The sequence below is a fragment of the Moraxella osloensis genome (genome assembly GCF_001553955.1).
GTDB classification, from domain to species: domain Bacteria; phylum Pseudomonadota; class Gammaproteobacteria; order Pseudomonadales; family Moraxellaceae; genus Faucicola; species Faucicola osloensis.
The window spans coordinates 1669717-1727387 of record NZ_CP014234.1 but is presented as its reverse complement, the minus strand read 5'-3'; the positions used below and the strand labels follow the sequence as shown (position 1 = coordinate 1727387).

Below are 57671 nucleotides of genomic sequence, written 5' to 3'. Positions count from 1 at the left end.
ATACACACAATTTTCAGGCTGTAGCTGACGCCCGAGTTGTTCGTTCAACCGCGCGACTGCCAAATACATGGGCTCTGGGTCAGGTTTGGTGTGTTTGACATCATCAGGGCATACCAGAACCGCACAGCGCTCAGTTAGCTGCAGCTTGTCTAACAAATTTTCCGCCAAATAACGCGGCTTATTGGTGACAATGCCCCATACAATACCACGTGATTCCAAGTTTTTTAGCAGCGAATCAAGCCCATCAAACAAGCGACTATCGACACAGATATCGGCCTCATAGGTGTCCAAAAACTCTTGCCGATAAGCCAACAAGGTTGGGTCATCCTCAGTCACATTGGCAAGCTCGCCAAACATCAGCTTGACCATCGCTCTGGCGCCTGCAGAAACTTGCTCACGAATGGCGGTATCACTGGGCGCTGGGTGCTGGTGTTTGGCGCACATCACCTTAATAATCCGAATAAAATCAGGTGCCGTATCAATCAAGGTACCATCAAGGTCAAACAATACGGCTTGGCATTTTTCAGTCATTTTTTGCTCAAATCAACGATTAATATTTAAGTAAAGCCAACTACTGAGGCTTATATACCGCCATCATGTAGTTAACGTCAACATTTTGTGCCAGCCAATAGTGCTTGATAAGTGGATTGTAATGTAAACCAATTAAATCTTGACGTTTGCAGCCTGCACGCTGGGCAAAGCGATCTAGCTCGGCTGGGGTGATGAATTTTTCATAATCATGTGTGCCGCGTGGCAACAAGCGCAAGATATATTCAGCGCCAATCACCGCAAACAGGTAGGATTTTGGGTTGCGATTGATGGTCGATAGTACCAATACGCCATTGGGTTTGAGCAGGGTAAAACAAGCATTGATAATGGACTGCGGGTCTGGCACGTGCTCGAGCATTTCCATACACGTCACCACATCAAACTCACCAGCGTGCGCTTTGGCAAAATCTTCTACAGCAACACAAGCAAAATCAATCGCTTGGTTGGTCTGCGTAGCATGGATTTGTGCTGCCTTGATATTGGCTTCTCCCAAATCAATACCCGTCACCGTGGCGCCGCGCACTGCCATGCTATGCGACAAAATACCACCACCACAGCCGACATCTAACACTTTTTTGCCTGTTAAGCCTGATTGCTGGCGGGCGATGGTTTGCTGTTCAATCCAGTTTAAGCGTAGCGGATTGATTTGGTGCAAGGTGGCAAACGCGCCTGTTTTGTCCCACCATTCATTGGCAAGGTCGGTAAATTTTTGTACTTCTTGTAAGTCGACGTTTTGCTGTAGGTTCGGTTGTGTCATGATGATAGTTCCGTTTGATTTTTACTTCGCTATTTTTTTAATTCGATACTTCTTACTTTAATAGCGATACTTCTTACTTTAATAGCATGTTATCGCGTTTTTTGAAATACAGTTGCTTGCTAACCACAATTGCCATCAAAAATAGCCTTATTCTAACAGTTTTTAGCCCATGCGCTGTAGAATTTATGTGGCGGATTGATAGCGTAAAATTGTAGGATAAATTTGTGGGGTAAAATAGCTTATTGCTGCATAAACCCATAACTGTCCAACTTTAAGTACGACTGATAAATTAAACTTAAAAAAATATACTTTGTAATTTAGAAAATTTAATTAACATATTGCTTATTTTTTTCACCAGTGTAGTTTTTTTTAGTTTACAAAGTATTACACTTAGGCAGCTCCTTAATTTATGATAGTATAACGCGCAGGTATTTTCGTATTTTGAGCCCTGCTAGCAAGCGATTTTCTATAAGATACTATAAGATATGAGCCGTGCTAGACCCTATGATTTGACTGTTAATGAGGCAACCATGAAAAAATTAGCAATGACCGCAATCGCCGCCGCTATCGGCTTGACCAGTTTATCAACCCAAGCTGCAGATTTTGTAGCGGGTCAAGACTATAAGGTGCTGGCAAACCCAGAGAAAATTGAAGGCAATAAAATCATTGTTCGCGAATTTTTTTGGTATGGTTGCCCACACTGCTATACATTAGAACCTTACATGGCACAGTGGGCAAAAAAATTGCCAGCTGATGTGGTGTTTATGCAGACGCCAGCTGCGATGAACCCTGTGTGGGAACAAAATGCGCGCGGTTTTTATGCCGCACAGTTGTTAGGTTATCAAGGTAAAACCCACCAAGCGATGTTTGACGCGATTCAAAAAGACCGCCAAAAATTGTTTGACCAAGCCTCTATCGGTCAATGGTACGCATCAAAAGGCGTGGATATCAATAAATTTAACAGCTTGTACAATTCTTTTGCAGTAAATACCCGTATCGCACGTTCAAAAGATGCGGCGCAGCGCTTCCAACTATCAGGGGTACCTGCGGTTGTCGTTGATGGCAAATACGTTGTTGAGGGTGCGGATGGTAAAGTGCCACAAGTGGTTAACTATCTTATCAATAAAGCCCGTGCTGAGCGTGGCGGTAAATAATCCGCCAGCCATTTGCTAAGGCTTAATGGTTTTAGCCTAGATGGTTTAGCTTAAATAGTAAAAAAGCCGTTTCAATGAATTAGCATTGAAACGGCTTGTTTTATAGGAGCGGCTTTTTTTATGGTAGTTAATAAAACCTAGTGGTCGGCTGGCGTACCGCCTTGTGCCACAATCCAGTTTTTTAGCTGTTTGGTTTTTTCATCCAATAGCGTTTTATCACCGCTGGCTTCGACATTGAGACGAATCAGTGGCTCGGTGTTAGAAGCGCGGACGTTAAAGCGCCAGCGTGGAAAATTGACTGACAAGCCATCGAGTTTATCAAGGGTCGCCGTTTGGCTATCAAATTGTTGGTAATTATCTTCAAGTTTTGCCAACACCGCGGGCGCAGTGATACCGTCTAATTTAAAGTTAATCTCACCTGAGATTGGGAACGCGGCAATCATCTCATCCACCAGTTGCGACAGTTTTTTTGGCGCTTCTGTTTTGCCTGATTTTGATAACAGCTCAATCACCAATAACCAAGGAATCATGCCACTATCGCAGTAGTTAAAATCGCGAAAATAATGATGCGCAGACATCTCACCGCCATACACTGCGTTGTTTTCACGCATGACTTGTTTGATAAAAGAATGCCCTGACTTACTGATGGTCGCTTTGCCACCGGCCGCCGCGATGACGCTTTCGGTATTTAAGATATTGCGCGGGTCATACACAATCGCCTCGGTAGGATTTTTATCCAAGAAAGCTTTGGCAAGCACCCCCACTACATAGGTGCCTTCCAAGAATCGAGCGTTTTCATCAAAGAAAAAACAGCGGTCAAAATCGCCATCAAACGCAATCGCTAAGTCCGCTTTCTCCGCCAATAGCTTGTCTGCTGTCACTTTACGGTTGGCAATAATCATGGGATTGGGAATACCATTGGGAAAACTGCCATCGGGCGCATGATTGATTTTGATAAAATTAATAGGCGCGTTGGCAGCTTGTAGACGCTGCTCAAGCAAATCAATCGTTGGCGCGGCACTACCGTTGCCACAGTTGACGACCACTGTCAAAGGCCGTAACGCGTTGACGTCAATATAGCTTATCAGATGGTCGATATAGGCGGTTTTGTCTGCTTTTAACTGATACTCGCCTTTACTGGCTGCCGCTTTGAACGCGCCTTTTTCTGCGATTTGTTGAATGTCTGCCAAGCCGGTGTCCGCGCTAATGGGTTTGGACTGTTCACGCACCAATTTTAGCCCGTTATAATTGATGGGGTTGTGACTGGCGGTCACTTCAATACCGCCAATCGCGCCATAATGGCTGGTGGCAAAATACACCTCTTCAGTGCCTGTCATGCCCAAATCAATCACATCGATGCCCGCATCTAGTATGCCTTGTATGGTGGCTTTTTTCAGGGCTTCACTACTGGGGCGAATGTCACAGCCAATTACAATCGCTGGTTTTTGCTGATTTGATAGCGGTTCACTTAAAAATTGGGCGAAAGCACGTCCGATGCGGTAGGCGATGTCCTCGTCAAGGTTTTTACCGAGTTCACCGCGGATGTCATAGGCTTTAAAAGACGAAATTGTGATGGGAGAAAAATCATTCATATACGTGGCTCATGGGATTAAGAATTAAGAATGTCATTCAATTAACTGTTAATTATTCACAATCAATTATTTACTAGCAGTTATTTACTAGCAATAATCAACTATCACCAAACACATCGCGGCTATACACTTTTGCCTCGACGTGCGCTAATTCGGGATGTAATCGGTTTGCGACAATCACGTCGCTGGTTTCCAAAAAACTTGCTAAATCATTGACTACAGGACAATCCATAAACTGCGATGACGACAGACTGGGCTCATAGATTTGTACATCAATGGCATGTTGTTTGAGCAGTTCAATAATGTCCAAAATCGCAGAGTCTCTAAAGTTATCGGCATCTTTTTTCATGCTCAATCGGTACACCCCCACGGTATTAGGCTGCTTGGCGATAATTTGACGCGCGATAAAGCGTTTGCGGGTATTGTTGGCATCCACCACCGCATGAATCACATTGGCAGGAATCCCTGCATAATTGGCTTTAAGCTGTTGGGTATCTTTGGGTAGACAATAGCCACCATACCCAAATGATGGGTTGTTGTAATGCATGCCAATCCGCGGGTCTAAGCTGACACCAGTGATAATCGACTCACTATCAAGCCCCATGCTTTCGGCAAAGCTATCTAACTCGTTAAAAAATGCAATGCGTGTGGCAAGGTAGCTATTGGCAAATAGTTTGACCGCCTCTGCCTCGGTGGGCGGCATGATTTGGCTTGGTGTTTGGCGTGATGTTTGGCTTAGCGTGTCAGTTTGTTCGCTGGCAGTTTGGTATTGGGTGATTAATTGGTGGCAAACATCTTGCAGCGCTGGCACATGGTTTATATCACAGCCAACGATAATACGTGACGGATGCAGGTTGTCATATAACGCTTTGCCTTCCCGCAAAAACTCCGGCATAAACAAAATACGCGTATCAAATTTTGCCTGCATGTCACGGGTAAATCCAATCGGCACAGTCGATTTGATCACAATCGGCACTTGTGCGTTGTGAGCGCGTACGGTTTGGATACTGGCTTCCACCGATGAGGTATCGAATTTGCCCGTGGCGACATCGTAATTGGTCGGTGTGGCAATAATCACCAAATCTGCGGTTGAAAAATCCGCCTCACTCACCAACTGCGCCGCTAAATTCAGTGACTGGGTTGCCAAGAACTGCGCAATCAATGCATCGTCAATCGGCGACTTTTGCTGTTGTAATTGGGCAATTTTTTGGGCATCGATATCGACCAAGGTGACTTGGTTAGCAAGTTTAGGCTGGGCTAATAAGACAGCATTGGACAGACCGACATAGCCTGCCCCAATGACAAAGATGGTTGTAATCATGGGTGATGAAACCTTACAAATCGCAGCAAAAATTAGCGACACCGTCGCGTATTTTCAGCCTTGATATTTCTTATATTTTTAAATTAGGTAAGTTTGTGCCAATATCACTATAGTTTGACAAAATGGCATAGCAATGACAACGATTATTTTGCAGCCCCTGTGTTTTAGGTATTTGTGTTTTAGGTATTTGTATTTCAAGCCTCTGTATTTTAGGCATCTAGACTGTCAAGGCAAATACTTACCAATAGGCTTAGATTGCCATGTCAAATGCGCTAAAATAGCTAGGTCAATTATATTGTGAATTTTTCACCATTTACCATCAATCACCCTTCAGAGATAACGATGCAACCGACTTCCAATTTTGCTGACCTCATTGCCTTAATGGCACGACTGCGCCAAGACTGCCCTTGGGATAAAAAACAAACCAACGACAGCCTCATTCCCTACGCCCTAGAAGAAACCTATGAGCTCGTCGAAGCCATACAATCAGGCGACATTGACGACATCAAGGGTGAGCTTGGCGATGTGCTGTTACAAGTGGTTTTTCACGCTTGTTTATACCAAGAGCAGCAGCAGTTTGATATCAGCGAGGTGATTTTCACCTTACAACAAAAACTCATTCGCCGTCACCCGCATGTGTTCGACAAAGAAAATCTAAAAACCGATGAAGATGTCAAAAAACGCTGGGATGAAATCAAAGCCTTGGAAAATGCCGAAAAAGCCAAACGGGGTAAACTGGTAAAACATCGCCGCACCCTTGATGCGGTCAAGGCAGGCTCAGCGCTAATGCAAGCGCAAGAACTACAAAAAACTGCCAATAAAGTCGGTTTTGATTGGGATGTGGTGTCGGGTGCGGTGGACAAATTGGATGAAGAAGTGGCAGAGCTCAAAGAAATCTTACCAATCGATGGTCAAAAACCGACGCCTGAGCAAAAAGCGCTGCTAGAAAAAGAACTGGGGGATTGTTTTTTTGCCCTAGTCAACATTGCCCGCAAACTGGGCATTGATAGCGAAAAAGCAACTTTGACCACCGTGCATAAATTTCGCTCTCGTTTTGGCTTTATTGAAGATGAGCTCGCTAAAATGGGTAAAACCCCTGAAACTGCTAGCTTAGCAGAAATGGATAACTTGTGGGATTTGGCAAAGTTAAAGGAAAAACATGACAAACCTTAATGACTTAAAGCCACTATTATTAAATCTGAACACTAATGGAAAAAGGTATAGCCTATTACTATTCTTCATTGGTGCGACTTATTCGCTTTCACTGCTACTACCCGCTATCGATTTTTCTACTATGAGCGGGGGCATTTTGCCTGGAATTGCGGTTGTTCTTTTTGGGACAATCTACTCACCTTTCGCCCTTATAAAAGGTTACTATGGAATATTAGCCATATATGCCAATTTTATATTTCTGTTTCTATTTATCAAAATACTCACTCAAACAAATCACGCAAATTTTTTGATGGTATCATTAGCTTTATTTATGTTAGTGTTAAGCGGATTTAGTTTTTCTCAATCATACCAAGTCCATTATATGTCAAGTGGGAAAATAGTTGTTTGGGGGATTGGGGCGGTATTTTGGTTTTTCAGCTTGTTTGCATTGGCTGCTTTGATTTTTTATCAGTATTTTAAGGGAAAAACCCCAAACCCAATGTATTTTATTGCCATGTTAATGATATGGTTAAGCGTGGCATTTAGTTTGCGTTATTATCAGTATCACTATATTGCGGAAGAATATAATCAAAAAGGCGCATTTCAGTGGTCTATTGTGTTTATTTCTCAAGCCCCATTCTTGGCAAAAACCAAAAAAGCAATACAAGAAGATTTAGGTTTCAATAATGATTAGCCGATGGTTAAAAAACGTTTTGCTTACCAATGCTTTTGTAGTTTACTGTGGCATTGCTTATGCCCAACCAATTTGTACCCCAACCATGACGCCCGAGCAGGCTTTTTTGGCAGTGACAAATTTGACTGGGACTAACGGTGGCACCACAAAACCCTCTGCAAATGTCCTTGCCAATTCACCCAAAGTGATTAATATCAATACAGCCAGTGAAGCACAGCTTACACAGCTTGATGGTATCGGCGCCAAAAAAGCCCAACAAATTATTTTATACCGGCAAATGATAGCGCCGTTTGCCACAGCGGATGACCTAGCCAACGTCAAAGGTATCGGCAAAGCGACTGTCGATAAAAATCGCCACCGCATTATCACCCAATAGTGATAGCTCAATAAAGCATGGGCAATCATCACAAGCCTATTCTCATGCTTTATACACTGTGTACTAGAAAGCAAACCATCTCATCCTGTAGCGCTAACGTCCTACAAATAATCACTCAGTAGACAATATTTTTTGTTCACTGGATTTTTTGTAACCGTGAATTAATATCCCTAGTTAGGCAGAAATTTGGTACACTAACCGCTAATAAATTTCTGCCGTTTTCATGGATTTTGGTTACTATACATGGCAAAAAAAACTCGCAAATCACCTAGTACGGCAACCGCTGCTGGCAATACCGCAACCGATTATGTTTTAGATAGACAGTCGGCTCGCCGGGATGCCAAAAAACTGGGCTTAAATAAAGCTGATTTACCCAACTCCATCAAAGAAGTGATTAGCACACTGACGCAGGCGGGTTTTGAAGCCTATATCGTCGGTGGTGGGGTGCGTGATGCCTTGTTAGGCTTAAAGCCCAAAGACTTTGATGCTGTGACCAACGCCACCCCCAACCAAATCAAAGAAGTATTTGGCAAACGCTGCCGCATCATCGGACGGCGTTTTCAGCTGTGTCATGTGTATTCTGGTCGCGATATGATTGAAGTTGCCACCTTTCGCGCGCCGCCTAAGGACAACAATCATCTCACCGAAGACGGCATGATTATGCGTGACAATGTGTGGGGTGATATCTATCAAGATGTGGTGCGCCGCGATTTTAGTATCAATGCCCTGTACTATCAGCCATTTGACGACATCGTTTATGATTTTTGTGGGGGTCTCAACGATATTGAAAACCGCACCATTCGTCTGCTCGGCGACACCCAAAAACGGGTGGAAGAAGACCCTGTACGTCTGCTACGTGCGCTGCGTTTTAAAGCAAAATTGCAGTTTGATTTTGACAATGCATTAAACCAACAATTCAACGCGCAAAACTGGGCATTATTGGCGCAAGTATCCCCTCACCGTTTGTACGATGAAACGCAAAAAATGTTCACAGGCGGCTATTTGGTGCCGATGTTACCACTGCTATTTGATTATGGTGCGTTTTCCCAGTTGTTGTTTTATCCACCGACAACTGTAACACCGCTACTCAACCAAGTCACCATCAATACCGATAGGCGCATAAGCAGTGGTAAAAGCATTAACCCTGCGTTCTTTTATGCGACTATTTTGTGGGAAAACTATCTGTATTTATTGGATAAGTTTAAAAAGAACACACCGTTTAGCGACGCGCAAAACCAAGCCGCCAATAAAGTGTTGGATAAGCAGCGCCAGCACACGGCCATGCCCAAGTTTGCCGAGCAATTTATTAAAGATATTTGGCTCATGCAGCCAAGACTTGCCCAGCCGCGCAAAAAAAATCTGCAAAAGCTGTTTGAAAACCCACGTTTTCGGGCTGCCTATGACTTTTTGATGATGCGTGAGCAAGTGGAAGCCAAAAACCAAGCGCTTGCCAAACAGCATGGCGTGCCCATTACGCTTGATGATGAAAGCACCAACGGCATGGGACATTGGTGGGCGTGGTTTCAAACCCTAGGTGCCAAACAGCAGCAACAAGCGATTGATGAGTTTGACCTTGAATCGGTGCGTTTGCGCTTTGCGAATATTGTCAATCAAACCAGTTTTGAGGACGACAGTGTTGCTTACCAAACTAGCGATGCGGTGCGTGATAATGAGGCAGACATGGGTAGCGATTTGAGTCATGGAAAGCGCCGCCGCGAACGACGTGGTTTGCTATTGGCAGCAAATAGCCAAATCGAGCATGAACTGCTGCAAGATACCGCGCTATCTAGCAAAGCGCACAAACTAACACAGCAGCAGCAACTTGAAAAAGCCCAGCTGCAGCAGTTATCGCTTGCCAGCCACACCAACTCAGCACCCGCTAAGTCACTTATCGTAGCGCCAATCATAGCGCCAAAAAACCATGACCACCCTTACCAGCCGATAGTTCCTGATTCGGTATCAGCTTATGCTGAGACAAGTGCACGCCCAAATAGTTCACACCCAAATAGTTCACACCCAAATGATTCACACCCAAATAATTCACAACTAAGTCGCTCACGCAAACGCGACAAAGCCTATTTATCGGCAGCCAGTGTACCTGCCAAACGTGCGCGACGCACCCCCAGCTCAAACTGGTCGATTTTGGAGCAACGCCAGCAAGCGGATATCACAACATCTGCTATTGATTTGCGTGGCGAACCTGTCAGCCCAACGCCCGTCAGACAAAGCACCGACAATCAGGCGGTGACTCATACTCATGCCAATACTGATATTGGTACTGACATTCGCACTGACACTGACACCGTCAAGCACTCGGCACCCAATGAATCAATGATTGACAATGGCGTGGTACAGCCAAAGCCAAAGCGAGCGCCACGAACGCGTAAAAAAGCGGTTGCTGATAGCAAAATCTCAGCAGAAGCGGTGACGAAGGACGAGGCACCGGTAGCGCCAAAACGCACCCGCAAACGCGCGGTCAAAATCGACGGTCATCAACCATGATTACGTGCTATATCGGTTTGGGTGGCAATATCGCAAACGCGCTTGGTACGCCAAAGCAGCATATTGCCAATGCTATTGTGGCGTTTTACGCATCACCGCACTTTGCCAATGTTACAGCATCATCACTGTATCAATCCAAAGCCTTTGGGGTCACCGACCAGCCCGATTTTTTTAATGCCGTGGTAAAAGTTGATACCGATTTGGCGCCCTTAGCCTTATTGGATTTTTGCCAAAGTTTGGAGAGCGCTGCCAAGCGCACACGTTTGCGCCACTGGGGTGAACGTAGTTTGGATGTCGATGTACTGTTGTATGGCGATGACACAATCAACCATGCACGTTTAACCGTGCCACATGAGGGTTTATTTGCGCGTAATTTTGTGCTGATTCCGATGCTAGAGCTTGACCCGACCCTTATGGTAAATGGGCAAAAATTGGCAGACTTACCGACCAGTCAACAGTGGCAGGGCTTGGAAAAATTGACCGTAGTTTAACCCATATCAGTTAGCATGGATTTTTATAAAAATTAACAAATTATTGGTGCGATGGATTTGAAATCGCAAAAAATTAAACCATTGATAAAGTAACGTTTTTTGTTTTTCTTGTTTTTGCCTGTTTCTTTTGCCCTTGCTTCTTTTAGCTTTACTTCTTTTACCCTTGATTCTTTTAACCTTGCTTTTTTAAAGGAAACCGCATGAGCTACGTTAGCAACCTAGAATCTAACCCTGATTCAACAACTGAGTCAACATCTGCCGCAGCGACGACCAAGCCTAAATTACCTGTGACTTTGTCCACCTTAAACAAACTCAAAGCCAATGGCGAGACGTTCTCGTGTTTGACATGTTATGACGCCAGTTTTGCAGCAGCTATGCAAGTTGCAGCGATTGATACGATTTTGATTGGCGATAGCCTTGGCATGGTGGTACAAGGACAAACCTCAACCTTGCCGGTGACCATCGCAGACATGGTGTATCATACCCAAAACGTGGCTCGTGCCAACAGTCATGCACTGATTTTATGTGATTTACCTTTTATGAGCGTTGCCACGCTTGAGCGCGCACTCGATGCCAGCCAAGCGGTGATGCAAGCCGGTGCGCATGTGGTCAAAATCGAAGGCGGTGCCGAGCTTGCCGAAATCGTGTCGGTGCTTGCCAACAACGGCGTGCCGACCTGTGTGCATCTAGGCTTGACGCCGCAATCCGTGAATGTGTTTGGTGGCTACAAAGTACAAGGCAAAACCGATGCCCAAGCAGAAAAACTTATGGCTGACTGTCAAGCAGTGGTAGAAGCAGGCGCCGCCATTTTACTGCTCGAATGCGTCCCTGCTGAGCTTGCCAAAAAAGTGCGTGACACTTTCCCCGTGCCAGTGATTGGTATTGGCGCAGGCGTGGAGTGTGATGGTCAAGTGCTGGTCATGCACGATATGCTTGGGGTATATACCCGTAAACCTGCCAAGTTTGTCAAAGACTTTTTGACCGACGAGCATAACGAAACCAAAGATATCACCGGAGCGTTTAAAGCCTATCATAAAGCGGTCAAAGACCGTACGTTCCCAACGCCAGCCCATAGTTTTTAGTGATCATAAAGGCAAAAAAATGCAAGTATTTCATACCATCAGCGCATTACGTGACACCTTAAAACCTTTACGCCATCAAGCGGCCGCGCCAAAGATAGCGCTGGTCCCCACGATGGGTAATTTGCACAGCGGTCACGTGACCCTCGTCAAAAAAGCCAAAGAACTTGCCGATATCGTGGTGGTCAGTGTGTTTGTTAACCCAACCCAATTTGGTGTGGGTGAAGACTTTGATACCTACCCACGCACGCTAGAGGCCGATGTGGCAAAACTTACCGAGGCAGGAGCAAATTTTGTGTTTGCCCCAAGCGTGGAAGAAATGTACCCGACCTACCCTAACAACGTGCAAGTGCTGTCAGGCGATATTAGCAGAATCTTGTGTGCCAACACTCGCCCCACCCACTTTGATGGTGTCGGCTTGGTGGTGAGCAAACTGTTTAATATCGTCCAACCTGACATCGCTATTTTTGGCAAAAAAGACTATCAACAGCTTGCCATTATCCGCCAGTTGGTCGCTGAGCTCAATTTCCCGATTGAGATTGTCGGGGTGGATATCGTGCGGGCTGATGACGGGTTGGCATTATCGTCTCGCAATCAATACCTAAGCGAAGCAGAACGCCAACTTGCCCCCACCTTGCAAAAAAGCTTGCAACAGCTTGCCAGTGAGTTAAAAACTGCCAATTTTGCCGATTTTGACCAGATTATTGCCAGCGCAATCGATAAGTTAAATCGCGTGACGGTGGCTGATTCAGGCTTTAAAGTGGATTATTTGGCAGTTAAAAATCGCTTGTTGCAACCGCCGAAACCCACTGATAAAGACTTGGTAATTTTGACCGCTGCTTTTTTGGGCAAGAAAACACGGCTTTTAGATAACCTAGAGTTTAGTCGGGAAATGAATCAGGAAATGAATCAGCCATCGGCTAGCGATTTTAATCGACAACCTACCACCGCATCTGTGAAGGATTAACTATGTCAACGCTACAAGTTATCATTGTTTCAGGACGTTCAGGCTCGGGTAAGACATCGGTTCTCAATATTATGGAAGACTTTGGCTATTATCCCATTGATAATTTGCCACTCTCGCTAGTCCCTAGCGCCATTGATAAACTTGTACATGACAGCCAAATTTATAAAATCGCTATTGGTATCGATGTACGCTCGCCACAAGCGGACTTATCGCGGTTTGCCGAGGTCTATCATAAGCTTATAGAGACTTATAGCAAACCGGCGATTAAAATACTGTATGTGACTGCCCAAGAAAGCGTCCTGGTGGCACGATTTGACGCCACGCGCCGTGTCCATCCGTTAATGGCGGTGTCGGGCAATCTACCCAATGCCATCAAAAAAGAAATCGATATCTTAGAGCCCATTGCTATTCGCGCTGATATCAAAATTGACACCAGCCTGCTTAATATCCACCAACTCAAAGAAGTCATCCGCGATCACTTGGGCGTGGATAATGCGGTAACCGTCAATATTTTATCCTTTGGGTTTAAATATGGGGCACCGATTGATGCTGATTTTATCTTTGATGTGCGCACCCTACCAAACCCGCATTGGAAGATTGAACTGCGCAACCAGACAGGGCTAGATGATGGGGTCAAAGCATTTTTTGCTGACTACAGCGAAGTAGATGACATGGCGAATGATATTATCGCTTTTTTTAAAAAATGGTTACCGCCTTTTTTGCACAACAATCGCCATACCGTGACCATCGCTATCGGCTGTACTGGGGGCAAACACCGCTCTGTGTATATCGCAGAAAAGTTGGGTGAGTCACTGACCCAGTCGCTACCCAAAGAGATGGTGGTACGTCTCAAACACCGTGAAAAAAACCGCTGGTAGCACGTTTTGAATCAACTTTTTACTGATGATTGATAACTTTGAGATTGATAAATGATTAATTTTGACCAAATGGATATGGCGGTTAGCCGTACCGAACTAAAAAAAGCCCATGAGCGCCTACAGCGACTGGCTGAGCCGCTTGCCAATTTGTCAAAAAAACAAATGAAGGCGCTGCCTGCCAGTGAGTTTTTTTTGGATGACTTGCTGCAGCTTGCCGATATCACCAGCCATGAAGCACGTAAACGTCACATCAAGCGTTTGGGCAAATTGCTGGCTGAAGAAGAACCGCATGCGATTGTCGAATTTTTATTTCGCCATACCTTTAGCCCTGAGCAACAAGCCAAAATTGAAAGTTGGCAAACCCGCCTAAATTTGCAAGATGACAATACCTTAAAACAATTTACCAAAACTTTTTTTGACAGTGAATTCAACACCATCAAGCAGCTACTGATTTGGATTGCGTATGCCGAATACACCCAAGATGATGAATTGATGAAAGAGAGCGTGGCTGATTTACACACTTATATCCGCCAAGTGGCGATTTTGTCCAAGGGTAAATAGTCGGACTGATTGCCATTTTTCTAACCCCTTATCCCTATGTGGATTGGCTAGTGGGTATAGCGGATGACTGTATGATTGATTTATCCGCTACACATTGGGTTATGGCGCTAGCCTATGAGTCGATTTTTTACTGTCAAAGCTATTTTCATCATAAAATAACGTAAAATTGCTTTTATTTTATACAGTGAGCCGCTAAGGTATGCCATCAGCCTTAGCCATCCTGTCCGCAATGAGTCATTTTCACCAGTTACGTCAACACATCCAGTCCAATCCCAACTATCCCAACCAAATTCGCCAATGGCGCGTGATTGTCATGGCGATTTCGGCATTTATTTTTAATACTACCGAATTTGTGCCAATTGCGCTGCTCTCTGACATTGGTCATAGCTTTGCCATGCCGGTAGAAACGGTGGGGCATATGATCACTATCTATGCTTGGATTGTGGCTATTTTGTCGCTCCCTGCCATGCTTGTCACTGCCCGTATTGAACGGCGTAAGCTATTGATAGCATTATTTGTTATCTTTATCGGGGGGCATGCGGTATCGGTGATGGCGCAAAGTTTTGCCATGCTGTTGGCTGGGCGGGCATTGATTGCGCTGGCGCATGCGGTGTTTTGGTCAATTACCGCAAGCCTTGTGGTGCGTGTTGCGCCCAAAGATCGTCAAACCAAAGCCTTGGGGCTACTGTCAATGGGTAGTGCGCTGGCGACGGTGCTTGGGCTGCCATTGGGTCGGATGATTGGGCAGTGGCTTGGGTGGCGGATGACGTTTGGTACGATTGGCGTGGCTGCGCTCTTGGCAATGATTATGGTGTGGTGGATTTTGCCAAAACTGCCGAGCAAAGATGTCGGCTCAGCCGCAAGTTTACCCAGTATCTTTAACAATATCCCCTTGCTCACTGTCTATACACTCACTGTGCTATGTGTGACGGCACACTTTACGGCGTATAGTTATATTGAGCCTTATATGCTGACGATTAGTCAGTTTAGTCAGCAATTTGCCACGGTGATTTTGCTGGGTTTTGGGGTGGCAGGGTTGCTAGCGAGCTGGCTATTTGGGCACTTTTATGACCGTTTTCCACGGGCGTTTTTGATTAGCGCGATGGCAACGCTGCTGTTTTCGTTACTGGCATCGGTCTGGCTGCCTCATGTGCCAACCTTATGGCTTGCCCTAGCAATGCTGTGGGGGTTGGCAATTACGGCGATTAGCCTTGCTTTGCAGCTGCGAGTATTGCAGCTTGCGCCGAATGCCACTGATGTGGCGATGTCAATTTTTTCGGGGATTTATAACATCGGTATCGGCGGCGGCGCGTTCGTCGGTGGATGGGTGATTGCAAGCCTAGGACTGGCGATGGTGGGTTATGTGGGGGCAGGTATCGCGCTCATTGCCATGGTTTGCTTAATGGTGTATTTGGCGCGCACCCAAAAGTAATCAGACCCCAGAGCTTATAATTGCGCTTGCGCTTAGACTTACGATTGGGCTTGCTTGCAGGTGACTTTTTCCACTGACAAGTTAACTGACATTCAGCGTTTCTACCAATGCCTGTTTGAGTTTTTCGAGGCGCTCATCCGATAGCGGTTTGTCTTCATGGCCAGTGATAAAGAACATATCTTCGGCGCGCTCACCCAATGTGGTAATGCGGGCAAAATGCACTTCAATATCATGCGCCAAAAACACCTGCCCAACACGCGCAAGCAAGGCTGGCTGGTCAAGGGTTTCCAAAATCATCATATGCTGGTTGGATTGCGGGTTAAAACTAAAAGACACTTTGGTCGGCACATGAAAATGCTTGAGCTGTCTAGGCATGCGTCGCTGCGCCACCTCAGGCAGCGTTGGACTAGTAAAGGCTTGTTTTAGACGCTCAACAAGCTCAGTTTGGCGTTCGGTATCGGTAAGCAGCGTGCCATGTCTATCAAGCAGTACGTAAGAATCTAGGGCAAAATCTCGTGAGGCGGTGATGACGCGCGCATCGAGCACGTCCAAATCCATTTGGTCAAACACCGTCATGGTCACCGCAAATAAATTGGATTGGTCATGGGTGTAGATAAACACTTGCACGGCATCGAGTGCCAACTCGCGATGTTCACGCAAAATAATCAGCGGCTCAGGTTGCTCGCTCTCTGTGCGTTGTTTTTGTGCCTCATCATGTGCCATGATAGCTTTGGAATGCCAAACAATATCGCTTGGGACTTCACGCAAAAAATACTCCTCCCCTAGCCCATCCCACAGGCTTTCAATGGCAGCCAAGCCATTATCACCCGCTAGCAAATCACGGGCGCTTTGCTTGTTACTGGCAATCATGTCTTGGCGGTTCATCGGCGCATCAATATCAGCCCGCAGAATACGGCGGGTTTGGGTATATAGTTGACGCATCAAGGTTGCGCGCCAACTGTTCCAAAGCTGCGGGTTGGTGGCATTCATATCGGCAACGGTGAGCACATACAAATAATTCAAATAAGTCACATTCCCGACTTTATCGGCGAATTCTGCGACAACTTCGGGGTCAGAGATGTCTTTTTTCTGCGCGGTCATCGACATCAATAAATGCTGAGACACCAACCAGCCGACAAGCTCGGCATCGGCTTGGCTTAAACCATGTGACAAGCAAAACTTGATGGCATCTTGCTTGCCAAGTTCACTGTGATCACCGCCCCGACCTTTGGCGATATCATGGAAAATCGCTGCCAACACCAGCATCTCTTTACGGTCAATACGGCGGTAGATACCACTGACAAGCGGATAAGTATCAACATAATTGTCATCGGTAAAGCGGTGCAACATACGTATGAGCATCAAAATATGGGCATCTACCGTATAACGGTGGAATAAGTCATATTGCATGAGCCCAATAATTTGCCCAAAAGCAGGCAGATAACTACCTAGCACGCCATAACGCTTCATGACTCGCAGTCGCCAAAATAGCAGATTTTGCTCTTTGAGATTGTCCATAAACAGGGCTTTATTGACGGGATCATTGCGAAAATGCTCATCAATGCCGCGCGCGGCGATTTTCAAAATCCGTAGTGTGCGGGTACGGATATGGCGAATATTTTGCTGACCCATCAATAAAAACATTTCTAAAATTGCGGTCGGATGCTGGGCAAACACTCGCGTATGGGTTACCGCAATGCGATCACCGACCAATTTGAAGCGCTCATTAATCACCTTACTCACCGGGCGCTGTTCATCGGGTAAGCGCGCCTCAATCAACGTTTCATAGTAGTGCTGGGTGAGCATTTCAGACAATGTTGAGTTTGACATGGCATAGCGGTAATAATCGCGCATAAACTGCTCGACTGCGGCATTGGGATGCGAATTGTCACGGTAACCGATGCGCTCAGCAATCAGGCGCTGATAGTCAAATAAAACACGGTTTTCATTGCGTTTGGCAATTTTGTGCAGATGATGGCGAATCAACCACAAAAAATCTTCCGCTTCTTGCAGCTCATCAAATTCTTTTTCGGTAATAAACTCTTGCTGCACCAGTCCAAACAAGTTTGTCACGCGAAAATAGCGCTTACTAATCCAGCCGACCGTATGAATATCTCGCAAGCCCCCTGGCGCGTTTTTCAGGTCAGGCTCTAGGTTATATTCTGTCGAATTATGTTTAAGATAGCGCGCTTTGGCTTCTGCCATTTTGGCCTCATAAAACTTGGTTTGTGACCAGTTTTTATTAAGTAGCTGCATCGGCAATCCAGCTTGGGCAACGTTGCCCGCCAAAATTCGTGCTTCTAACAGACTTGTTGCGACCGTGATATCATCGTGACAAGCCTCATCGCATTCTTCAACAGAGCGCACCACCAAAGCAGGATCAATCCCAATATCCCAGAGCCTCGCGACGAACGGGGAAATTTTTTGATTCAAGGCCTCATCAATCGGGTTTGGACTTAACAGCAATAAATCCACATCCGAAAAAGGATGCAATTCCCCACGCCCATACCCCCCTGTGGCAAACAGCGTCAAATCGGTTTGATCGAGCTCATACAACTCAAACAAGGCTGCCATCATGCTATCAATTGCACAGCAGCGCCCCATGACGACTTGGCGAATCGGTGTGCCAGATGCCAGCGCCTTATCCAAGTCCGCTTCCACTGCGGCTAACCAAGCGGGTATGCCAAGATTGGCTTCGCCTTGCAGGGTAAGCTGAGGCAGTGGGGTAAAATACGGTAGTATCGGTGGGCAAGTAAACATAGCAAATCCTAATCAACGCCATTGTTATCAGAGTTAGCAGAGCAATTTTCAGTATTACAAATTTGATGCAAAAAAGCTAGCCGCCGCTTGTAGCGAAAACTTAGGCTTAAAAACTTGGGCTTAAAAGCTCAGCGATAGGAAAATTATTGATTGTCAAAAGATGGTGACGCTGGCTCGTCATCAAGCAGGGTGTTGTTATGGGTGAGATAGGGGCATTTGTCTTTGCGAAAGGCATGGGTCAGCTGTTGTGCCACAAAATTGACGGTTTCTACGGGCTGTTCGCTAGCCGTTTCTCGCAATAGTTTGGACGGTGCATGGGTTAACGTTTGGGTGAGTTTACGGGTCAGTTCGGTTAACACGGCTTCGGCTGCATGACCATCGGCAAGCTGCTGTAAGGATTGGCTTAAAATCATATCCGCATGGTGTTTGGCTTGCTCACGGTACTGCTGAATATCCTGACCCACTTGGCGCACCAAGTATTTGCGCTCAATCGCCACCACGATTTGGCTCACCAATAATTCTGCTTCTACGGCAGCTTGGCGACGCTGTTCAAGATTGCCTGCAATCACATGTTGTAAGTCATCGATTGAGTATAAATAAACATCATCTAGCTCACTGACGGTAGGGTCAATATCGCGAGGGACTGCTAAATCAATCATTAACATGGGCTGATGACGGCGCTGTTTTAACGCCTGTTTCACCATGGTTTTATCAATCAAGGTATATAAGCTACCGCTACAGCTGGTTACAATATCCGCTTGCGGCAACACGCTGGGTAATTGATCAAGCGGGGTAATCTCAATCTGCGGCACAATCGTTTCAAGCTCAGAGGCAAGCAGCGCGGCACGCTTAAGGCTACGATTACAGATGATGACTTTGCCGACACCTAAACCTGCAATATTGGTCGCAACCAGCCGATTCATCTCACCTGCCGCGACCACCAGCAAAGTGTTGTTGCTAGGTTTTTGAAAAATTTGGGTCACCAATTTGGCCGCGGCAAAGCCTAACGATACCGCTTGTGAGCCTACCCGCGTTTCGTTACGCACTTGTTTGGCGGCGGCAAATACCTGCTGAATCACCCAGCTAAGCTTACTCGAGATAGCTTCTTTGGCACGGGATTGGCGCACCGCCTGTTTGATTTGTCCCAAAATCTGCGGCTCGCCCAAAATCATCGAGTCTAGCCCAGACGCTACCCGTACCCAATGTAGCAGTGCATGGTTATTTTGATATTGATACAGGTGTGGCGCGATTTTTTGCATAGGCGTGTTTTTAAAAGCCGCTAGCCATTCAATCACTTGTGACATCGTGCTAGTAAGGGCCTGTCCTTCAGGGGCTAGGGCATAGATTTCAGTGCGGTTGCAGGTCGATAAAATCACCGCGCCTTGGGTGATCACTTTGAGCGAATCTAGGGCAATCGGCAAATCTTCAGCAGCAAACGCCAATTGCTCACGCATGGCAACTGGCGCTGTTTTATGATTTAACCCAATAACCAGAAGCTGCATATAACGTAATGACCTTAAAAATGACCGCGTTTATCAAAGCCGATTTTTGTGAACCCAAGTTTGCTAGCTAAGTGTGCTAGCTAAGCGACATCTAGCCTATATCAGTCTATCGACGTTTGTCATGCTTGATAACACAGGGGGAAAAGTGGCAATATAAACAAACTTAAAGCAACTTAATAATAACCACTTAATAAAAGTAAAGTAGAAAAGTGGATTATTATACCATTGCTAATAAAAAATGAAAAACATCCTGCTTTTTTGATTCAGTAAAATTCTTTAGCCAGGCTTTAAAGCATTACAATTTAAAGCATTACCTTATCTAGCATGCCTAGCATTTTGAACAGTCATTCGAGCTATCATCATATTTTTTTACTTAATTCTGCCACATCTGCTCGTTTGGTTGCTATTTACTCATACGATTTAACCATAATTCTACATAGTTCGACCAGTTGAAGCCGTATAATTCAATTTTATCATGAACATTTTGTTACATCTTACTTGTCACTGATTGTAATACTGACTGTAATTTTTAGGTACGTTACTGTCCAAGCGAGCTAAATGCGAAAGTTGTTTCCAGCGGTTATTTCATCGGCTTGTTGCGCTGTGCGTGGTTGTCCCCTCAATCCACGCTTTTTTGCGTCGAAATATGTCAATCCTTATTGTTTATCGATTGATTTACCGATGCAGTTATCAACACCGCACCAACTTTTTGTCAAGCTAAAGCCCAATCTGAAATCTAACTTAAAGCCGCTTGATGTATTTAATTTTACCGCTTTAGGCAAAAATGTAGTCGCGACTACACTCACGTTGGCGAGCTTATTGTTTAGCCCAGCAGTTTTTAGTGCGGAGGCAAATTTTGCATCTGCTAGTCAGTCTGTGAATCAGTCTGTTAGCCAGCCCAGCCTGTATGCGATTTTGATGGCAGAGTTTGCCGCAGATCGCGGTCGTATAGATCAGGCGTTAGCGACCTATAAGCAGCAGTCTTTTTTGGCGGATGCGGCCCCGGTATTTGAACGCGCACTGGGTTTATCTTTACAAAATGAACCGCCACAGTTGTCACTCGCTTTTGCCAATGCGTGGCAACAGCAAAACCCTGACCATGTGCCGGCGATTTTTTATGTGACCCATTTGGCACTCAAAGCGCACGAGTATGAATTAGCCGGTGAAAAGCTCAATCAAATTTTGCAGTACGATCCTGACGCTGATTTAAGTCAGATTTTGATTGGGATTTATCCCACGGAAACCCGTGACCAAGCTGAATTGCTTGCTACGCTCAATCGATTAGACATCAAAAACAACCCTTCACTACTGGTCATGAAAGCAGGTCTGCTGCTACAGTTTCAACAGCCCAAAGCCGCGTTAGTGGCGATTAATCGGGCGCTTAAAACCAACCCAAAAAGCCCGGCTTTTTTGACGTTAAAAGCAGATATCCTGCAAGCCTTATCGCCCAGTAATCAAGTGATTGCGTTTATTGCGCAAGCGCGTAAAACCGTCCCTGACAATAAAGCGCTATTTGTCTATCAAATTCGCTATATGCTAAAGCAAGGCAAAAGCGCGCAGGTCTGGCAACAGCTCAATGCCACGGCTAATCGGCAGTTTTTAGCAGATGAAGAAATCAAACTGCTGGCCGCTTTGGTGGGTATTGATTTGAAAAAATACGCCGCGGCAGATCGCTTACTCAAAGCGTTGATTGCCAGCCCCAACTTTAAGGACCAAGCCAATTATTATTTGGCTGTCAGTGCCGAACGCCAGAACCTACTCAATGATGCGATTGGCTACTATGGCAAAGTGATGCAACCTGACTTGGTGCTCAAAGCCAGACAGCAACAGATTGATTTGTTAATCTCGCAAAGTCGTTTTGATGAAGCGATTGCCAGTAGCATCAAATTACGGGAGCAATTTGACAGTTTCGCGCCGCAAAGCTACATCATGCAAGCCAATATTTTGCAAAAAAACAACCAAACCGCGCAAGCGTTAGCCTTGCTTAATAGCGCACAAACCAGTTTACCCAATAATACCGATATCTTATTTGCCAAGGTACTGTTACTGCCCGATGATGATGACGCCAGTAAACTGCAACTGTTAAAAGAGTTGATTCGCCTTGCGCCCACAAACGTGGATTATCAACTCGAATATGCGCAAACCTTGGTCAATTTAAAACAAAATAATGAAGAAGTGACCGCCCTACTGACGGCATTAATTAATGATAAAGAAGTCGGTTTAAGGGCGCGTCAAATACTGTCGCAACAAGCGCTGCATCAGGCTAATAACGCCACCGTCATTAGTCTGTTATCGGATAATTTTGATATCGTACCCGATGTGATTAGCGGCCTGCTGCTGCAACAAGCCTACTTAAATTTGGGCAACCAAAAAGAAGCGGCTCGCATCAACCAAATCTTGGTCCATGAACTCGGTTATCAACCCAAAAATCTACAATAGCGCTGTCTAAAATCGTCTCTAAGCATGACGACTAGCGAGCAATGAAGGTTGTAAAGCAGATAGATGACAGGTAAATAGCAGGAAAACGAGAGATAAATAACAACCGCTTTTTCACCAATTTGAGCAGTTAAGCAAAACAGGCTTAACAATGGCTATTTATAGTTTACCCATCAGTTTTTTAAACCATTATACTTGAGCGGAACCAGTTAACATTTGATGAAAACTTGATTAACAAATTTGATTAACATTTGAGGATATTATGCATTTATTACCAGCGGTCACCAGCAAAGTCACGGGGTTAAGTATTGCCTGTTTGGGCATCAGTAGTATGCTGTTAACAGGCTGTCAGTCAGTACAGGCAACAACTAAGCCAATCCTAGCCAAGCCTGTCGCCACAGTGATGACAACCCCTGTGGTCAATACCCAAACAACCACGGCGCCATCGACCACATCTACTGAGCAAGCGGCTGCAAGTACGCTACCAAGCGCGCAATTTACCATCAATGGTAAAATTGGCATGACCACGCCGCAGCAGGCAGGCAGTGCGTTTTATATTTGGACACAGCAAGGTCAAAACTTTGCCATTGAGATTGCCGGTGCGATGAATGCGGGTCAAACCAAAATCAGCTACAATGGTCAATCTGCGACGTTAACCAACGAAAAAGGCACTATCAATGCCGCTACCCCTGAAGAACTGCTATTACGTGCAACCGGTTGGCAAGCGCCCATCTCACAGCTGCCTTACTGGATTCAAGGTCAGCCAGCACCCAGTGATGCCAATGATAAAAAAGACAGCACTAATCGCCTAGTGAATGCCCAAAATGGCGATTGGACAGCCACTTTTAGCTATAGCAACAGTAACGATAAACTGCCTTCTCGCTTAACTGCCAGTCATCCGGGTGGCTATAAAGTGGTGATGACCATCAATCGCTTAAACTAGCCATGAAACCCAAAAAAAGCGTGGGGTGTTCCTCAACGCTTTTTTATACCTTTATACCATAAACCAGCGCTTCGAACTTTTTGCGGACGCAGGTTTGGCATAAAATCGACACCAAGCCCATGCCACTGCCGCGCAAATCCCCCATGCCAAGCTCATAGATACCAGCGTATGACTGAAAAAATGGTCACCTATCAACATTTTATACCCACCCATTAGCCAAGCTATCACCGTCACCATCGCTGCGATGTGCCAGCGCTTGTGCCAAAGACTTGGGATAAACGCCCAAGCATACAGGGCGAACCCAGCACTGGCATGCGCCGCAGGGAAGCATTTTGAGGGGGTTCCGGCTTGGATGTTTTCTAGTATCGTGAGATACGGATACTCACCGCCAAAAATTTGCAAGTGATTGGGACACACCACATGAGTCACCCCTTTAAGCGATGCGATAATCAAAGGTACCAACACCATCCCGACTAAAAGATAGCCCATTTCAGTCAGTGATAGTGGGCTAAAAGGCTTAAACCATGCCTGTCGCTTGGCAAGCCAGTGACTCAATGAACGGCGTTGTAATAAGTAGCGTTGTAGCCATGCGATTGCCATATAGACTTCAAACGCAATTAATAGTCTTTTGGGAATGGTATAAAAAATTAAGTTAGGGAGTAGTGATTCTTTGGCAAGCAGCCAGCCATCTATGGGGGAATAAAAGTACTGGCTGATGGCTACATCGATGGCACTGTGCTCCAGCGTTAGCGTAAAGATGATGGCCAGTACCAGTCCGAGCACGGTCTGCCTACTGGCAAAATTTTTTAATTTAGCGGTCTGTATAATCATCTATTTTGAACCATCTATCTTGCCGTCGCTGGAGTTGGACGCACTTTTTATGTCTAACATTACTTAAATGGCTCTAATTACCCAAATGGCTTTACTGGATAACTTTACTTGATAAATAAAGGTTTGCCTTGTACGGTTTGCGCACGCACATCAAACAGTTTTAACAAGGTTGGGGTAATGGCATCATGGGTGAGCTCAGTATTAGATGGCACTGCTTGAATGCCTGAGTGTTTACCTGCCCAAAACATCGATGCGACGTGTTTTTGCGCTTTAGGCGCGATTTTATAAGGCATACCATGTAAATAGATGCCGTTTTCGCCCAGACTTTCACCGTGGTCACTGACATACAGCATCGCTACTTGGTGGGTGCTGTCATATTTGTCTAACCAGTTCACCGTTTTTGCCAAAAAGTCATCGGTGGCAAGTAGCGCATTGTCAAAGGCATTAATCACGCTTTGTGGGTCGCATTTGGCAAGTTCATTGCTTTGGCAGACTGGGGTGAATTTTTCAAATTGCTTATCATATCGTTTAAAATACGCAGGTCCGTGATTACCCATTTGGTGCAGCACAATTAGGGTATCCTGGTTAAGCGTATTTTGGTTAGCTTGTTGTTTGACGTAGTCATCTAAGCCTACTAGCATACCCACATCGCGGCACTCGCCATAGGGGTTGGTATTACACATCGTATTGTTGCGCGCAGTTTTATAATCGACAAAATCCGCCGCGGGCAAACGATTAGTGACGCCTTTTGAGCTTGAGTTGTTATCACGCCACAAGATATTAACCTTTAGGCGATGTAAGGTATCAAGTACGTTTTCTTGGTAGTTGGCGGTATCCACATCGTAGTCTTTCATGCCGACATAACTAAACATACAAGGCACCGAATAAGCGGTTGAGGTACCGCAGGCGATGACTTGGTTAAAATTAGTTACCCCAGCCGTCGCTGCCATCTGCGGGAAGGTAGTTCGGTTATACCCATTTAGCTGCACATGGTCGCCGCGCGCGGTTTCTCCAACTACAAATACCACCAGTTTTGGCTTACGGGTGGTAGGATTACTCACCTGCACCGCATCGGTGGCATGCATGATTTGGGTTTTGGGAGCTTGTGCTTGTTTGAGCTGTATACTGGCAAGTTTACCCAGTGCATATACAGGGGTTGCAGGATTGGTATAGCTACGAAGCTGTTTATGTTCACGGAAAAAACTGGCGTAATTTTTACTCATTGCCAAAATCGGTAACACTACCAAACCGAGGCTGACCAAATACGTCAAGCCGCGCTGCAATATGCTGCGCTTGATGGGGGGAAATGTGACCTTTTGCCACGCCACCCACACACTAGGCAATACCCCAAGCAATAAAATGCGTAAGATAAAATTGACGTTAAACAAATCGGCGCTTTCTGCTTTATCGGTTTGTAGCGCGTTTTGTAGCATATTGACATCATAGACAGTGCCATAAGTATCAGTAAAATACGCCGTGACTGCCGCGGTCAATAGCAAAAAAATCAATACCGCTTTAAGGGTGTAACGATAGCTGAGCAGCACAATAACCAGTAGCATGACACCGAATAGCACCAACGGCAATGAGCCTATAAACCCAATATGCTGGGCAAACGGATAGACTTCCGTGGCTTTATCAAAGAAAGTAATATTGGCGGTTAGGGTCAAAAATAGCGCGACAATACCCATCATCACATAAGCATTAATACCTTGCTGACGCCATGCTAACCATCGAGAGTTATTCACTGACATACGATTACTCACCTTATCTAAATGCACCAAAAAATAGCCATTATATAATAACCAAATTTAGGATGAGGCTATCATACAGATTTAGCTTAACTGAACCTTAAGACACCCATCCATCAAGCAATTATACCAAAAAAACTACCGCAATCGCGACAAACATGAGGTAGTGACAGCGACACAGAGAGTTGATAACGCTAGGCGGTGGCAGGCTGTAAACTGGCAAACGGAATAAAGGCGAGTAATGGCTCATAATCCTGTTTGAGCTCACGTTTTCGATAATAATCTTCCACCATACGCGCTTGCTGCTCTATGCCATAACGGCCAAATGGCTTATTGGCTTGCAGCTCGTAGCTATAGCGCCGATTGAGCAGGGCGCGGCGAAACACCTTAATGCCTTGTTGGATTTGCCAAACATGGGTCAATTCATGCACCAGCCACGCGCGCAGATAGACATTTTGCTGACTAAAATCATCACAAAAATCTGCTGGATGAAAATACACATGACCATTGGGACTGACCGCATAGCCTTTGAGCACCCACCATGCGGTTTTTAGGCGTATACTATCAAGCTGTAACGTATCACCAAATACGCTAACCGAGATGGCTTTTTCGCCCTCCGTTAGTGGACGGCATCGAGCAGGTTGTTTTGAAAAACACTTTATCATTTCACAGAGTGTATCCAAGATTTGGTTAACCCAAAAAAGCCATCACGCCTTACCAACATGCTGCCCAACGCCTTACCAAAGCATTGACAGCTTTTATTTTTAGCAAAAAACACGGAATAACAATTATAAGTTTGTTGGTATCCTAGTGACTATTTTATACTAAATCAACATGCGCTAATTAAAACGTGCGCTAATTAAAAAGGAGGGCTTTATGCCATTAGAATCCGTTGCCATCAATAACTTTGAAAACAATAGCATTGACGATCCTGAACTCAAATTGCGGGTGGAAAAATTGTACGATAGCTCGCCTGAGTTTGCTACAGGTCGTGATGCTGTGGCGTTTTTTGAAAAGGCCTTCGCCAAGGGTGATATCCTGTATTTGGGGATGTTCAATGAAAAACCGATTGCCGCGATGGGCTGCTTTAATGAAGGCATCGAGTCTAGCCGATTGTTACAGTATATTGTGCTGCATCCCGCCAATCGCGGGCGCGGTCTTGCCCCAAAATTCGTCAAACAAGTCACCGACATTGAGCGCAAAAAAGGCAATACCAAGTTTGTACCCGGCTGCGGCGCCATTCATCGTATTTTAGCCATGTACGAATTGATATGAATGGGTATTTTGCCAGTTACTAGCAACTTTTTGCAAAAAGTTTAAAATAGTGCTTGACACCTTTGGCGATTTTTAGTTTAATAGCCGCTCAAATACTGATGCTGACAAACATGGCGCGGTAGCTCAGTCGGTAGAGCAACGGATTGAAAATCCGTGTGTCGGCAGTTCGATCCTGCCCCACGCCACCATCATTTGTCTTAGGTATAAATCGATTAACCCCAAGCTTATTAGTTTGGGGTTTTTTGTTGTCGGTTATTTTTATATCATTGACCCCTATCCATTACCGCCAAACTTAACTGTCTAGCGGTTTTATCAGCTTAAATCTTTGCACAGCTTCGCCATTGACTTCCACCGTTTCGGCAAACATCACAAGCGGTCGCACCCACACCCCATACGCTTGGTAGAGCGCACGGTAGACGACCAATGCCTCTTCAGTTTCGCTATGTTTGGCGATGTGCAGCACTTGATACAGATTGCCTTTGTAGTGCTGATAAATACCCAATGTAATCTCAATCACGAGTTTTGACATCCAATAATTCAATTTCAAAGGTTAAGTCTGAATTTGGCGGGATTTTTCCGATTTGGCGCTCACCATACGCCAAGTGACTTGGCACAATGAGTTTGCGCTTGCCACCAACTTGCATGGCTATGAGATTGGCAGGGTTTTCAACTTGGGCTTGATAGCCGATTTTTTGGGCGTATTCGCCACCCAAAACGCCCACGTCCCAACCTTTAATCACCCGCCCTGTGCCAATCACAGCTTCAAAGGGTTGCCCGCGGTGATGCGATGAGTCAAATACCGTGCCATCTGGCAAATAGCCTGTGTAATGCGCGGTAATCAGTGCCCCACGCTCGGCAGTTTTACCAGTGCCAATAGTTAGGTCCTGAAATTGCAGTTTACTTGTCATATTTATTGTCCGTTATTTTCCCTTATGGGATAGTTGGGTAAACTCTTGCACTTGCTGACACAATATATCCCATAGGTTAAGCTGGGCATTGACGCTGCCCCACGCATTATGGGGGGTAAAAATCACTCTTGGGTGGTCTTTAAGTGTGAGTAATGGGTCGTTGTCTTTAATTGGTTCATGTTCAAACACATCTGCCCCATAGCCTAATAATTTACCTTGTGTAACGGCATCAGCCACCGCCTGACTATCGACCACGCCACCGCGCGCGACATTGATAATCAATGGTTTTTTTGTCATCTTGGCAATGCTATTGGCATTCACTAAATGCTGCGTTTGCTCCGTCAATGGACAATGCAAGGTAATGACATCGGACTGAGCAAGGACATCATCAAACGCGCTATAGTCGCTATTTCTTGGCGGTTTGTTTTGGTGTTCGGCTATCAATACCGTCATACCAAAAACTTTGGCAATTTCCCCAACCCGTTTGCCAATTGTGCCATAGCCAATAATGCCCAGCGTTTTGCCTTCAAGGTCAATGAGTGGCGTGTCTAGCAGACAAAAGCGACCATCTTTTTGCCAGTCACCCTTGACTACTTCATGATGATAGTGGCGAGCCGCTCGCATGGCTGAGAGTATCAGCATAAAGGTATGTTCGGGGACGCTTTTGACCGCATAGCCTGCGACGTTTTTAACAGTAATGCCGTGTTTGTCACAAGCGTCTTTATCGACGTTGTTCATCCCTGTGGCGGTCAGTTGGATGAGTTTGAGCTTTGGGAGCTGCGCGATAATTTCGGCGGTAAGCTCAACTTTATTGGTGATGACAATATCCGCGTCTTGGCAACGCTCAATAATGATTTTGGGGTCATTGGGCGTTTGCGCATAGACTTGATAGTCGCTCAGTCCGTGTGGGGGTGTTAATGCTAAATCAGCGGAAAAAGTCGCTCGGTCGAGGAAGATGGCTTTCATTTTTAAATTCCTTTTTATTCAAATAGTTCGCTATGTGTTCCTGCACGAGTAAAATAAACTGTCTCAAATTTTGTGATGGTTTGAATTTTGTAGATTAATAAAAAATCGCCACCCACATGTAACTCTCGAAATCCTGCCCAATTTCCTTTTAGTTCATGGTCTTTCCACTCTGCCCCTAACGGCTCATTATTGGCAATTAATAACAACATGACTTCTTTGAGCCTGACCATGTCATAACGCCCTGTTTTAACTAGCCTTTGCCAATCATTCAAAAAATCTTTGGTAAAATCTGAGGCTCTGGGTAAATTCGTGCGTTTTGAATTAATCGGCTTTTTCGAGGGCATCAAACAATTCCTTATTACTGCTAAATCGGGCTTGCTTGTCTGCAATCATGGCTTCAACGTCTTGCATTGCACGTTGCGTGGTGGCGTTAGGAATTGCGACGTCAAACGGAATAGACTTTGTTGCCGTAACTTGACGTAAAAATAGACGAATCGCTTGCGCAGGCTTAATACCCAGTTCGTCAAACACTTCAAAGGCTTGGCGCTTTTCATTGGCATCAAGTCGAAATTGATACATAGTTGATTGTGTCATAGCTACTGACCTCTATAAAAAGCAAAAAAATGTAGTGATATTGTCACTACATTTTAAAATAAAACCATTGGTTAAGCAATAGACTTTAGGAAATCGTCACTTTGGCATAGGCTTTTTTGCCGGCTTGAATCACCACCGTTTGTCCTGCAGTGAGGGCAAATCCTGCATCCACCACCTGCCCATCCACTTTCACCGATTGGTTTTTCAAAAAGTCTTTCGCTTGCGCCGAGTTTTTCACCAAATTGGCTTGGTTTAACACTTGGGTGATAAATAACTGCGCTTGCCCATCAAGGCTAATCGTCACCTCTGGCAAATCCAATGGCAACTCACCTTCTACCAAGCGATTGCCCGCTGATTTGTGCGCGTTTTCGGCGGCTTCTTTGTCATGGAAACGCTCAATCAGCTCTAGTGCCAAAATACGTTTGACTTCTTGCGGATTGCGCCCGTTTTCGATGTCTTTTAGCAAGGCTTCGACTTCATCCATAGGTTTGAAGCTAAGTAGCTCAAAATAACGCGCAATCAAAGTGTCTGGCATGGACAAGATTTTTTGGTACATGGAGCCTGCGCTGTCATAAATGCCGATGTAATTGCCAAGCGATTTGCTCATTTTTTGTACGCCGTCTAAGCCTTCCAAAATCGGCACGGTGATACAGACTTGTGGCACTTGACCATAGCGAGATTGCAAGGTGCGACCCATGAGTAGGTTAAAGGTTTGGTCAGTACCACCTAGCTCAACATCGGCCTGCATGGCGACTGAGTCATAACCTTGCACCAGTGGGTACAAAAATTCGTGAATCGAAATCGGCGTTTGGCTGTGATAGCGTTTTGAGAAGTCATCGCGCTCGAGCATACGAGACACGGTTTGCTGGCTTGCCAAACCAATCATGTCACCTGCCGACATTTTGCTAAACCAATCGGAGTTAAACATTACTTGGGTTTTGGCGGGGTCAAGGATTTTAAATACTTGCTCTTTATAAGTTTGGGCATTCTCCAGGATTTTTTCTTCAGACAACGGCGGACGAGTGGTATTTTTACCCGTTGGGTCTCCAATGCGAGCGGTGTAATCCCCAATCAAAAACAACACTTGGTGTCCCAAATCCTGAAAATGCTTGAGTTTATTGATTAAAACCGTATGACCCAAGTGCAAATCGGGTGCGGTCGGGTCAAACCCTGCTTTGACTCGCAGTGGGCGGTTTTCTTGAAGTTTTTTAATTAAATCGTCTTGCGAAATAATTTCGTGCGTACCACGTTGGATGAGTTTGAGTTGTTCTTCTGGTGCTAAAAATCTATGAGTAGAATCGGTCATGCTTACCTCGAAAAAAGCGCGGGTTAAAACGGCTGAAAAAAAGTGAAGTTTAGCCATTATAGCAAATTTGCAGATAAAATAAGGCAGGCTTTTAGTATGCTATAATCAAGGCACTCTCTACTTTGACAGCCCGAACGAGAATAATTATGAGCCAAACGTTGCCGACTGGACTACCTGCCAACCTGTCTTTTGATGAAGGATTTTTTAGCCATTTTACCGACATCATGGATGATATGATGACGACCAAAGAAAACCCGCTTGCCGACTCGCCGTATGTGATTGGCATGATGGGTGGCACCAGCCTTGACGGACTCGATGCGGTGCTGTGCCAGTTTTATGAGATTGATGAAGACAATGATGAGCCTGTCGAAATTTTGGCGACGGTGAGCGAGCCGTTTCCTGATGATTTACGCGCCGTGTTGTTAGCGCTCACTCAACCAAACGGGGTAGCACAACTCATCGCTGATGACAATTTGGCGTTCGAGAGCGAACTTGACGTATTTGGTTGGGCGAGTGTGTTTTATGCTGAATTTGCCGCAAATTTGGTCAATCAATTGCTCGAGAAAGCGCAGGTGACCCCTGATGAAGTAACCGCGATTGGTTGTCATGGGCAAACCGTGCGTCATCGCCCACAGTGGTCATTTAGCTTGCAACTGCTTGACCCGAATGTACTCGCTGAGCGCACTGCTATTGCGGTGGTGAGCGATTTTCGCCGCCGTGATATGGCAGTGGGTGGGCAAGGCGCGCCACTCGTGCCTGCGTTTCACCAAGCCATGTTTGCTGCGCCGCCTTATCATGCCGATAAAGTTATGCCAAAAGTGATTTTAAATTTAGGCGGTATCGCCAATATCACGGTACTTGATGGCAGCGATGAGGTGATTGGATTTGATACAGGGGTGGCAAATTTGCTCATTGATGGTTGGTGCCAGCGTCATACCCAACAAACTTATGATCACAATGGCGATTGGGGAAAATCGGGGCAAGTGCTTGAACCGTTATTAAATTTGCTTTTGACCCACCCATTTTTTGCCAAGCCATTCCCAAAAAGCACTGGGCGAGAGGAGTTTAATTTGGCTTGGCTTGACGCTATGCTAGAACAATTGGGTCAGCAATTCCCCACTTTGGCGTATTCACCTGCCGATGTGCAAGCGACGTTGGTAGAGCTTACCGCTAAATCCGTCAGCGATGCCATTGTGTCCGTCACTGATGGTGCGCAAGGCGAGTTGTTTGTCTGTGGTGGTGGGGCGTTAAATGCCTATTTAATCAGCCGCTTACAAGATAATTTAGCCACTTGGACCATACAAACCACCGACAAAATTGGGTTGTCGCCGTTGTGGGTCGAAGCCGTAGCGTTTGCGTGGCTGGCTCAGCAGACGATTTTGAACGTACCGAGTAACTTGCCGAGTGTCACCGGGGCAAGTAAAAAAGTGGTGCTTGGGCAGGTGTGTTTCTAGAACAATTGGTTTTAATTTGAAAGTTAAATCAATTGTTTTAAAGCGATAATTATGTTATAGTTTTAGCTATAAATGGATTGGGGGTGCCCAGTCGGCGTTATAGTCTCGGTGGATTCATCGGGACTTTTCGCTTTTTAGGAGTATGGGTTTTTAGTTTACTATCTCTCTACTTATGGAAAATGCTTTAACCCCACTTGGTCAAATTCTCTGCCAACTTGGTTTCGCCCACCTTTACAATAAAATTTTGCTTTCAAAATTTCAAATGCACGATTAGCTTGATCTGGTTGATACACATAACGACCAATCGGGCGAGCTACCAAATCCACCAATTGTAAACCCAAAGAGTTAGTCATTTTTGAAACGACTTTGACCTTGAAAGGCAAAGGGATTTTAAAACGATTTTCACCATTGCAAATTCGCAAAAATTCCAACTCTAATTCGTTATCTTCTTTTGCACCACGACTCTCTACTGCCACAAACGTGATTTTATCCTGTTGAGATTTTTCAATCATCAATTCATAAAGTGTTTCGATACAATGCTTTAGGGAATAGTGATAAGCGTGTAATTCTTTGATTTGCTCAGCTTTAATTTTATGCTTTTCAATTACATGAGCGATTAAAATAAAGTTACTTTCACTCATGATTTGATTCAACTTTTCTAAAAATTGACGCTTTTCTTCAGCTGATTTAAAAATATTGAAATCGCCTTTTTCTTTTCGAATTTCATGCTCATGTAAAACCACGAAATCATGTCCAAAAGTATCAAACTTTAAACGTTGGACTTTGGGTACAACTTTATTTAAGTAATGCGATTTATAAAACACACAGAAAGCGAGAGCGAAAATTGGATAACTCTTATCAATAGACGTTAAGCTATGGTCGCCACTTTCGTCCACATACACCATAAAATCGCTAAATTGTGGCATTTATAACCCTTAAAAACATTGTTTAATTTATCAGATATTATATACAATCAACCTAAAGACGTTAAAGTTATTGTGTTTACACTCGTACACTATTTTTGCTAAACTTTCATAAAATGTTATTCAAAAATTCGAGCATAAAATGATCACAAAATTTAGCCAAAAAAAGCCCCGCTACGACGAACGCCCTGATCATGAGCGTATTGTTATCACAGGCATGGGAGCCATTACCCCGCTAGGACTCGATGTAGAGAGCACTTGGCAACGGCTCATTAATGGCGAAAGCGGTATCAAAGCCATTAGCCATTTTGACGCCACTGACTACCGCGCACAAATCGCCGGCACAGTGGATGGGTTTGATATCGGCTTGTACATGAACGCCAAAGACGCGCGTCGGTATGACACCTTTGTGCAATATGGTGTTGCCGCAGCAGCACAAGCCTTGAAGCAAGCAGGCTTTATCAGTGAGTTGCAAGCCGCGCCTGTACAGCAGGTTGACCCCAACCGTATCGGGGTGATTATCGGCTCAGGGATTGGCGGTATCACCACCATTGAAGACACAGCGGTAAAGCTTCATAGCGAAGGTCCGCGTAAAATCTCGCCGTTTTTTGTGCCCTCAGCCATTGTGAATATGGCAGCTGGGCAAGTGGCGATTCGTCATGGGATTAAAGGGTTAAATCTTGCTACTTCTACCGCTTGTACCACAGCGACTCATGCGATTGGCTTGGCGGCACGATTGATTGCGTATGGCGATGTCGATGTGATTGTAGCGGGGGGCTGTGAAAAAGCTTCAAGCCAGCTGGGTATTGGTGGGTTTTCAGCAATGCAAGCGTTATCAACGCGCAACGATGCACCGACCAAAGCCAGTCGTCCATTTGACAAAGACCGTGATGGTTTTGTGCTGGGTGATGGTGCAGGCGTGCTGGTGATGGAAAGCCTTGCCCATGCCAAAGCGCGCGGTGCGACGATTTTGGCAGAGTTTGTCGGCTTTGGCATGAGTGATGATGCCAGTCATATCACTGCGCCACCGGAAAATGGTGAAGGTGCCGCTATGGCGATGCGTCACGCCTTGAGTGATGCTGGCATTGCCCCCAGTGACGTTGGCTACATCAATACCCATGGCACCAGTACCCCAGCGGGTGATGTGGCAGAGAGCCGCGCGATTGCGGGTATCTTTGGTGAGAACATGGTGGTAAGTTCCACCAAATCGATGACCGGTCATCTACTGGGCGCTGCAGGGGGTATCGAAGCGATTTTCACCGTTAAGGCGCTGCAACAACAAATATTGCCACCGACCATCAATTTGGATCATCAAGACCCTGAGTGCAAGCTTGACTATGTGCCGCATACAGCCCGTAAAGTCGACGGCTTAACCCATGCGATTTCTAACAGCTTTGGGTTTGGGGGTACCAACGGCTCGCTGCTGTTTGCCAAATGGCAGTGACGATAAATAGCAATTAATGTGATGATAACATTGACCCTTTCATTGGCACTTTAACGGTGTGAATTTTGAAAACGGCTATTGAAATTGTAGCCGTTTTTTCGTTAAATGAAGCTATCCTATTTCATCCTTAACGCTGGACACCTTTCATGTCAGGATTTGCCTTCTCCCATCAATTTTCAAAGCGCTGGCTTGCCACCCCTACCCCTGTCAAACACGCCATTATTCAAGAACTCGATGATATCGTTACCTTGCTTTACCCCGATACCGATCTTGATGGGTATGAGTTTAGCGTGCCTAATCTGCATGATAAAGTCGAGGAATTACTGGCTATCGAGCGTGACCATCAAGAAAAATTACAAGCGCAAGCACGGGAACGCGAGCTTGAACAACAACGCTTAGAACAAGAAAGATTGGAACAACACAGGCTGGAACTAGAGCGTTTGGAAAAAGAGCGCCTTGAGCAACAACGACTTGAAGCTGAGCGTTTAAAACAAGAAAGGCGTGAAGCAGAACAGCTTGAACAACAACGTCTTGAACAAATACAGTTAACACAAGAAAACGAGCAAGAACGTCAAGCGCAAGAAGCACGTCTACAACGCGAACGCCAAGCACAAGATGATGCAGCCATTGCGCTACTGGAGCAAGAACGCGCCATTGCCAAACAAGCGCATCTCGCAAAACAAAGCAATCCTGCAAAACTAGCGACGCAACTATCAACTGGCTCAATTGAGGGTGCAAATCACCAGCTAGATGAACAAGCGCAGTCCAAGGATACCGCAACTAGCGATGTCACGATTGAGCGCCATCGCAGTGAGATGGTCTATGCCATTGATCACACTGATACCGCTGATAACACTGATAAAATTGCTGAGCCGTTAGCTGATGACCCAACAGCGGCCTTGATGACCCATGAAACGCGCGTTACTGACCCACTTGTTGATATTGCCAACCCATCTATCGCCACCACGCCCGCTATTGAACAAATCAAACAAGATATCGTCAAACAGCTGCAAGGCTATATCGACAACTATTTGCTCGAATCAATGACGCTGATGAATGAGGATTTGAATCAATGGCTCAAAACCGAAGTGGAAAAACAGCTGACTGTTCGTTTATCACAAAGCCATTAAACAGGCACTTGACTAAAGATATCGTTAGATAACTCATAATGATGACGGGCTTTGATACATTGCTCGTCACCGACTTGTACCGATTGGCAGGTGCTTGAACGTTTATCATAGATTTGGCAAGCCACCGAGTTACCAACTTCGCCCGCTAATGCAATACATCTGACCGGCTTTGTTTCGGTACCTTTCATACAGGTATAAAAATCATTGACTTTGACCGTCATCTGCTCGGGGATACCGAGTGTCTCGCCTTCTGCCCAATAAAAAGACACCCGATAGTTAGCGCAACATGCGCCACAGTGCATGCAGGTATCGCTATCCGAAGCTGCGCTTGATTTAAAAAAAATTTCTGCCATTGTTACAATGCCATGTCATTATCATTGTTAACTACCCATTTCAGCCAAAACGGCTAAAAATTTAATATCAGCCATGCAACACTTTATAAATGGTATTGGCCATTACCTTACCAATGCCATTTACTTGCCCAATTTCATCTTGTGATGCGCCAAGCAGCTGCTGCAAGCCGCCAAAATGATTGAGCAACTCTCGGCGGCGTTTTTCTCCCAACCCAGGGATGGCTTCTAGCACCGAGCTTGAGCGGCGTTTATCGCGTTTTTTGCGGTGTGCGGTAATGGCAAAGCGGTGCGCTTCATCACGGATATGCATAATCAAATGCAGTGCTTTGCTATCAGCCGGCAAATCGAGTGGCTCACGGTCAATAAAATGCAGTACCTCAAGCCCAGCCTTGCGACCTTCGCCTTTTGCCACCCCGACGAGCAAGGTTTGGGTTAAAATCCCCAGCTCGCTCAGTACATCTTTTGCCATATTAAGCTGCCCCTTACCGCCATCAATCAGCAATAAATCTGGCAGCGGCTGTTTGCTATAGCGGCGGTTTAATACTTGCTTCATGGCGGCATAGTCGTCACCGCCCGTGATGCCATGAATGGCATATTGGCGATAGTCGCGTTTGCGTAGCCCGCCTTGGTCAGCGACCACACAGCTGGCGATGGTGGCTTCACCCATGGTATGGGAGATATCAAAACATTCGATACGATCGAGCGATTTGCCTTGCAGCGCCTCTTTTAATACCGCATTGAGCGCGTTAAAGCGAGATTTAACTTCCAAATAATCGCCCAATTTGGTTTGCAGGGCGTTGTTGGCATTCATTTGGGCAAGGGTGAGCCATTCGCTCCGCTGCTCACGAACTTTGGTTTTTATCGTCACCTTTTTGCCAAAGGTTTCAGTTAAGGCTTCTGTCATCGCGGTTTGGTCGGGCAACTCATGGCTTATAATCAGCTCTTCGGGCAAATCATCACTGACTTGAAAATAAAACGAGCTGACAAACTCAGACAAGTTATCCGCTATGTCGTTTTCACTATCCACATCAGGAAAATAATTGTTGCCACCCAAAACCTGCCCATTACGCACATTCATGACATGCACACAGGTAATGCCCGCTTGACTGGCGATGGCGATGATATCGGCTTCACCTTTGACCGTATATACCGCTTGTTTGGCTTGTACTTCGCGTAGCATCGAGAGTTGGTCGCGATACAAGGCGGCTTGCTCAAAGTTCATGTCTTCAGCCGCCTGCTCCATTTTACCCACCAATTTGACTTGCAAATCCGTGCCTTCCCCTTTTAAAAATCGAATGGTGTTGTTGACGTCATCGGCATACTCTTCGGGCGATACCAGCCCGACACACGGCGCTTTACAGCGTTTGATTTGGTACTCTAGGCAAGGTCGCTGACGCTGGGCAAAAAATGCATTGGTGCATTGGCGTACCATGAACATTTTTTGCATCATTAATAAGGTCTGTTTGGCGGCATGTGCCGAAGGAAAAGGTCCAAAAAATCTGCCTTTTTGGTGTTGCCCTTTGCCGCGCCCATAGGCAAGTCTTGGATAAGGTTTATCCGCTGAGATAAACACGTACAGATAGGATTTATCATCACGCAGTAGCACATTGTAGGGCGGTCGATGCAGCTTGATGAGGTTTTGCTCAAGCAGCAGCGCTTCGGTCTCAGAGCGGGTTATGATGGTTTCGATGTTGTCGATACGTTGCACCAGCGCCCGCGTTTTGGGGTGGTCGATGGTTTTGGCAAAGTAGCTGTTGACGCGGCTTTTGAGCGATTTGGCTTTGCCCACATAGATGATGTCGCCATTTTTGCCCAGCATTTTGTACACGCCTGGCAAGTTGGGCAGGCGCTTAATCAAGTGATCCAATCGCGCTTTGCGGTCGGCAGTCGCTGCAGCAATTTCAATGGTTGCAGGGTCGATACTGGGCGTTTTGTTTTTTGGCATTGCTTGTTTACTATTTCACGATTTTTATACTATATTAAGTTAATTCAATCACTTTTCAATGCAAGTAAGCGTAAACTTTAACAGCGACAGCCAGATATAAAACCCTCTTTTTTATTGACTACACGCCTAACAAGTCATTATGCGATATCCTTGCTTATGTCCTAGCTTATGTCCTAGTTGCAGGCAAGGTATAATGGTCACCATAAAAAGACTTGCACAATTAGCTGCTATCTGCTAAAAATCCATTCACTAAAAATCTTTGCCACTTTTGACCCGAATGGTTTGTCCAGCCGGGCGTTTTTTGATCCAGTTAATGAATTTTTGCATCTCGGTCTGTTCTTTTAGCCGCTCAACCGTATGGTAGTAGCTGGATAATTCTTGGTTGCTAAACACTTCATGCACCTGCGCATGACAAGCAGGACACAGCATGGCGATGTCGTTTTTCATTTCATCACGGCTAAATTCGCGTTTGGTACGGGCTTTGTCGTGGCGGGATTTGGGAATCAGATGATGCTGGGTTAATTCAACTTCATCACGTCCACACAATTCACACGGTGGCGATGGCGCTTTTTCCGCCAAAATCGCCTCCCAGAATGCTGCATCTTCGTTATTTTTTACTTTACCTTTTGCCATTAATTTGTCATGCTTTGCTATCAGTGGTATCCATCATACAATAGCATTGTTGTCTTGCCAATGGCGTGTTGTCCACTACTTTTTTTCATGTTAAAAACGAGTCTGCCATGTTATCTAAGCTATCCAATTTATCCAAGCTATCTAAGCTACCCAAGTTATCTAAGCTATCTAAGCTAAGCCAAACCTTTCAATCCCAAGCCAAAGACTACCTTAATCCGTTTAATAACCCCAAGCTGTTAAAGCAGTTTTTTAACTTTTATCCGCCATATTTTGGGGCGGGTATCCGTGTTGAAAGCCTTGATTTCACCAACCACCATATTCGCGTGCATTTACCGTTAAACAAACTCAATCAAAACATCGTCGGCACCCAGTTTGGGGGCAGTTTGTATTCGATGACCGACCCATTTTTGATGATTTTGTTGATGCAAGCCTTGGGCAATGAGTACGTGGTATGGGATAAGTCGGCGAGCATTGATTTTGTTAAAGCGGGCAAAAGCGATGTGTTTGCCGATTTTCACCTTGATGACACCGAAATCGATACCATAAAAGCCTTAGCAAAAGATGGTAAAGCGGTGTTCCGCAACTATGAGGTACAGGTGGTTGACGACCAAAATGAGGTGGTTGCCACCGTCACCAAGACCCTGTACATCCGGTTACGAGCCTACAGTAAATCAAAAAACCAAACGGTGAGAATTTAGCCAAAGGGCGTTAGTCTTTGACCGCCATGGTGATGGTATAGGTTTTGCCTTGTTTGATTTTATCCGAATTACCAAACACTTCGGTAAATGAGCGTTTCATAAAGTCTCGCAAGCCGTTGATAGTCACCACATAGAACCGTGCGCCACTTTCCATCGCATTGTAGGCATCGAGCAAATACAGATAATGCTGTTCTTTACTGGCTTTGGCAGGTAAGTTACTCATCACTAGGCTAAATTTTTTATCTTTTTCAACATCACGAAAGCCATTGGATAGCTGAACTTGGGCGTTATCTAAATGATTTTTTTGGCAGTTAAGTTTGGCATATTCCACCGCCACAAAGTCTTTGTCGATGAGCAAATGCTGTCCGTTCGGGCATTCACGGGCGGCAGTCATACCCAGTACGCCATAGCCACAGCCTAGGTCGATTGAGTGGTCATCGTCTTTGAACTCGATATAGTCAAGCAGCATAAGGCTACCCTCGTCAAGTTTTTCAGGCGAGAAAATTCCCCAAGTGCTGGTAAAGTGAAACGGCTTGCCAAGCACATCTTGGCTGAACTGAATGTCTTCGCGCCAGTAGGCAGATTTTTTGAGTAAGTCGGTGGGGATTTGGTGCATGTTTATTCCAAAAATTAAAGAAGGGTTAAGCCAAATGGCTGATACGTGCTGAATTTGGCGGCGGACTAAAAACAAGCCATAGTAAAATATGCGTATCAACGATGAAAATGGGCTTTAGTTTTTTTGACGGCTTTTTCATAGATTGATAAATTCTTCTTCGGTCATCTCAAAATCATCTTTGATGGTGAACGGCTTGGGCAATCGTTGGGCTTGGATTAGTGATTTGCAATTTTATTCCTTAAATCTGTTATCAACAAACAAGAAATAAATGAGAGTTTGGGCAGTCAGGTATACCCATACTCATTTTTTTTGGATAAGTTTCATCAGTCGGTAAACCACCGCCTCCAAGACGAATTTCATCGCCTTCCTTATACTTTTTACCTTCAAAAGTAAGTGTTTTACTGGCTTCATCCCAATTTATGGAACTCTTTTCAAAAATAGGTTGGGTATAATCGTTTCCGTTCGCTATTACCAAACAACTACCTTGTACTTTTAAACGACCACTTAATGCGGCTGTCATACAAGTAGGAATTTCATTGGGTTTTGGTTTGGGGCGTACAAAAGTCGCTACTCTTGAAGCGGGAATTTCTTTACCTATTTCAACAGGTTTTGGTGTGGAAGCTGGCGGCATTTCAGCTTTTTCTATAGGCGTATTTTGCTGACAACCAAACAAGCCAAAAACCATCGTTAAACCAACCATTTTTAACTTTGAAAACATTTTAAAATCCTTTTAAATCACCTTACTAAAACGATTGCCTTCTTTACTCGCCAAATAAGTATCAAACACCATCGCTACATTGCGTCCCAAAAGTCGCCCTTTTGGTAGCACCCGAATGCCTTTGGCATCCATATCAACGAGTTTATCCGCTTGCATCTCGCCCAGTTGGCGGATTTCATCAATAAAATAGGTCATCGGGTCAATACTAAAGCGCGCATTCACATCCTTAAAATCAATATAATCATGGCATAGCAGATTCATAATCACATAACGGCGCAGCAAGTCAGGTAAGCGCGCAGAAATCACCTTCACTGCAGGCAATTTTCCCGCATTGATGAGATTTTGGTAATCATTCAAATCCGTTGGATTTTGCAAAATATGAAGACCAATCTGGCTAATTGACGACACCCCAAATCCCAGTAAATCACAATTGCCATGTGTGGTATAGCCTTGAAAATTGCGGTGCAATTTGCCCTCACGTTGGGCAATCGCCAGCTCATCATCAGGCTTGGCAAAGTGGTCAATGCCGATATATTGATAGCCTGCGTCAGTCAGCGCATGGATGGTATTACCGAGCATGGTCAATTTGTCGGCAGGGCTTGGCAAATCCGCTTCATTAATCTGACGCTGACCTTTAAATCGCTCGGGCAAATGGGCATAGTTAAAAACAGATAGACGGTCTGGCGATATATCGATGATGCGCTCAACCGTATTGCGCATGCTATCCACCGTTTGGTGCGGCAACCCGTAAATCAAGTCAATATTGATAGAATGAAACCCAAGGCGGCGAGCTTCCGTCATCACCCCTTGAATCATTTCTTCTGACTGCACGCGATTGACGGCAATTTGTACTTTTTCTTGCAAATCCTGCACACCAAAACTCACCCGATTAAACCCAAGTCCACGCAATATCTCAAGCGTGGTCGGGCGCAATTCTCGTGGGTCAATTTCAATCGAATAATCAGCGGTAGGTTTATCGCTAAAAGTAAATTGGGTTTGCAAAAAGTTCCACAATTTGACCAGTTCATCATCGGTCAAAAAGGTGGGTGTGCCGCCGCCAAAATGCACTTGTTCGACGATAGGGTCGCCTTGCATCAAGCTGCGTTTATGCCGAATTTCTGAAAATAAGTACTCAAGATAATCGCCTGAATCACTGTTTTTCTTGGTGATGATTTTATTGCAGCCGCAGTAATAGCACAGGTGGCGACAAAACGGAATGTGAAAATACAAGGACACTGGCACCCGTGGGTCTTTTTCTGCCAAAACGCGGGCTTCCATACCGTCAGCAATCGGGACAAATTCTAGCGCGGTTGGGTACGAGGTATAACGGGGACCTGAGCGGTTGTATTTATTGATGATAGCTTCATTAAACAAATGGGTTTGGGTGGTGTAGTTACGATTGGCATTGGCATACGGATTTTCGATGATTTCGACAGGGCGGTCAAAAGTGGGCAGTTCGCTGTCAGATAAAGGGCGAGTTTGGTCTGTCATAATAGTCTCGTATAGCGTGTAGCGTAAAATTCTCGGAATATTGGTTGTGATTATACCATAGTCATCAAAGATAGCCGATGATGAGAAAATAGATGAATTATGCTATGATTTAGCCGTTTTTTATCAAAAATTGTCTAATTGCTGCCATAAAAAACTGCCTGTCTTGTGTCAAGGTAGCCGCCAAGTGGTTGAAAAAGGATTTTAAAAATGTCGTTTGCTCAAGTCTATACGCGCTCGGTGGTAGGTTTAAATGCGCCAAGCGTGATGGTTGAAGTACATTTATCGCAAGGATTGCCCGCAGTCACCATGGTCGGCTTACCTGAAGCCGCGGTACGCGAGAGTAAAGATAGGGTGCGCTCTGCCATTATCAACTCGGGTTTTCAATTTCCCAATCGTCGTTTGACCATCAACCTTGCGCCCGCGGATTTACCCAAAGATGGCGCACGGCTTGATTTGCCGATTGCCATAGGCATCTTGGCAGCCAGCGGGCAAATTGATGAAACCGTGCTTGCGCAGTACGAATTTATTGGCGAATTGGCGCTCAATGGCGATTTACGAGGCATTGCTGGGGCGTTGGCAGTATCACGGGCACTCAAGGTAGACCGGCGCATCTTGATTGTTCCCAAAGACAATGCCGATGAAGCGGTCAAAGTCGATGGCGTGAAGGTGTTGCAAGCCGATACCCTCAAAGCCGTGTGCCAACACTTGATGAATGAGCAACCACTCAGCGAAGCCGAGCATAAGACATCTTACCAATCAGCCAATTACATGCTTGATTTAGCCGATGTCAAAGGACAACACCAAGCACGTCGTGCGCTCGAAATTGCCGCCGCCGGTGGTCATTCACTATTGTTTTGTGGTTCACCGGGGACAGGCAAAACCTTGATGGCATCTCGCCTACCCACCATTTTGCCACCGCTTAATGACCATGAAGCGCTCGAAGTTGCCAGTATTTACTCGATTGCCAACAGTGATTATGACTACGGCACACGCCCTTTTCGCCAAGTCCATCATACCACCTCAGCAGTGGCGCTCGTGGGCGGCGGCTCATCCCCCAAACCTGGTGAAATCACGCTCGCCAATCGGGGGGTGTTATTTTTGGATGAGATTCCAGAGTTTGATCGCAAGGTACTTGAGGTACTCAGACAGCCCATCGAGAACAAAGAAATTGTCATCAGCCGTGCCAACTCTCAAGTGCGATTTCCCGCCAATTTTCAGCTAGTAGCAGCGATGAATCCCTGCCCCTGTGGCTACTATGGGGATAAATCAGGTCGCTGCCAGTGTCGACCTGAGCAAATCAAACGCTATCAAGAAAAGCTATCAGGACCTTTGCTGGACCGTATTGATTTGCATATTACCGTGCCTGCCCTGCCTGCCAGTGATTTGCAGTCAGCACAGAAGGGTGAGTCTTCTGCGGCAGTGCGTGAGCGGGTGATACAAGCCTATCAGCGTCAGCAAGCCAGACAGGGCAAAGCCAATAATGAACTCTCCCCCAGTGAACTTGACCAATTTGCGCTGCTTGGCGATGCAGAAAGTCGTATTTTGGCAATGGCACAAAGTCGGCTGAATCTGTCCGCTCGCGGCTATCATCGCGTCCTTCGCGTCGCCCGCACGATTGCAGACTTGGCAGGCAGTGAAGCTATCCAAACCGCGCATCTGACAGAGGCACTCAGTTATCGTAGTCAATTAACGAATGCCTAATTTTCGTGCTAACTCACCATACAGCAAGATACAGCCAACCTATAAAAACGGATGCTCGCGAAAAAATGTGGGCGGCAGGTTATCGTATTGGGTGTCGTTGACGTATTTGGCTTCAAACTGTTTTTTTAGCGCTTTATAATCCGCATTGGCGCGGCATTCATCCCATTTTTGCTTAAAAATTTGCGCGGATTGGGCTTTGATTTGCGCGGATTCAAGCTGTTGTGATTGCTGCGGCAATTGCTCACGCCCATGCGCGCCACTTTGTCCTTTTTTAGCGTCAGGGACAGCGCCGTCATATTTTTTACCCCCTTTGTGATTGGCATAACGACGCGAGCGCGTATAACCCATTTGGATAAATTTACGCGCCATATCAGCACCGACAAAATCCCCTTGAGCAAGGTAGTCCAAAAACATCGCATAGATGGTATCGCCGCTCTCACGCGCAAGTTCTGGCGTAGCAAATCGCCAATGCGGCAAAATCTCGGATTTATATGGCTCTACCAATAACACCCCTTGCTCACCGCGCCCCACCCGATACAACGCTGGATGCTCGCGAAAATTCAGCGTGTCAAAGTTGAGATGATAGTTAAACTCGTGCATGACTCAAAAACTCGGTCAGCGTGGCAAAGTCATCAAAGGTTTGGGTCGGATGATAATCGCGAATATCCTGCCCATAATTATAGCCATACGACAACCCAAGCGTATCCATGCCCGCGTTTTGCCCTGCCAAAATATCGTTTTTGGAATCACCAATCATATAGCTTTGAGCGATGCTAAAGCCCAGTTTGTCACAGACGTGCAGTAGCGGCATCGGGTCAGGTTTTTTGGCAGGCAAACTATCGCCACCCAAAATATAGGCAAAAAGGGCTTGCCAACCCAATTTTTCGACAATCGCAGGAACAAAATCAATGGGTTTATTGGTGGCAATAGCGAGGGTATAGCCTTGCTCTTTAAGCTGACGCAACCCTTCGCCCACCCCTGCATAGGGCTGGGTTCTGACACAGGTGTTTTGATGGTAGTAGTCAAAGAATAGAGCAAGCGCCTGATTGGTATCATCTTCCGTGAGATTGGGGTCAATGGTTTGTGAGCCTGATAAGGCACGTTGCACCAATACTTTGCCGCCATTGCCCACCCAGTTGCGGATGACATCTTCGCTAAAGTTGGCTTTGCCAAGCGCGGTTAACATCGCATTGACGGCGTCAGCCAAATCTGGCACGCTATCAATCAACGTACCGTCCAAGTCAAAAATAAGTAACGATTTTTGGGTGATATTTTCCCCAGTGGATGGGGGGATTGGGCTATTAAGTGATTCGCTAGACATGGTGTTTCCTATCGTTTTTTCACCAAAAATTAATAGGCTACAGTGTAGCAGAATCACTTAAAAATACCATGCAACCGTCCATTAAAATAACCTAACCCTGACAACCAATTCCGCCTAAGAGCAGGTTTGACTAAAAAACGTTAGTTTTCGCCATTACTCGGTTGATAATCTAGTGAGGCATCAGCGATTTCATTGCTAGCTTCGGGATTCAGCGCGCTGTCCTTTTTGGCACCCAGTTTTTGATAACGCACATCTTCACCGGTAATACAAAAAATCAATTGCTCAGCGATATTACGCGCATGCGCACCAACACGCTCTATCGAACGCAGCACCCATAAAATATCAATGACTTTTGCTACATAGCGACCATCTTCCATGATGTAGGTCATCATCGCGCGTGACGCGGATTTGTACATCGCATCAATTTCACTATCCTGCTCTATCACTTGGTAAGCGCCTGTTGCATCAAACTTGGCAAAAGCTTCTAGCGCATTTTTTAGCATTATCTGCACAAAATTACCCATTTGATGCGCTTCATGATACCCAATCGGTGATTGACCTTCACGGGTGGCACGGCGCGCCATCTTGGCGATTTTTTTGGCTTCATCACCAATACGCTCAATGTCAGCACTGCATTTGCTCACTGCCATGATTAGGCGTAAGTCGGTAGCAGCAGGTTGACGACGTGCCAATACTTTGACCACCGAATCATCAAGCTGCTGCTCAGTAAAGTTGATTTCTTTGTCACCATCAATGACATCTTCGGCAAGCGCCACATCACTTTTTACCAAAGATTCAATTGCTTTGGTGAGATTGGCTTCTGCCATGCCACCCATTTTTAAAAACAAATTCACCAAGTTTTGTAAATCTTGGTCATAACTTTTTGATAAATGCTCACCAATTAAATTCATATTTCCCTTCCTAACTCATGGATTGTGACTCATGGACTGTGCAAAATTGTGATTAAAAAAGACGTTAAAGAAAACCTACTATAACTAAAAATTGCGACAAAATGATGAAAAATAGCGCGCCTATTCGCTGATATTGCATCATATAAACCGAGCAAAAAACCTAACAAACATTTCAATGTCATCAAACTTTAACATAACCGTAATAGATTTGACATTTTGTTACATTAACATGGCAACAATTTTTCAGCTTTGGGTGATTTAAAACGCGACATATTGGTTGGCGACTCCCAAGCTAAGTTACCATCTTCCCTGACAATCATCTCATTTGTCCATCAAGGAATCATTATGAAACTATCACATTTAATCGTCAGTGTGGCATTCGCTGCTGTAGGCGTACAAGCCAATGCTGTCAACATCACAGGCGCTGGTGCAACCTTCCCACAACCTGTTTACTCAAAATGGGCAGGCGCGTATCAAAAAGCAACAGGCAACCAAGTAAACTACCAAGGTATCGGTTCTTCTGGCGGTATCAAACAAATCCAAGCAAAAACGGTTGATTTTGGTGCCACTGATGCGCCAATGAGCCCAGCAGAGCTAAATGCCAGCGGCTTAATCCAATTCCCCACAGTCATTGGTGGTGTTGTACCTGTGGTTAACATCGCTGGCGTCAAACCAGGTCAATTAAAACTATCTGGTCCAGTCCTTGCTGATATCTATATGGGCAAAATCACTACTTGGAACGATGCACGTATCCAAGCATTAAACCCAGGCGTTGCCCTACCCTCTGCTAAAATCACCACGGTTAACCGTTCAGACGGTTCAGGTACCACGCACGTCTTTACAACTTACTTAAGCCAAGTATCAAGCGATTGGAAATCAAAAGTAGGCGCAGACAAAACCGTTAAATGGCCCAATGCTGCAGCAAGCGTGGGTGGTAAAGGTAACGAAGGCGTATCAAGTAATGTACAACGTGTTGCCAACTCAATCGGCTATGTTGAGTACGCTTATGCAAAACAAAACCGTTTAGCTTATACCCAACTTCAAAACCGCGCCGGTAAATTTGTGATGCCAGACAACACAACCTTTGCTGCAGCGTCAAACATCGACTGGGCAAAATACCCAGGTTTTGCAGTAACCATCACCAACATGCCAGCAGCCAACGCATGGCCAATCTCTGCAGCGACGTTCATCCTTGTACCACGTGCTGGCGGTGCTAAAGCGAAAGAAGTGTTAAAATTCTTTGATTGGTCATTCAACAATGGTGACGCAATGGCTACTTCTCTTGACTACGTACCACTACCAGCAGCCACTAAAGCCGCTGTTCGTAAAGAGTGGACTAAAGTCAAATAGTCATCTGTTTAACTGTACTACGCAAATTAACCCTGCCGATTGGTGGGGTTTTTCAGCTCAAAATTTTGCCAAAAAAGAGCATTATATCAGCTGATTATCTAGCACTTTGACCGTGTCATCGGTCAGATTGCCCGCAGCTTTTTGTAGGTCAATGTAGGCATTTAAATAATCAAAATACGCATTAATCAAATCGCGTTTGGCAACATGATATTGACGCTCTGCCAGTAGTGTATCTACCATCGAGCGCACCCCCAAGTCATAGCCTGTTTTTGACGCTTGGGCGACGCGGCGATTGGCTTCCACGGCAGTTTGCTGGGCTTTAATTGTGGCACGCTGTGCGACCAAATTTAGATACGCTTGGCTAGTCTGAGTCATCGCGGCTTGGTACACATAGGCGAGGCGACTTTTTGCCGCTTGCGCTTGAAGAGTGCCTTGCTCTACGCCTGCCCGCGTCCGCCCACCGGTATAAAACGGGAAATCCACTTCCACCCCAAAGCTATAATTGGTGCCATCAATAGCGCTTTGGTTATTATGGCTATAGTCTTGCCAACCCACATTGCCTACCAAATCGACACGGGGGTAGATATTGGCTTTGAGATAATCGACTTGTTTGTTAGCAATCGCCACTTGGGTTTGTGCTAGCTGAATATCGAGATTATTATTTTGTGACTGCTGCATCCAGTTGTCGATACTTTGACTTGCCACAAGATTCAAATCAGGCGGTAATTTGATACTGTCAAGCTGATTGATTGGTTGACCGGTAAGCAGTGATAACTGCTGTTTGGCATTTACGATTGCCACATCATTATTGGCAATAGAGGCGCTGACGCTTTCAAGCCTTGCACGGCTCTCTTCGGTATCTACCCGCGCCGCTACCCCTTGCGCGAGCCTCGCTTGCATCATGTCATTTTGTGCTTTGAGTGCGGTGAACTCGGCATTAAGGCTATCTGTCATCGCTTCGGCGCGCAATACATTGAGATAGGCTTTGCTGATTTGCTCGATGAGTTGTTGGTGCTGCTGTAATAGCTGGATGTCATTGGCTTGACTGGCGAGCACGGCTTTTTCATAATTTGCCCATTTATCAGCACGAAACAAGGCTTGGCGCAGTCCGATACCAATTTGGCTTACGCTATTGCCCGTGTCTGGGATGTTATCATCTTTGGGATAAAACTGGTTATGTTTGACACTGCCTTGTAGTCCCACTTGCGGCAGCATATCGCCAAACGCTAGCTGCACATTTTTTTGCGTTGCCAAATAGTCATATTGCTGCCCTGCCCAATTGCCGTTGGTGCGCTGGGCTGCACTATACAATTCCCACAAATCCTTTGCCATCACGGCTGGACTGAGGGACATCGACCCTATCAATGACACTGCCATCGCCCCTAACCGCCATCGGGCGCCAGTCGCTTTACGATTCCACAAACCGATACATTCCATATCAATAATTACAACATTTTCAACAACCAAGGAGCCTCTATCATACCGATAGTTGTCAAAAAAATCAGTAATTTAGTTGAGTAAATCATCGTCACAAAATGGCTAAAAATCTATTAGGTAAACCTGTGAGTTTTTGTTAATATGGAGGTATTGACTCGGGGTGCAGTTGGGTGACATACCAACGGCTGAGACATACCCGTCGAACCTGACACGGTTAATACCGTTGTAGGGAAGTCGTCTATTAGGTTAGTTAGACCAATATTTTTCTAGAATCAGTTTTTTTAGAAACAGTCACACTCACCTATCTTCGCCCGAGTCCAGCAAACCATCACTTCATAACATAACATGGACTCGCTATGAACCAACTTACCAACGTTACCCACAAGACCCCTGCCCACCGTGACCCTACCGACGACCGCTTTGAAGAAGAAGCGCGTGATTTGACGCGCGCCTTGCCGGCATCTCGCAAAGTCTACATCCAAGGCTCACGCCCTGACATCCAAGTGCCGATGCGGGAAATCACCTTGACCGATACCCCGGTGGGCGGTTTTGGCAAGGCAGAAGGCGAAAAAAATCCACCGTTTTATGTGTATGACACCTCAGGGGTGTATACCGACCCCAATGTCGAAATTGACCTGACTAAAGGCTTACCAAAACTGCGTCAAGCTTGGATAGAAGCGCGCGGCGACACCGAGCAGCTTGCCAAACTCTCAAGCCAATACGGCAATGAGCGTGCCAATGACATCGCCACGGCTAACCTGCGCTTTGGGCATATCGACAAGCCAAGACGAGCGCTCAATGGCAAAAACGTCACCCAAATGCACTACGCCAAACAAGGCATCATCACCCCAGAGATGGAATACATCGCCATCCGTGAAACCCAAAAACAGCATGACCTGACAGATTTGCGCCAGCACGCTGGTAACAACTTTGGTGCCAATACCCCCAAAATTATCACTCCAGAATTTGTACGTGCCGAAGTCGCCGCAGGACGGGCGATTATTCCCAATAACATCAACCACCCCGAATCAGAACCGATGATTATTGGGCGCAATTTTTTGGTCAAAATCAATGCCAATATCGGTAATTCAGCCCTGGGCTCCAGCATTGATGAAGAAGTTGCCAAAATGACCTGGGCTACCCGTTGGGGCGCGGACACCATCATGGACTTGTCAACCGGTAAGCATATCCATGAAACCCGTGAATGGATTATCCGTAACTCCCCCGTGCCCATCGGTACCGTACCGATTTATCAAGCCCTAGAAAAAGTGGATGGCGTTGCCGAAGATTTGACATGGGACATCTTTAAAGACACCTTGATTGAACAAGCCGAGCAAGGCGTCGATTATTTTACCATTCACGCGGGTGTACTGCTGCGCTACGTACCGGTGACCGCCAATCGTTTGACGGGTATCGTGTCACGCGGCGGCTCGATTATGGCGCAGTGGTGCCTTGCCCATCATAAAGAGAATTTTCTTTATACCCACTTTGAAGACATTTGCGAGATTATGAAAGCCTACGACGTGGCGTTTAGTCTGGGTGACGGTTTGCGCCCGGGTTGCCTACAAGACGCCAACGATGATGCGCAGTTTGGTGAGCTCAAAACCTTGGGCGAGCTGACCCAAGTGGCATGGCAACATGACGTACAGGTTATGATTGAAGGTCCAGGGCATGTTGCCATGAACCGTATCAAAGAAAACATGGACTTACAGCTTGAAGTCTGTAAAGAAGCGCCTTTTTACACACTTGGACCTTTGACGACGGATATCGCGCCAGGCTACGACCATATCACATCCGCCATTGGTGCGGCGATGATTGGTTGGTACGGCACTGCCATGCTGTGTTATGTGACGCCAAAAGAGCATTTAGGTCTGCCGAATAAAAAGGATGTCAAAGACGGTATCATCACTTACAAAATCGCCGCACATGCAGCGGATTTGGCAAAAGGACACCCAGGTGCCCAAGCGCGGGATAATGCCTTGTCAAAAGCGCGTTTTGAGTTTCGCTGGGACGACCAGTTTAATCTCAGCCTAGACCCGGACACGGCTCGTGAATTCCATGATGAAACCTTGCCAAAAGAAGCGCATAAATCAGCGCATTTTTGCTCGATGTGTGGTCCAAAATTCTGCTCGATGAAAATCACCCAAAACGTGCGGGATTATGCAGCAGGGCTTGAGTTTAATAAACCACAGCTTGGGCAAGACATCACCCCTGATACAGGTGAGTTATCGGATGCCAGCCACGCTATCAAGCAGGTGGATACTGAATTGGTCGGGCAAGTCGGTGAAGCGTCTGCCGATGAAGTCCGCCTAGGCATGGAGCAGATGAAGCAAAAATTTATTGAAGAAGGTAAGCAGTTATATAAAGAAGTTTAAATTTTTTGGTAAAAAATAGGGTAGTTAATCTACCTTATTTTTTTAATACCGCTTAATTTTTTCAAAAAAATCATTGTCCAGTACAAGCTTTGGCTTAGAATCTACTTGCTTTAACCCCACTTCATGCTCCATCATCAGCTCAATTAGTGCCATTTGGTCAATCAAGATTAAACTATAGTTAAAACCGAATTATACCAAGCAACTTTCAACACAATCCTTAAGCGTATCAAACTTGCTTAGCGTTAAACGAACCTTTTGCTTGATGACTGCCCACAACTGCTCAATTGGATTGAGTTCAGGTGAATAAGGCGGTAAGTACGTCAGTTCAATATTATAAAGTTCCGCAATTTGCTTTAAATCGCCACCATGATGAAATCTGGCATTATCCAACACCAATACACGTTTTGGATAATTTCCCTTATCATCTTTTGGCAAAGATTGCCCCAACGTGTGTAGCCAATTTTCAACCGTCACTCGTTTACAACCACCTTCAAAGGTAACAGGTGCGATGAGTTTAAAGTCATTTAATCGCATCGCCCCTATTAAGTTTAAGCGTTTGCCTTTATTGGCATCGATTTTGGCATAACAAGGCTTGCCAATAGGCGACCAACTGCGGGTGTAATATTGCCTTTGATAAAATCCTGTTTCATCCATAAACAGTATGTTGTCAGCCGTGATACTTAAGGTTAAAAGCAGTAAACCTAGCATCAGTGTAAACCCAATTTGCTTTATGGGGTCGGCTTGCTTAAACAGCGGGGTCTTTTTTTAAAACTCCATTTGATTCGACGTAAGGTTTGTAAAAAGGCGTTATAGGAAATACCAACATCGGGATGGTCTTTTAAGTATTGTTCTCTAAGCTGTTTTGCGGTGTCAAATTCTTGTGATTTAACATAGTCCTCAAAGGCGACTAGGTCAGTGATAATGTGTTTTACGCCAACAGGTGCAAAGGGTTTTGGCTTGGTATTCCCTTGTTCTTGATAGAGCTTTATCCAGTCATCAAGGGTGTTGCGGTTGATTTCAAACAACCTAGCTGTTTTGCTTTTGTTGCCTGTCTTTTGCCAGTGGTTGACGGCTCTGTCTCGTAAGTCTTGGTTGTATATTTTGGGCATGGTGGTATTGGTTTAAAATGCTTATTATATTACAGTTTTAACTATATGCGACTCAAGGTTTTCAAAATAATCGAGCGCGGGTTTGGTAAAGCTAGTTGTGGTAATAAAAATACCATGATGGCTGTCTTTCTGCGGTGGATAGCCGCCCACAAAGTTTCTTAATTCGCGATTTGAAATATTATTACCTTGGGAGTAAAGTTTTGCTTGAATATAGTACGTATGCCGTTCTTCATTAGAAAATATTTGAGTAATCATACCGTCAATACCGCCGTCATTGGCTTTTCCTGTATGGTGCGAACTTAAGTTACTTTCTGGACTTTCATTCTCTAGTGAACGCTCTACCAATTTCACGCAAAACCATTCAAATTGTAATGGTGTTAAATTATCAAGTTGGGTCAATATCATATCTGGGGTAACTTTTACATTGCCATCGCTGACCATGGCATCTTGATAGTTATTCATAAATAATGACGTGCGGCGCGTTGTCTCATTGATAAAATAGTTAATCAATGGGTCACCACGTTTGCCATATGCCACTTGATTAACTTTTTTAAGATCTTGAAAAGACTTTTCATCAAAGCGTTTTAAGTTTGCGATATAATCATTATTTGGGATACCTTTCATAAGATATTGTGAAAAATTTTCATTGGCTAACCAAAAAAATATCTTGCCAAGTGGATCTATCCTAACGAGATTTTTTATGGTTACTTTTTCATCAAAGGTAATTAAGCTTGCAAACTCTTTACCAATATTTGGCTGCAAACTAAAACAGTTCTCTTTGATAACACCCATGGCAGATAAGCACATTAATATCAAATTAGTCAGTGGCTCGTAACAAGGTGTCCCTTCCTCATATTCATTTTGAATGTCAAATTGGCTTAAGTAGCTAATACTTTTTTGATCGTCACTTAATTGAGCAACCTTATCAAACTCACGAAAAAATAAGTTTTGACTAATACTGCTACGCCCACTAAGATTCTTTAGCGTTTGAATCCCTGAATTTAGTAAATCACCAAATGGGGGTAATTTGGTGATATTTGCTGTTTCGCCCATTATTGTTTCCTTCAATACATTAGCCTTATCTAGTAAGCATCGAACCCATATGCGTTAATTTAGTCTTTCAGTCCAAGCACATCTTGCATATCAAACTGTCCTGTTTGCTGCTCATTGACCCACACCGCAGCACGCACCGCCCCTGCGGCAAAGGTCATGCGCTCACGGGCTTTATGGGTGATTTCAACTATCTCGCCATCGGCGATAAACATCACTGTATGGTCGCCGACAATCTCGCCACCGCGAATGGCATGGATACCAATCTCGCCTGCTTTGCGTGCCCCAGTTTGACCTTCTCGGCCATAAATTGCCACGTCTTTTAGGTTTTGACCGCGTCCTTTGGCAACTGCTTCAGCCATCATATAAGCAGTGCCCGATGGCGCATCAATTTTGTGTTTATGGTGGGCTTCGATGATTTCGACATCGGCGCTGTCACCAAATGCTTTGGCAGCCATTTCAAGCAGTTTAAGGGTTAAATTCACCCCAGTTGAATAATTACCTGCATATACGATGGCGATTTTTTCACTTGCCTGTTTTAAGATAGCGTTTTGTTCATCGTTTAGGCCTGTTGTCCCAATGACCATATTGACGCCTTTGTCAGCACAAAGTTGTAAGTTTTTGGCAGTCGACTCAGGCAAGCTAAAATCTATGAGCACATCAATATCATGAATGACCCCTGCCAAGTCATCAACCAAAGCGACATTAGTTTTGTCGAGATTAACTAGCTCGCCCGCATCCACGCCCAACAAGCTTGAGCCTTGACGCTCTATCGCCCCTGCAAGGGTAGTTTGTGGGTTTTGTGCCACCGCTTGAATCAGCATACGTCCCATGCGCCCACCTGCGCCTATGACCCCAATTTTTACCATTTGCTTATCCTTTATCTAGCCCAATTACCTAGTGTAACTTTCTAATTTGATTTTCTAGCCTGATTTTCTTGCATAAATTTCTAAGTTCAAATCATAACAGCTTGTCTCGCTGAATCCTAGCGTAACTCAATACTGGCTTGTGCCAAAAAAAACCCTTGCAATCATTACAAGGGTTCGATGTTTCACGTGAAACTTCTATAAAACACTATAAACCAATAAAACTTAGTCAAACAAGTCTTTGACATCTTCTTTGAGTTTATCAAAGAAAGATTTTTTCTGTGGTGATTGCTGATGATCACCCATGGAGGATTGTAGCTGACGAAGTAGGTCTTTTTGTTCGTTGTTAAGGTTGGTCGGTGTCTCCACCACCACACGGCATAACAAGTCACCTTTCATCGTCGTGCGCACGGGGGTAACGCCTTTGCCTTTGATACGGAATACTTTGTGGCTTTGGGTGCCTTCAGGAATGCGTAAATTGATACGTCCTTCAAGCGTTGGCACTTCCACCTCACGACCTAAGGCTGCATCTGCAAAGCTGATTGGCACATCCATGTATAAGTCAGCGCCTTCACGGGTAAAAATAGGGTGCTGTGCCACACGGATTTCAACATACAAGTCGCCGCTTTCACCGCCTGTAATCGCTTCACCTTCGCCCGTTAAACGTACCCGATCGCCATTGTCGATACCGGCAGGAATGGTGACTTCAAGGGTGCGTGATTTTTCTTTAACACCCGAGCCATGACAGTCATTGCAAGGATTTTTGATTTGTTTACCTGAGCCGCCACAGTTGGGGCAAGTCTGTTGCACAGCAAAAAAGCCTTGCTGCATACGTACCACACCCGCACCACCACAAGTTGCGCAGGTCACGATATCGCTGCTATCTTTGGCGCCCTTACCATCACAAGTTTCACAAGGGGCAGGTGCGGTAAAGGTAATTTCTTTTTTTGTCCCTTGCACCGCTTCTTCAAGCGTCAAATCGAGCATATAGCGTAAATCTGAGCCGCGTCTGCTACGTCCACCCCCTGTGCGACCCCCAAAGATGTCGCCAAAAATGTCTTGGAATCCGCCTGCGCTGCCACCACGACCGCCGCCCATGCCGCCAAAAATATCGCCAAAAATGTCTTGGAAGTTTCCACCACCAAAGCCGCCACCGCCCATGCCATTCTCAAACGCGGCATGCCCCATACGGTCATACGCTGAACGTTTGCTGTCATCACTGAGCACTTCGTATGCCATCGAGGCTTCTTTGAATTTTTCTTCGGCGGCAGGGTCATCAGGGTTACGGTCTGGATGGTATTTCATCGCAAGTTTGCGGTAGGCTATTTTGATTTCTTGTTCATTAGCGGTTTTATCTACCCCTAATACTTCATAAAAATCGCGTTTTGACATAGTAACTCCTTTGGCAGCATAGTTTTGACAGTACGGAAGAGTGGGTTCGACCGGTAGCAACGTTTAGCAGCTGCCAAACCTGTGAAAGACTAAAATTTAAAAATATGCAATATAGTGGCGATTTTTGTTAAATAATCAAGCAAATAATCGGCAATCAGCGCAAAAATATTTTGCTTTTTTTGCAAGAAAAATACGCAATAGCCTAGCCCGTTGTTTTAAACTAATTAGCAAACTCTAACCCTGATAGTGATTTATGAAAAAACTATTATCTTTGCTAATCATCCTCGCACTGATTGTCGTCGCATGGGTATTTGCCTCCCCTTATTGGGCAGTGTACCAACTGAAAAAAGCCTATGATGCACAACAAGCAGACACCATCAGTGCAGCGATTGAATTTACGCAATTGCAGCAAAGTGTCAAATCGCAGCTAAGACCTGTATTGGTGGAAAAAGCCAATCATGTGGCAAAATCCCCTGTTTTGCAGATGCTCAATATCGAATTAAATCCTGATGACCTAGTAAACAAAATGGTCAATCAAGCCGTCGATAATACCGTTACGCCAGAGGGCGTACAGTATGCGCTGACAGGACAAGCGACCAGCGAGCTGCTCAAAACAAATGTCAAACTGCTGGGGGGCTTGGTGGCAGTAGCGATGGATAAGATTGATATCAAAGACTTGATTTTGGCACGCAATTCAGCTGAGCTTAATCAAAAAATTAAACAACAACTGCAATCGCCCAATCCCAATGCCACCACAGCAACGTCGCAGACCCAACCGACCACACACTATTGTGGTGTTAACTGTTTTGAAGTCACCGGACAGGTGCGTGGCTATCCGTTAATGCTCCGCTTGCAGCGCCAAGGGCTTATTTATTGGAAAATCGTGGGTGTGACGCTGCCGCTAAATGCTTAAAACTGGTCAATTTCTTCAGCGGTCAAAAACCGGCTTTCGCCTTTTTCTAATCCTGCTAAGGTAATGTTACCGATGCTGGCACGGTGTAATTCAATGACTTTATTGCCAAAGTAGCCCATCATGCGTTTGACTTGGTGATATTTGCCTTCCGTGAGTACCAGCTTGGCATGGGTAGCATCAGAAAAACTTAACTCAGCGGGTTTGGTTTTATCGTACTCATCCTTAAGCATGATGCCTTTTGCCAATTCTTGGATAGCAAATGCCTGTTGTGCTTCAGTCATTGGCTCGGCAAGCGTCAACTCATACACTTTTGCCACATGATGTTTGGGGCTGGTGACGCGGTGCAAAAAGCCACCATCATCGCTAAGCAGCAGCGCACCTGTGGTATCGACATCGAGTCGCCCCGCAATCCGCAAACTACCTAGCTGGGGTACATCAATCAAGTCTGTGACAATCGGCCACTCTTTTGGCTTTAGGGTGCACTCAAAGCCTTCTGGCTTATATAGCAGCAAGTAGCGATTGCCCATCGCAACCGATAACGGCTCACCCGCCCATTCGATATCGTCATCCACTTCATCGATATGTAGGCTTGCATCTTTGACCACCTCGCCATTGACAGTGACTTCGCCTGCGTGCAAGATTTTTTTGCAGTCTTTACGCGATAGCTCGGTGGCTTTGCTTAAAAATTTGTCTAAACGCATTTTTTTGTTATCCTAGTGCTTGTTTTGTTTATTGTAACATAGATTAACCATGACCTATTACACGCTTAGCGACCCATGTACTGCCACACTTGAGATTAAAAAAAGCCAATTTTTGGGCTTTGGCTATCCCATTGATAGCCGCGAGCTTTTAATGTTTCACGTGGAACAATTACGCAGCCAGTATCCCGATGCACGCCATGTCTGCTATGGCTATATTATTGGCGACCCGCGCAACACCACCTCGGCAGGTTTTGATGATGATGGTGAGCCCAGTGGTACAGCAGGCAAGCCGATTTTAAACGTGTTACAACACAAGGGCATTGGTAACTGCGTGGTCATTGTGGTGCGTTACTTTGGCGGTATCAA

The 57671-nt window shown here is 45.4% G+C and carries 55 protein-coding genes, 1 tRNA gene and 1 riboswitch (2 of these 57 only partly in view); of the genes, 24 read left to right on the top strand and 32 right to left on the bottom strand.

All coding sequences use genetic code 11. The annotated features are described in order from the left end of the window. Both AXE82_RS07610 and ubiG read right to left on the bottom strand, forming a co-directional pair. Window positions 1–531, bottom strand: the 5' portion of a protein-coding gene (locus AXE82_RS07610) for an HAD family hydrolase (RefSeq protein ID WP_062333227.1). The gene continues 192 nt to the left of window position 1, outside the view; the window shows 531 of its 723 coding nt (coding positions 1–531); its start codon is at window positions 529–531; its stop codon lies beyond the left edge, outside the window. Between the two features lie 40 nt (window positions 532–571). Further along, window positions 572–1306 carry a bifunctional 2-polyprenyl-6-hydroxyphenol methylase/3-demethylubiquinol 3-O-methyltransferase UbiG gene (ubiG, locus tag AXE82_RS07605; protein WP_062333224.1) on the bottom strand — a complete coding sequence of 245 codons (735 nt, stop codon included), beginning with the start codon at window positions 1304–1306 and terminating at the stop codon, window positions 572–574. A 530-nt stretch (window positions 1307–1836) separates the two neighbouring features. On the opposite strand from ubiG, the gene AXE82_RS07600 reads away from it, so the two are divergent. Further along, the gene (locus tag AXE82_RS07600; RefSeq protein WP_062334868.1) at window positions 1837–2460 is read left to right on the top strand and encodes a thiol:disulfide interchange protein DsbA/DsbL; all 624 of its coding nucleotides are present in this window, start codon (window positions 1837–1839) and stop codon (window positions 2458–2460) included. A 137-nt stretch (window positions 2461–2597) separates the two neighbouring features. Here the strand turns inward: AXE82_RS07600 and AXE82_RS07595 are convergent, their stop codons facing one another. Next, window positions 2598–4052, bottom strand: a complete 1455-nt coding sequence (locus AXE82_RS07595; RefSeq protein WP_062333221.1) for a phosphohexomutase domain-containing protein — start codon at window positions 4050–4052, stop codon at window positions 2598–2600. A 97-nt stretch (window positions 4053–4149) separates the two neighbouring features. After that, a complete protein-coding gene (locus AXE82_RS07590) occupies window positions 4150–5373 on the bottom strand; it encodes a nucleotide sugar dehydrogenase (RefSeq protein WP_062333218.1) in 1224 nt (407 codons plus the stop codon). 342 nt (window positions 5374–5715) lie between these two features. Here AXE82_RS07590 and mazG point away from each other — a divergent pair, with 342 nt between their 5' ends. The 10 genes from mazG to AXE82_RS07540 all read left to right on the top strand — a co-directional run bounded on the left by mazG (window position 5716) and on the right by AXE82_RS07540 (window position 15505). After that, window positions 5716–6546, top strand: coding sequence for a nucleoside triphosphate pyrophosphohydrolase (mazG, locus tag AXE82_RS07585; RefSeq protein ID WP_062333215.1), 831 nt, complete (start codon window positions 5716–5718; stop codon window positions 6544–6546). Beyond that, window positions 6533–7219, top strand: coding sequence for a hypothetical protein (locus AXE82_RS07580; RefSeq protein WP_050325281.1), 687 nt, complete (start codon window positions 6533–6535; stop codon window positions 7217–7219). Before mazG ends, AXE82_RS07580 begins: the two co-directional genes overlap by 14 nt. Then, window positions 7212–7595, top strand: a complete 384-nt coding sequence (locus tag AXE82_RS07575) for a ComEA family DNA-binding protein (RefSeq protein ID WP_062333212.1) — start codon at window positions 7212–7214, stop codon at window positions 7593–7595. Before AXE82_RS07580 ends, AXE82_RS07575 begins: the two co-directional genes overlap by 8 nt. Before the next feature lie 243 nt (window positions 7596–7838). Next, complete coding sequence (pcnB, locus tag AXE82_RS07570) at window positions 7839–10097, top strand: polynucleotide adenylyltransferase PcnB (protein ID WP_062333209.1); 2259 nt, start codon at window positions 7839–7841, stop codon at window positions 10095–10097. Further along, window positions 10094–10588 carry a 2-amino-4-hydroxy-6-hydroxymethyldihydropteridine diphosphokinase gene (folK, locus tag AXE82_RS07565; RefSeq protein ID WP_062333206.1) on the top strand — a complete coding sequence of 165 codons (495 nt, stop codon included), beginning with the start codon at window positions 10094–10096 and terminating at the stop codon, window positions 10586–10588. The genes pcnB and folK overlap by 4 nt, the downstream gene beginning before the upstream one ends. Window positions 10589–10788: 200 nt before the next feature. Further along, window positions 10789–11670 (top strand): 3-methyl-2-oxobutanoate hydroxymethyltransferase, encoded by an 882-nt coding sequence (panB, locus tag AXE82_RS07560; protein WP_172460501.1) that lies wholly within the window; start codon window positions 10789–10791, stop codon window positions 11668–11670. A 19-nt stretch (window positions 11671–11689) separates the two neighbouring features. Next, a complete protein-coding gene (gene panC, locus AXE82_RS07555; protein WP_062333203.1) occupies window positions 11690–12634 on the top strand; it encodes a pantoate--beta-alanine ligase in 945 nt (314 codons plus the stop codon). Between the two features lie 2 nt (window positions 12635–12636). Then, window positions 12637–13512, top strand: coding sequence for an RNase adapter RapZ (gene rapZ / locus AXE82_RS07550; RefSeq protein ID WP_062333200.1), 876 nt, complete (start codon window positions 12637–12639; stop codon window positions 13510–13512). A gap of 51 nt (window positions 13513–13563) precedes the next feature. Beyond that, complete coding sequence (gene yjgA, locus AXE82_RS07545; protein WP_060996185.1) at window positions 13564–14073, top strand: ribosome biogenesis factor YjgA; 510 nt, start codon at window positions 13564–13566, stop codon at window positions 14071–14073. A 199-nt stretch (window positions 14074–14272) separates the two neighbouring features. Continuing rightward, entirely contained in the window at window positions 14273–15505 is a 1233-nt protein-coding gene (locus AXE82_RS07540) for a sugar transporter (protein WP_115304602.1), read from the top strand. 81 nt (window positions 15506–15586) lie between these two features. Here AXE82_RS07540 and glnD read toward each other — a convergent pair whose 3' ends face one another. Beyond that, window positions 15587–18265, bottom strand: a complete 2679-nt coding sequence (gene glnD / locus AXE82_RS07535) for a [protein-PII] uridylyltransferase (RefSeq protein WP_062333197.1) — start codon at window positions 18263–18265, stop codon at window positions 15587–15589. Between the two features lie 143 nt (window positions 18266–18408). Continuing rightward, window positions 18409–19767, bottom strand: a complete 1359-nt coding sequence (gene hemA / locus AXE82_RS07530) for a glutamyl-tRNA reductase (protein ID WP_062333194.1) — start codon at window positions 19765–19767, stop codon at window positions 18409–18411. A 558-nt stretch (window positions 19768–20325) separates the two neighbouring features. On the opposite strand from hemA, the gene AXE82_RS07525 reads away from it, so the two are divergent. Further along, window positions 20326–22206, top strand: coding sequence for a tetratricopeptide repeat protein (locus AXE82_RS07525; protein ID WP_062333191.1), 1881 nt, complete (start codon window positions 20326–20328; stop codon window positions 22204–22206). Between the two features lie 259 nt (window positions 22207–22465). After that, a complete protein-coding gene (gene lolB / locus AXE82_RS07520) occupies window positions 22466–23146 on the top strand; it encodes a lipoprotein insertase outer membrane protein LolB (protein WP_062333188.1) in 681 nt (226 codons plus the stop codon). Between the two features lie 51 nt (window positions 23147–23197). Here lolB and AXE82_RS07515 read toward each other — a convergent pair whose 3' ends face one another. The 3 genes from AXE82_RS07515 to AXE82_RS07505 all read right to left on the bottom strand — a co-directional run bounded on the left by AXE82_RS07515 (window position 23198) and on the right by AXE82_RS07505 (window position 26390). Further along, window positions 23198–23977 (bottom strand): PAP2 family lipid A phosphatase, encoded by a 780-nt coding sequence (locus tag AXE82_RS07515; protein ID WP_062333183.1) that lies wholly within the window; start codon window positions 23975–23977, stop codon window positions 23198–23200. Between the two features lie 104 nt (window positions 23978–24081). Further along, window positions 24082–25728 carry a phosphoethanolamine transferase gene (locus tag AXE82_RS07510; RefSeq protein WP_062333180.1) on the bottom strand — a complete coding sequence of 549 codons (1647 nt, stop codon included), beginning with the start codon at window positions 25726–25728 and terminating at the stop codon, window positions 24082–24084. Window positions 25729–25919: 191 nt separating this feature from the next. Continuing rightward, window positions 25920–26390: a type IV secretion protein Rhs gene (locus AXE82_RS07505; protein ID WP_115304603.1), complete on the bottom strand. Its 471-nt coding sequence runs from the start codon at window positions 26388–26390 to the stop codon at window positions 25920–25922. Window positions 26391–26601: 211 nt separating this feature from the next. Here AXE82_RS07505 and AXE82_RS07500 point away from each other — a divergent pair, with 211 nt between their 5' ends. Both AXE82_RS07500 and AXE82_RS07495 read left to right on the top strand, forming a co-directional pair. After that, complete coding sequence (locus AXE82_RS07500; protein ID WP_007116574.1) at window positions 26602–27000, top strand: hypothetical protein; 399 nt, start codon at window positions 26602–26604, stop codon at window positions 26998–27000. 112 nt (window positions 27001–27112) lie between these two features. Next, window positions 27113–27188, top strand: a tRNA-Phe gene (locus tag AXE82_RS07495). A gap of 104 nt (window positions 27189–27292) precedes the next feature. Here AXE82_RS07495 and AXE82_RS07490 read toward each other — a convergent pair. The 6 genes from AXE82_RS07490 to tyrS all read right to left on the bottom strand — a co-directional run bounded on the left by AXE82_RS07490 (window position 27293) and on the right by tyrS (window position 30774). Continuing rightward, entirely contained in the window at window positions 27293–27514 is a 222-nt protein-coding gene (locus AXE82_RS07490; RefSeq protein ID WP_040403821.1) for a DUF1653 domain-containing protein, read from the bottom strand. Further along, on the bottom strand, window positions 27510–27908 hold the full coding sequence (locus AXE82_RS07485; RefSeq protein WP_062333177.1) for an FKBP-type peptidyl-prolyl cis-trans isomerase: 399 nt from the start codon (window positions 27906–27908) through the stop codon (window positions 27510–27512). Before AXE82_RS07485 ends, AXE82_RS07490 begins: the two co-directional genes overlap by 5 nt. A gap of 12 nt (window positions 27909–27920) precedes the next feature. Beyond that, complete coding sequence (locus tag AXE82_RS07480; RefSeq protein ID WP_062333174.1) at window positions 27921–28874, bottom strand: D-2-hydroxyacid dehydrogenase; 954 nt, start codon at window positions 28872–28874, stop codon at window positions 27921–27923. A 14-nt stretch (window positions 28875–28888) separates the two neighbouring features. Continuing rightward, window positions 28889–29218 (bottom strand): type II toxin-antitoxin system YafQ family toxin, encoded by a 330-nt coding sequence (locus AXE82_RS07475; RefSeq protein WP_062333171.1) that lies wholly within the window; start codon window positions 29216–29218, stop codon window positions 28889–28891. After that, a complete protein-coding gene (locus AXE82_RS07470) occupies window positions 29196–29468 on the bottom strand; it encodes a type II toxin-antitoxin system RelB/DinJ family antitoxin (RefSeq protein WP_062333167.1) in 273 nt (90 codons plus the stop codon). The genes AXE82_RS07475 and AXE82_RS07470 overlap by 23 nt, the downstream gene beginning before the upstream one ends. 85 nt (window positions 29469–29553) lie before the next feature. Then, a complete protein-coding gene (tyrS, locus tag AXE82_RS07465; protein WP_062334862.1) occupies window positions 29554–30774 on the bottom strand; it encodes a tyrosine--tRNA ligase in 1221 nt (406 codons plus the stop codon). A 224-nt stretch (window positions 30775–30998) separates the two neighbouring features. Here tyrS and AXE82_RS07460 point away from each other — a divergent pair, with 224 nt between their 5' ends. Then, window positions 30999–32228, top strand: coding sequence for an anhydro-N-acetylmuramic acid kinase (locus AXE82_RS07460; protein WP_197931455.1), 1230 nt, complete (start codon window positions 30999–31001; stop codon window positions 32226–32228). Window positions 32229–32398: 170 nt separating this feature from the next. Here the strand turns inward: AXE82_RS07460 and AXE82_RS07455 are convergent, their stop codons facing one another. Continuing rightward, window positions 32399–33154, bottom strand: coding sequence for a DUF3800 domain-containing protein (locus AXE82_RS07455; protein WP_062333162.1), 756 nt, complete (start codon window positions 33152–33154; stop codon window positions 32399–32401). A 139-nt stretch (window positions 33155–33293) separates the two neighbouring features. Between AXE82_RS07455 and fabF the strand changes: the two genes are divergently transcribed. Beyond that, a complete protein-coding gene (gene fabF, locus AXE82_RS07450; protein WP_062333159.1) occupies window positions 33294–34595 on the top strand; it encodes a beta-ketoacyl-ACP synthase II in 1302 nt (433 codons plus the stop codon). A 146-nt stretch (window positions 34596–34741) separates the two neighbouring features. Then, a complete protein-coding gene (locus AXE82_RS07445) occupies window positions 34742–35725 on the top strand; it encodes a hypothetical protein (protein WP_062333157.1) in 984 nt (327 codons plus the stop codon). On the opposite strand, the gene AXE82_RS07440 is transcribed toward AXE82_RS07445, so the two are convergent. The 3 genes from AXE82_RS07440 to AXE82_RS07430 all read right to left on the bottom strand — a co-directional run bounded on the left by AXE82_RS07440 (window position 35722) and on the right by AXE82_RS07430 (window position 38656). Further along, the gene (locus tag AXE82_RS07440) at window positions 35722–36078 is read right to left on the bottom strand and encodes a YkgJ family cysteine cluster protein (RefSeq protein WP_062333153.1); all 357 of its coding nucleotides are present in this window, start codon (window positions 36076–36078) and stop codon (window positions 35722–35724) included. The genes AXE82_RS07445 and AXE82_RS07440 overlap by 4 nt on opposite strands. Window positions 36079–36145: 67 nt before the next feature. Beyond that, a complete protein-coding gene (gene uvrC / locus AXE82_RS07435) occupies window positions 36146–38023 on the bottom strand; it encodes an excinuclease ABC subunit UvrC (RefSeq protein WP_062333150.1) in 1878 nt (625 codons plus the stop codon). A gap of 249 nt (window positions 38024–38272) precedes the next feature. After that, entirely contained in the window at window positions 38273–38656 is a 384-nt protein-coding gene (locus AXE82_RS07430) for an HNH endonuclease (protein WP_062333147.1), read from the bottom strand. 107 nt (window positions 38657–38763) lie between these two features. Here AXE82_RS07430 and AXE82_RS07425 point away from each other — a divergent pair, with 107 nt between their 5' ends. After that, the gene (locus AXE82_RS07425; protein ID WP_062333146.1) at window positions 38764–39354 is read left to right on the top strand and encodes a DUF4442 domain-containing protein; all 591 of its coding nucleotides are present in this window, start codon (window positions 38764–38766) and stop codon (window positions 39352–39354) included. Between the two features lie 10 nt (window positions 39355–39364). Here the strand turns inward: AXE82_RS07425 and AXE82_RS07420 are convergent, their stop codons facing one another. From AXE82_RS07420 to hemN, 3 genes are all read right to left on the bottom strand, one after another. After that, on the bottom strand, window positions 39365–39970 hold the full coding sequence (locus AXE82_RS07420) for a class I SAM-dependent methyltransferase (RefSeq protein ID WP_062333143.1): 606 nt from the start codon (window positions 39968–39970) through the stop codon (window positions 39365–39367). Between the two features lie 250 nt (window positions 39971–40220). Further along, window positions 40221–40688, bottom strand: a complete 468-nt coding sequence (locus AXE82_RS07415; protein ID WP_062333140.1) for a hypothetical protein — start codon at window positions 40686–40688, stop codon at window positions 40221–40223. A gap of 12 nt (window positions 40689–40700) precedes the next feature. Further along, window positions 40701–42179, bottom strand: a complete 1479-nt coding sequence (gene hemN, locus AXE82_RS07410) for an oxygen-independent coproporphyrinogen III oxidase (protein WP_062333137.1) — start codon at window positions 42177–42179, stop codon at window positions 40701–40703. A gap of 207 nt (window positions 42180–42386) precedes the next feature. On the opposite strand from hemN, the gene AXE82_RS07405 reads away from it, so the two are divergent. Next, complete coding sequence (locus AXE82_RS07405; RefSeq protein WP_062333134.1) at window positions 42387–43880, top strand: YifB family Mg chelatase-like AAA ATPase; 1494 nt, start codon at window positions 42387–42389, stop codon at window positions 43878–43880. A 39-nt stretch (window positions 43881–43919) separates the two neighbouring features. On the opposite strand, the gene AXE82_RS07400 is transcribed toward AXE82_RS07405, so the two are convergent. The 3 genes from AXE82_RS07400 to phoU form a co-directional block, all read right to left on the bottom strand. Continuing rightward, window positions 43920–44480 carry a DUF4385 domain-containing protein gene (locus tag AXE82_RS07400; protein ID WP_062333131.1) on the bottom strand — a complete coding sequence of 187 codons (561 nt, stop codon included), beginning with the start codon at window positions 44478–44480 and terminating at the stop codon, window positions 43920–43922. Then, a complete protein-coding gene (locus AXE82_RS07395) occupies window positions 44467–45201 on the bottom strand; it encodes a phosphoglycolate phosphatase (RefSeq protein WP_062333128.1) in 735 nt (244 codons plus the stop codon). Before AXE82_RS07395 ends, AXE82_RS07400 begins: the two co-directional genes overlap by 14 nt. A 140-nt stretch (window positions 45202–45341) precedes the next feature. Further along, window positions 45342–46112: a phosphate signaling complex protein PhoU gene (gene phoU, locus AXE82_RS07390; RefSeq protein ID WP_062333125.1), complete on the bottom strand. Its 771-nt coding sequence runs from the start codon at window positions 46110–46112 to the stop codon at window positions 45342–45344. Window positions 46113–46457: 345 nt separating this feature from the next. Between phoU and pstS the strand changes: the two genes are divergently transcribed. Continuing rightward, window positions 46458–47462, top strand: a complete 1005-nt coding sequence (gene pstS / locus AXE82_RS07385) for a phosphate ABC transporter substrate-binding protein PstS (protein ID WP_062333122.1) — start codon at window positions 46458–46460, stop codon at window positions 47460–47462. A gap of 81 nt (window positions 47463–47543) precedes the next feature. Here the strand turns inward: pstS and AXE82_RS07380 are convergent, their stop codons facing one another. After that, a complete protein-coding gene (locus AXE82_RS07380) occupies window positions 47544–48929 on the bottom strand; it encodes a TolC family protein (RefSeq protein WP_227713369.1) in 1386 nt (461 codons plus the stop codon). Between the two features lie 116 nt (window positions 48930–49045). Continuing rightward, window positions 49046–49148: riboswitch (TPP riboswitch) on the top strand. Between the two features lie 107 nt (window positions 49149–49255). On the opposite strand from AXE82_RS07380, the gene thiC reads away from it, so the two are divergent. Then, a complete protein-coding gene (thiC, locus tag AXE82_RS07375) occupies window positions 49256–51274 on the top strand; it encodes a phosphomethylpyrimidine synthase ThiC (RefSeq protein ID WP_062333119.1) in 2019 nt (672 codons plus the stop codon). Window positions 51275–51463: 189 nt separating this feature from the next. Here the strand turns inward: thiC and AXE82_RS07370 are convergent, their stop codons facing one another. The 5 genes from AXE82_RS07370 to dnaJ form a co-directional block, all read right to left on the bottom strand. Beyond that, window positions 51464–51982, bottom strand: a complete 519-nt coding sequence (locus AXE82_RS07370; RefSeq protein WP_062331883.1) for an IS630 family transposase — start codon at window positions 51980–51982, stop codon at window positions 51464–51466. Window positions 51983–52002: 20 nt separating this feature from the next. After that, on the bottom strand, window positions 52003–52383 hold the full coding sequence (locus AXE82_RS07365; protein WP_062331885.1) for a helix-turn-helix domain-containing protein: 381 nt from the start codon (window positions 52381–52383) through the stop codon (window positions 52003–52005). Window positions 52384–52407: 24 nt separating this feature from the next. Further along, complete coding sequence (locus AXE82_RS07360; protein WP_065252195.1) at window positions 52408–53436, bottom strand: restriction endonuclease; 1029 nt, start codon at window positions 53434–53436, stop codon at window positions 52408–52410. A 59-nt stretch (window positions 53437–53495) separates the two neighbouring features. After that, window positions 53496–54302 carry a 4-hydroxy-tetrahydrodipicolinate reductase gene (dapB, locus tag AXE82_RS07355; protein ID WP_007116601.1) on the bottom strand — a complete coding sequence of 269 codons (807 nt, stop codon included), beginning with the start codon at window positions 54300–54302 and terminating at the stop codon, window positions 53496–53498. 222 nt (window positions 54303–54524) lie between these two features. Continuing rightward, a complete protein-coding gene (dnaJ, locus tag AXE82_RS07350; protein ID WP_062333117.1) occupies window positions 54525–55691 on the bottom strand; it encodes a molecular chaperone DnaJ in 1167 nt (388 codons plus the stop codon). 253 nt (window positions 55692–55944) lie between these two features. Here dnaJ and AXE82_RS07345 point away from each other — a divergent pair, with 253 nt between their 5' ends. Beyond that, window positions 55945–56604: a DUF2939 domain-containing protein gene (locus AXE82_RS07345; protein WP_062333115.1), complete on the top strand. Its 660-nt coding sequence runs from the start codon at window positions 55945–55947 to the stop codon at window positions 56602–56604. On the opposite strand, the gene AXE82_RS07340 is transcribed toward AXE82_RS07345, so the two are convergent. Continuing rightward, entirely contained in the window at window positions 56601–57305 is a 705-nt protein-coding gene (locus tag AXE82_RS07340) for a pseudouridine synthase (RefSeq protein WP_062333113.1), read from the bottom strand. The two genes, AXE82_RS07345 and AXE82_RS07340, sit on opposite strands and share 4 nt — an antisense overlap. A 49-nt stretch (window positions 57306–57354) precedes the next feature. Here AXE82_RS07340 and AXE82_RS07335 point away from each other — a divergent pair, with 49 nt between their 5' ends. After that, a protein-coding gene (locus AXE82_RS07335) for an IMPACT family protein (protein WP_062333110.1) crosses the window boundary here: on the top strand, window positions 57355–57671 show its 5' portion. 280 nt of this gene lie beyond the right edge of the window; only the first 317 of its 597 coding nucleotides appear in the window; the start codon lies at window positions 57355–57357; its stop codon lies beyond the right edge, outside the window.

Coding starts and splice junctions, on each gene's coding strand:
- ubiG (WP_062333224.1), bottom strand. CDS start 1,306: ATGACACAACCGAACCTACAGCAAAACGTCGACTTACAAGAAGTACAA.
- AXE82_RS07600 (WP_062334868.1), top strand. CDS start 1,837: ATGAAAAAATTAGCAATGACCGCAATCGCCGCCGCTATCGGCTTGACC.
- AXE82_RS07595 (WP_062333221.1), bottom strand. CDS start 4,052: ATGAATGATTTTTCTCCCATCACAATTTCGTCTTTTAAAGCCTATGAC.
- AXE82_RS07590 (WP_062333218.1), bottom strand. CDS start 5,373: ATGATTACAACCATCTTTGTCATTGGGGCAGGCTATGTCGGTCTGTCC.
- mazG (WP_062333215.1), top strand. CDS start 5,716: ATGCAACCGACTTCCAATTTTGCTGACCTCATTGCCTTAATGGCACGA.
- AXE82_RS07580 (WP_050325281.1), top strand. CDS start 6,533: ATGACAAACCTTAATGACTTAAAGCCACTATTATTAAATCTGAACACT.
- AXE82_RS07575 (WP_062333212.1), top strand. CDS start 7,212: ATGATTAGCCGATGGTTAAAAAACGTTTTGCTTACCAATGCTTTTGTA.
- pcnB (WP_062333209.1), top strand. CDS start 7,839: ATGGCAAAAAAAACTCGCAAATCACCTAGTACGGCAACCGCTGCTGGC.
- folK (WP_062333206.1), top strand. CDS start 10,094: ATGATTACGTGCTATATCGGTTTGGGTGGCAATATCGCAAACGCGCTT.
- panB (WP_172460501.1), top strand. CDS start 10,789: ATGAGCTACGTTAGCAACCTAGAATCTAACCCTGATTCAACAACTGAG.
- panC (WP_062333203.1), top strand. CDS start 11,690: ATGCAAGTATTTCATACCATCAGCGCATTACGTGACACCTTAAAACCT.
- rapZ (WP_062333200.1), top strand. CDS start 12,637: ATGTCAACGCTACAAGTTATCATTGTTTCAGGACGTTCAGGCTCGGGT.
- yjgA (WP_060996185.1), top strand. CDS start 13,564: ATGATTAATTTTGACCAAATGGATATGGCGGTTAGCCGTACCGAACTA.
- AXE82_RS07540 (WP_115304602.1), top strand. CDS start 14,273: ATGCCATCAGCCTTAGCCATCCTGTCCGCAATGAGTCATTTTCACCAG.
- glnD (WP_062333197.1), bottom strand. CDS start 18,265: ATGTTTACTTGCCCACCGATACTACCGTATTTTACCCCACTGCCTCAG.
- hemA (WP_062333194.1), bottom strand. CDS start 19,767: ATGCAGCTTCTGGTTATTGGGTTAAATCATAAAACAGCGCCAGTTGCC.
- AXE82_RS07525 (WP_062333191.1), top strand. CDS start 20,326: ATGCGAAAGTTGTTTCCAGCGGTTATTTCATCGGCTTGTTGCGCTGTG.
- lolB (WP_062333188.1), top strand. CDS start 22,466: ATGCATTTATTACCAGCGGTCACCAGCAAAGTCACGGGGTTAAGTATT.
- AXE82_RS07515 (WP_062333183.1), bottom strand. CDS start 23,977: ATGATTATACAGACCGCTAAATTAAAAAATTTTGCCAGTAGGCAGACC.
- AXE82_RS07510 (WP_062333180.1), bottom strand. CDS start 25,728: ATGTCAGTGAATAACTCTCGATGGTTAGCATGGCGTCAGCAAGGTATT.
- AXE82_RS07505 (WP_115304603.1), bottom strand. CDS start 26,390: ATGATAAAGTGTTTTTCAAAACAACCTGCTCGATGCCGTCCACTAACG.
- AXE82_RS07500 (WP_007116574.1), top strand. CDS start 26,602: ATGCCATTAGAATCCGTTGCCATCAATAACTTTGAAAACAATAGCATT.
- AXE82_RS07485 (WP_062333177.1), bottom strand. CDS start 27,908: ATGACAAGTAAACTGCAATTTCAGGACCTAACTATTGGCACTGGTAAA.
- AXE82_RS07480 (WP_062333174.1), bottom strand. CDS start 28,874: ATGAAAGCCATCTTCCTCGACCGAGCGACTTTTTCCGCTGATTTAGCA.
- AXE82_RS07475 (WP_062333171.1), bottom strand. CDS start 29,218: ATGCCCTCGAAAAAGCCGATTAATTCAAAACGCACGAATTTACCCAGA.
- AXE82_RS07470 (WP_062333167.1), bottom strand. CDS start 29,468: ATGACACAATCAACTATGTATCAATTTCGACTTGATGCCAATGAAAAG.
- tyrS (WP_062334862.1), bottom strand. CDS start 30,774: ATGACCGATTCTACTCATAGATTTTTAGCACCAGAAGAACAACTCAAA.
- AXE82_RS07460 (WP_197931455.1), top strand. CDS start 30,999: ATGGATGATATGATGACGACCAAAGAAAACCCGCTTGCCGACTCGCCG.
- AXE82_RS07455 (WP_062333162.1), bottom strand. CDS start 33,154: ATGCCACAATTTAGCGATTTTATGGTGTATGTGGACGAAAGTGGCGAC.
- fabF (WP_062333159.1), top strand. CDS start 33,294: ATGATCACAAAATTTAGCCAAAAAAAGCCCCGCTACGACGAACGCCCT.
- AXE82_RS07445 (WP_062333157.1), top strand. CDS start 34,742: ATGTCAGGATTTGCCTTCTCCCATCAATTTTCAAAGCGCTGGCTTGCC.
- AXE82_RS07440 (WP_062333153.1), bottom strand. CDS start 36,078: ATGGCAGAAATTTTTTTTAAATCAAGCGCAGCTTCGGATAGCGATACC.
- uvrC (WP_062333150.1), bottom strand. CDS start 38,023: ATGCCAAAAAACAAAACGCCCAGTATCGACCCTGCAACCATTGAAATT.
- AXE82_RS07430 (WP_062333147.1), bottom strand. CDS start 38,656: ATGGCAAAAGGTAAAGTAAAAAATAACGAAGATGCAGCATTCTGGGAG.
- AXE82_RS07425 (WP_062333146.1), top strand. CDS start 38,764: ATGTTATCTAAGCTATCCAATTTATCCAAGCTATCTAAGCTACCCAAG.
- AXE82_RS07420 (WP_062333143.1), bottom strand. CDS start 39,970: ATGCACCAAATCCCCACCGACTTACTCAAAAAATCTGCCTACTGGCGC.
- AXE82_RS07415 (WP_062333140.1), bottom strand. CDS start 40,688: ATGTTTTCAAAGTTAAAAATGGTTGGTTTAACGATGGTTTTTGGCTTG.
- hemN (WP_062333137.1), bottom strand. CDS start 42,179: ATGACAGACCAAACTCGCCCTTTATCTGACAGCGAACTGCCCACTTTT.
- AXE82_RS07405 (WP_062333134.1), top strand. CDS start 42,387: ATGTCGTTTGCTCAAGTCTATACGCGCTCGGTGGTAGGTTTAAATGCG.
- AXE82_RS07400 (WP_062333131.1), bottom strand. CDS start 44,480: ATGCACGAGTTTAACTATCATCTCAACTTTGACACGCTGAATTTTCGC.
- AXE82_RS07395 (WP_062333128.1), bottom strand. CDS start 45,201: ATGTCTAGCGAATCACTTAATAGCCCAATCCCCCCATCCACTGGGGAA.
- phoU (WP_062333125.1), bottom strand. CDS start 46,112: ATGAATTTAATTGGTGAGCATTTATCAAAAAGTTATGACCAAGATTTA.
- pstS (WP_062333122.1), top strand. CDS start 46,458: ATGAAACTATCACATTTAATCGTCAGTGTGGCATTCGCTGCTGTAGGC.
- thiC (WP_062333119.1), top strand. CDS start 49,256: ATGAACCAACTTACCAACGTTACCCACAAGACCCCTGCCCACCGTGAC.
- AXE82_RS07370 (WP_062331883.1), bottom strand. CDS start 51,982: ATGCTAGGTTTACTGCTTTTAACCTTAAGTATCACGGCTGACAACATA.
- AXE82_RS07365 (WP_062331885.1), bottom strand. CDS start 52,383: ATGCCCAAAATATACAACCAAGACTTACGAGACAGAGCCGTCAACCAC.
- AXE82_RS07360 (WP_065252195.1), bottom strand. CDS start 53,436: ATGGGCGAAACAGCAAATATCACCAAATTACCCCCATTTGGTGATTTA.
- dapB (WP_007116601.1), bottom strand. CDS start 54,302: ATGGTAAAAATTGGGGTCATAGGCGCAGGTGGGCGCATGGGACGTATG.
- dnaJ (WP_062333117.1), bottom strand. CDS start 55,691: ATGTCAAAACGCGATTTTTATGAAGTATTAGGGGTAGATAAAACCGCT.
- AXE82_RS07345 (WP_062333115.1), top strand. CDS start 55,945: ATGAAAAAACTATTATCTTTGCTAATCATCCTCGCACTGATTGTCGTC.
- AXE82_RS07340 (WP_062333113.1), bottom strand. CDS start 57,305: ATGCGTTTAGACAAATTTTTAAGCAAAGCCACCGAGCTATCGCGTAAA.